Annotated in this window: 36 protein-coding genes and 3 pseudogenes (1 of these 39 only partly in view); 22 read left to right on the top strand and 17 right to left on the bottom strand. The window is 64.7% G+C overall.

Annotation, left to right across the window (positions count from 1 at the left end):
• Positions 1-342: 342 nt before the first annotated feature.
• The 3 genes from LN450_RS20560 to LN450_RS20550 all read right to left on the bottom strand — a co-directional run bounded on the left by LN450_RS20560 (position 343) and on the right by LN450_RS20550 (position 2,405).
• Positions 343-666, bottom strand: a complete 324-nt coding sequence (locus LN450_RS20560) for a membrane protein (protein ID WP_011348142.1) — start codon at positions 664-666, stop codon at positions 343-345.
• Positions 663-1,937, bottom strand: coding sequence for a UDP-N-acetylglucosamine 1-carboxyvinyltransferase (gene murA / locus LN450_RS20555; protein ID WP_011348143.1), 1,275 nt, complete (start codon positions 1,935-1,937; stop codon positions 663-665). The genes LN450_RS20560 and murA overlap by 4 nt, the downstream gene beginning before the upstream one ends.
• 240 nt (positions 1,938-2,177) lie before the next feature.
• Positions 2,178-2,405, bottom strand: a complete 228-nt coding sequence (locus LN450_RS20550; protein ID WP_014090695.1) for a BolA family protein — start codon at positions 2,403-2,405, stop codon at positions 2,178-2,180.
• A 53-nt stretch (positions 2,406-2,458) separates the two neighbouring features.
• On the opposite strand from LN450_RS20550, the gene LN450_RS20545 reads away from it, so the two are divergent.
• The 15 genes from LN450_RS20545 (at position 2,459) to LN450_RS20475 (ending at position 15,742) form a co-directional block, all read left to right on the top strand.
• Entirely contained in the window at positions 2,459-3,460 is a 1,002-nt protein-coding gene (locus LN450_RS20545; protein WP_011348146.1) for a KpsF/GutQ family sugar-phosphate isomerase, read from the top strand.
• Positions 3,461-3,508: 48 nt separating this feature from the next.
• Positions 3,509-4,057, top strand: a complete 549-nt coding sequence (locus LN450_RS20540) for a KdsC family phosphatase (RefSeq protein ID WP_011348147.1) — start codon at positions 3,509-3,511, stop codon at positions 4,055-4,057.
• Positions 4,054-4,629, top strand: coding sequence for an LPS export ABC transporter periplasmic protein LptC (gene lptC, locus LN450_RS20535; RefSeq protein WP_011348148.1), 576 nt, complete (start codon positions 4,054-4,056; stop codon positions 4,627-4,629). The genes LN450_RS20540 and lptC overlap by 4 nt, the downstream gene beginning before the upstream one ends.
• A complete protein-coding gene (gene lptA / locus LN450_RS20530; RefSeq protein ID WP_011348149.1) occupies positions 4,607-5,167 on the top strand; it encodes a lipopolysaccharide transport periplasmic protein LptA in 561 nt (186 codons plus the stop codon). Before lptC ends, lptA begins: the two co-directional genes overlap by 23 nt.
• Positions 5,167-5,886: an LPS export ABC transporter ATP-binding protein gene (gene lptB / locus LN450_RS20525; RefSeq protein ID WP_008572666.1), complete on the top strand. Its 720-nt coding sequence runs from the start codon at positions 5,167-5,169 to the stop codon at positions 5,884-5,886. The genes lptA and lptB overlap by 1 nt, the downstream gene beginning before the upstream one ends.
• Before the next feature lie 40 nt (positions 5,887-5,926).
• The gene (locus LN450_RS20520) at positions 5,927-7,366 is read left to right on the top strand and encodes an RNA polymerase factor sigma-54 (protein ID WP_039418519.1); all 1,440 of its coding nucleotides are present in this window, start codon (positions 5,927-5,929) and stop codon (positions 7,364-7,366) included.
• 87 nt (positions 7,367-7,453) lie between these two features.
• Positions 7,454-7,723, top strand: coding sequence for a ribosome hibernation-promoting factor, HPF/YfiA family (hpf, locus tag LN450_RS20515; protein ID WP_011348151.1), 270 nt, complete (start codon positions 7,454-7,456; stop codon positions 7,721-7,723).
• Between the two features lie 69 nt (positions 7,724-7,792).
• Positions 7,793-8,251, top strand: coding sequence for a PTS sugar transporter subunit IIA (locus LN450_RS20510; protein WP_008572672.1), 459 nt, complete (start codon positions 7,793-7,795; stop codon positions 8,249-8,251).
• Positions 8,248-9,198 carry an HPr(Ser) kinase/phosphatase gene (hprK, locus tag LN450_RS20505; protein WP_003487845.1) on the top strand — a complete coding sequence of 317 codons (951 nt, stop codon included), beginning with the start codon at positions 8,248-8,250 and terminating at the stop codon, positions 9,196-9,198. The genes LN450_RS20510 and hprK overlap by 4 nt, the downstream gene beginning before the upstream one ends.
• Positions 9,195-10,067, top strand: coding sequence for an RNase adapter RapZ (gene rapZ, locus LN450_RS20500; RefSeq protein WP_008572674.1), 873 nt, complete (start codon positions 9,195-9,197; stop codon positions 10,065-10,067). The genes hprK and rapZ overlap by 4 nt, the downstream gene beginning before the upstream one ends.
• A gap of 523 nt (positions 10,068-10,590) precedes the next feature.
• Positions 10,591-10,983, top strand: coding sequence for a PTS sugar transporter subunit IIA (locus tag LN450_RS20495; RefSeq protein ID WP_003487850.1), 393 nt, complete (start codon positions 10,591-10,593; stop codon positions 10,981-10,983).
• Positions 10,976-11,245 carry an HPr family phosphocarrier protein gene (locus LN450_RS20490; RefSeq protein ID WP_005913389.1) on the top strand — a complete coding sequence of 90 codons (270 nt, stop codon included), beginning with the start codon at positions 10,976-10,978 and terminating at the stop codon, positions 11,243-11,245. Before LN450_RS20495 ends, LN450_RS20490 begins: the two co-directional genes overlap by 8 nt.
• 58 nt (positions 11,246-11,303) lie before the next feature.
• Positions 11,304-13,034 carry a phosphoenolpyruvate--protein phosphotransferase gene (gene ptsP / locus LN450_RS20485; protein WP_011348152.1) on the top strand — a complete coding sequence of 577 codons (1,731 nt, stop codon included), beginning with the start codon at positions 11,304-11,306 and terminating at the stop codon, positions 13,032-13,034.
• A gap of 407 nt (positions 13,035-13,441) precedes the next feature.
• On the top strand, positions 13,442-14,803 hold the full coding sequence (gene mgtE / locus LN450_RS20480; protein ID WP_011348153.1) for a magnesium transporter: 1,362 nt from the start codon (positions 13,442-13,444) through the stop codon (positions 14,801-14,803).
• 201 nt (positions 14,804-15,004) lie between these two features.
• Positions 15,005-15,742 (top strand): carboxylesterase family protein, encoded by a 738-nt coding sequence (locus LN450_RS20475; protein WP_008571972.1) that lies wholly within the window; start codon positions 15,005-15,007, stop codon positions 15,740-15,742.
• 60 nt (positions 15,743-15,802) lie between these two features.
• On the opposite strand, the gene cydB is transcribed toward LN450_RS20475, so the two are convergent.
• The 5 genes and pseudogenes from cydB to LN450_RS20450 form a co-directional block, all read right to left on the bottom strand.
• Entirely contained in the window at positions 15,803-16,816 is a 1,014-nt protein-coding gene (gene cydB, locus LN450_RS20470) for a cytochrome d ubiquinol oxidase subunit II (protein ID WP_039417389.1), read from the bottom strand.
• Entirely contained in the window at positions 16,816-18,216 is a 1,401-nt protein-coding gene (locus LN450_RS20465) for a cytochrome ubiquinol oxidase subunit I (protein ID WP_011348156.1), read from the bottom strand. Before LN450_RS20465 ends, cydB begins: the two co-directional genes overlap by 1 nt.
• A 355-nt stretch (positions 18,217-18,571) precedes the next feature.
• Positions 18,572-19,801 carry a dipeptidase gene (locus LN450_RS20460; RefSeq protein WP_011348157.1) on the bottom strand — a complete coding sequence of 410 codons (1,230 nt, stop codon included), beginning with the start codon at positions 19,799-19,801 and terminating at the stop codon, positions 18,572-18,574.
• Between the two features lie 596 nt (positions 19,802-20,397).
• Positions 20,398-21,786: an amino acid permease gene (locus LN450_RS20455; protein WP_011348158.1), complete on the bottom strand. Its 1,389-nt coding sequence runs from the start codon at positions 21,784-21,786 to the stop codon at positions 20,398-20,400.
• A 404-nt stretch (positions 21,787-22,190) separates the two neighbouring features.
• Positions 22,191-23,251 (bottom strand): annotated as a pseudogene (locus tag LN450_RS20450) (pectate lyase family protein).
• A gap of 240 nt (positions 23,252-23,491) precedes the next feature.
• On the opposite strand from LN450_RS20450, the pseudogene LN450_RS23370 reads away from it, so the two are divergent.
• Positions 23,492-23,679, top strand: a pseudogene (locus LN450_RS23370) (hypothetical protein); the annotation flags it as partial.
• Positions 23,680-24,046: 367 nt separating this feature from the next.
• On the opposite strand, the gene LN450_RS20440 reads toward LN450_RS23370, so the two are convergent.
• Both LN450_RS20440 and LN450_RS20435 read right to left on the bottom strand, forming a co-directional pair.
• Complete coding sequence (locus tag LN450_RS20440) at positions 24,047-24,988, bottom strand: proline iminopeptidase-family hydrolase (RefSeq protein ID WP_039417387.1); 942 nt, start codon at positions 24,986-24,988, stop codon at positions 24,047-24,049.
• Between the two features lie 381 nt (positions 24,989-25,369).
• On the bottom strand, positions 25,370-26,134 hold the full coding sequence (locus LN450_RS20435; RefSeq protein ID WP_008573033.1) for a LuxR family transcriptional regulator: 765 nt from the start codon (positions 26,132-26,134) through the stop codon (positions 25,370-25,372).
• A 192-nt stretch (positions 26,135-26,326) separates the two neighbouring features.
• Here LN450_RS20435 and LN450_RS20430 point away from each other — a divergent pair, with 192 nt between their 5' ends.
• Positions 26,327-27,709 carry an APC family permease gene (locus LN450_RS20430; protein WP_011348162.1) on the top strand — a complete coding sequence of 461 codons (1,383 nt, stop codon included), beginning with the start codon at positions 26,327-26,329 and terminating at the stop codon, positions 27,707-27,709.
• Positions 27,710-27,785: 76 nt separating this feature from the next.
• Entirely contained in the window at positions 27,786-27,959 is a 174-nt protein-coding gene (locus LN450_RS20425) for a hypothetical protein (RefSeq protein ID WP_223866282.1), read from the top strand.
• 101 nt (positions 27,960-28,060) lie between these two features.
• Here the strand turns inward: LN450_RS20425 and xopAP are convergent, their stop codons facing one another.
• Entirely contained in the window at positions 28,061-29,341 is a 1,281-nt protein-coding gene (gene xopAP, locus LN450_RS20420) for a XopAP family type III secretion system effector (protein WP_372499211.1), read from the bottom strand.
• A 485-nt stretch (positions 29,342-29,826) separates the two neighbouring features.
• Here xopAP and LN450_RS20415 point away from each other — a divergent pair.
• The 3 genes and pseudogenes from LN450_RS20415 (at position 29,827) to LN450_RS20405 (ending at position 33,168) form a co-directional block, all read left to right on the top strand.
• Positions 29,827-31,223 (top strand): annotated as a pseudogene (locus LN450_RS20415) (trypsin-like serine peptidase).
• 402 nt (positions 31,224-31,625) lie between these two features.
• Entirely contained in the window at positions 31,626-32,024 is a 399-nt protein-coding gene (locus LN450_RS20410) for a hypothetical protein (protein WP_039417384.1), read from the top strand.
• 136 nt (positions 32,025-32,160) lie between these two features.
• Positions 32,161-33,168: an MBL fold metallo-hydrolase gene (locus LN450_RS20405; protein ID WP_011348169.1), complete on the top strand. Its 1,008-nt coding sequence runs from the start codon at positions 32,161-32,163 to the stop codon at positions 33,166-33,168.
• Positions 33,169-33,479: 311 nt separating this feature from the next.
• Here the strand turns inward: LN450_RS20405 and LN450_RS20400 are convergent, their stop codons facing one another.
• The 6 genes from LN450_RS20400 to soxR form a co-directional block, all read right to left on the bottom strand.
• Entirely contained in the window at positions 33,480-34,997 is a 1,518-nt protein-coding gene (locus tag LN450_RS20400) for a tryptophan halogenase family protein (RefSeq protein ID WP_039417383.1), read from the bottom strand.
• 40 nt (positions 34,998-35,037) lie between these two features.
• Positions 35,038-36,090 (bottom strand): cupin-like domain-containing protein, encoded by a 1,053-nt coding sequence (locus LN450_RS20395; RefSeq protein WP_011348171.1) that lies wholly within the window; start codon positions 36,088-36,090, stop codon positions 35,038-35,040.
• A gap of 4 nt (positions 36,091-36,094) precedes the next feature.
• A complete protein-coding gene (locus LN450_RS20390; RefSeq protein ID WP_011348172.1) occupies positions 36,095-36,853 on the bottom strand; it encodes a SapC family protein in 759 nt (252 codons plus the stop codon).
• Between the two features lie 326 nt (positions 36,854-37,179).
• Positions 37,180-40,338, bottom strand: coding sequence for a TonB-dependent receptor (locus LN450_RS20385; protein ID WP_039417391.1), 3,159 nt, complete (start codon positions 40,336-40,338; stop codon positions 37,180-37,182).
• 1,029 nt (positions 40,339-41,367) lie between these two features.
• On the bottom strand, positions 41,368-43,377 hold the full coding sequence (locus LN450_RS20380) for a M1 family metallopeptidase (RefSeq protein ID WP_011348174.1): 2,010 nt from the start codon (positions 43,375-43,377) through the stop codon (positions 41,368-41,370).
• Positions 43,378-43,593: 216 nt separating this feature from the next.
• A complete protein-coding gene (gene soxR, locus LN450_RS20375; protein WP_011348175.1) occupies positions 43,594-44,040 on the bottom strand; it encodes a redox-sensitive transcriptional activator SoxR in 447 nt (148 codons plus the stop codon).
• Between the two features lie 99 nt (positions 44,041-44,139).
• Between soxR and LN450_RS20370 the strand changes: the two genes are divergently transcribed.
• A protein-coding gene (locus LN450_RS20370; protein WP_011348176.1) for an MFS transporter crosses the window boundary here: on the top strand, positions 44,140-44,324 show its start. The gene runs 1,189 nt beyond the window's last position; only the first 185 of its 1,374 coding nucleotides appear in the window; its start codon is at positions 44,140-44,142; the stop codon falls past the right edge of the window.

The following is a 44,324-nucleotide window of genomic DNA, read 5'->3' as shown; positions in this document are numbered from 1 at the left end:
CAGTTCGCGGGCTGCTCTGTTGAAAGCGAGAGCAGCAACGGCCGGTTGAAGGCACGGTGAGGACACCTCCTCAAACCTCTTGCGTGCGCCTCGATTGAAGAACCAAGACGCCACGCCAGAGCGCTGAGTGTTGTTTGGTTGAGACTGTGCACCCCGACCATCGTGACTGGTCCTTGCCCGCCTACCGTCGCGGGACCTTATGCGGCATGGATGCCGCATAAGAGCCTACACGGACGTACTTGCGGCGTGTCCCGCGATGGTGGGCGGGCGAGGACCCTGCAGCCAAGCCGCAGCTCAGCCGCTCTTCATGCACCGGTCGGAGCCAGGCCGAGCTGCGACCTCTCAGGGCTTACCCGCGGCCTTGCCATCGCCGGTGCTGAACACCGTGCGGCAATCCACGCGGATCTGCTCGCCGGTGCTACGCCAATAGAACAGGTCGCAATGGCGCTTGCCTTCGACGGTCTTCTTCACCGCCACTGCATAGAACGATTGTGCGATCTCTTCGCGGCTGGCAGTGCCGTCGTTGTTCCAGTCCATGTCCTTGAACTCCACGCCCTGGGTGATGGCCATGCCCACGCTCCAGGCATAGGCCAGCCACGCCAGGATCAGCACGATCACGCCGAGCAGGATCTTGCGCCGGGTGGTGAAAGGGCCGCGCAGGATCATGCGGTGCGCTGGATGGTCGCGCCCAGCGCCCCCAGCTTCTCCTCGATGTTTTCGTAGCCACGGTCCAGGTGGTAAATGCGATCGATGGTGGTGTCGCCATCGGCGACCAGGCCTGCCAGGATCAGCGACGCCGATGCGCGCAGGTCGGTCGCCATCACTGGCGCGCCGCTCAGGCGTTCGGCACCGCGCACGATGGCGGTGTGGCCTTCGACCTGGATATCCGCGCCCAGGCGCAGCAGCTCGTTGACGTGCATGAAGCGGTTTTCGAAGATGGTTTCGTTGATCACGCCCACCCCGTCGGCCACGCAGTTGAGCGCCATGAATTGCGCCTGCATGTCGGTGGGAAACGCCGGGTACGGCGCGGTGGTCAGGCTGACGGCGCGCGGACGCTTGCCCTGCATGTCCAGCGTGATGCTGTCGGCGGTGGTGGTGATGGTGGCGCCGGCCTCGGTCAGCTTGTCCAGCACTGCATCCAGCGTTTCCGGGCGCGCGCGGCGCACGGTGACGCTGCCGCCGGTCATCGCCGCGGCGACCAGGAAGGTGCCGGTTTCGATGCGGTCCGGCAGCACCGCATGGTGCCCGCCGCCCAGCCGCTCGACGCCCTGCACCACGATGCGTGGAGTGCCGGCGCCTTCGATCTGCGCACCGAGTGCGATCAGACAGTCGGCCAGGTCGGTAACTTCCGGCTCCATCGCCGCGTTTTCCAGCACCGTGGTGCCTTCGGCGAGCACGGCGGCCATCAGCACGTTCTCGGTGCCGGTGACGCTGACCATGTCGAACACATAGCGGCCGCCCTTCAGGCGCCCGTGGCTGGTGGCCTTGATGTAGCCATTCTCCACGCTGATGTCGGCACCCAGTGCCTGCAGGCCCTTGATGTGCTGATCCACCGGGCGCGAACCGATCGCGCAACCGCCGGGCAGCGACACTTCGGCGGTGCCGTAGCGCGCCAGCAGCGGGCCCAACACCAGGATCGAGGCACGCATGGTCTTGACCAGCTCGTACGGCGCAACCTGATGGGTGACCGAGCGCGGGTCGACCAGGATCGAACGGCCCTTGGCCAGCGTGCCTTCGTCGATGGTGACCTCCGCGCCCAGCTCGCTGAGCAGCTTCACCGTGGTGATCACGTCGTGCAGGTGCGGCACGTTGCTGATTTCCACCGGCGCGTCGGCCAGCAGGGTGGCGCACAGGATCGGCAGCACTGCATTCTTGGCGCCGGAAATATTGACCTCGCCATGCAGCGCTTGGCCGCCGGTCACTACGATTTTTGCCATGGGAATCTGAAAAATCCGAAAGTAGAAGGGATGTCGGGAATGAAATAAGGCGCGTATCGATCGTGGTGCACGCGGCGCGCGGTGGAACCGGGGATCGAGCCGCGCCGGATATGGCCCGGGACGCGCTGGACGCAATCACTGCGTGGGCGTGGACAACGCCGGCCCAGGCGATGCAGGTGCATCCTGCTTCCTGACCCCGTGCTGCGCACCGCTCCGGCCCAGCCCGCTCGGCGGCTGCGTTCAGCCTTCTTCGGGCGTCAGCGTCTTCAGCTGCAGCGCGTGGATCGCCCCGCCCATCAGCTCGCCCAGGGTCGCATAGACCATACGGTGCCGCGCCAGTGGTGGCTTGCCGACGAATGCAGGGCTGACCACGGTGGCCTCGAAGTGCACGCCGTCGTCGCCGTGCACGTCGACGCGGGCTTCGGGCAAGCCGGATTCGATGAGTTTACGGATGGTTTCGGCGTCCAAGGGGCGTTTCCTCATAAAATGAGCGCACATTCTACTCTTCACCCGAGTCCTGCATGGCTGTCTCGCCCCTGCCCTCCGCCACCGTCAGCGACGCCAGCCTGGTCGCCAGCGGCCAGCGCGTGCTGCAGATCGAGCGCGAGGCGCTGGCCAGCGTGGGCGCACGCATCGGCAGCGAGTTCGCCGCGGCCTGCCGGCTGGTGCTGGCCTCGCGCGGACGGGTGGTCGCCACCGGCATGGGCAAGTCCGGCCATGTGGCGCGCAAGATCGCCGCCACCCTCGCCTCGACCGGCACGCCGGCATTCTTCGTGCACCCGGGCGAAGCCGGACACGGCGACCTGGGCATGATCACCGAGGCCGACATCGTGCTGGCGCTGTCGTACTCCGGGGAATCGGACGAGGTGCGCATGCTGCTGCCGGTGCTCAAGCGCCAGGGCAACCCGATCATCGCCATGACCGGCCGCACCGGTTCCACCCTGGCCCAGGCCGCCGACGTGCACCTGGACGTCAGCGTGTCGGCCGAAGCCTGCCCGCTGCATCTGGCCCCCACCTCCAGCACCACCGCCTCGTTGGCGATGGGCGATGCGCTGGCAGTCGCGCTGCTGGATGCGCGCGGCTTCACCGCCGACGACTTCGCGCGCTCGCATCCTGCCGGCAGCCTGGGACGGCGCCTGCTGCTGCACATTACCGATGTGATGCACGCCGGCGAGGACCTGCCGCGTGTGCGCGAAGACGCCAGCCTGAGCGAGGCGTTGATGGAAATGAGCCGCAAGCGGCTGGGCATGACTGCCGTGGTGGACGCCGACGACCGTCTGATCGGCCTGTTCACCGACGGCGACCTGCGCCGCGCGCTGGACAGCGACATCGACGTGCGCAGCGCCGGCATCGCGCAGGTGATGACGCGCAACCCGCGCACCATCGCCGCCGACCAGCTGGCCGCCGAGGCCGCGCGGCTCATGGAGGACTACAAGATCAACGGCCTGATCGTGGTCGATGCGCAGCACCGCGCGGTGGGCGCATTGAACATTCACGACCTGTTGCGCGCCAAGGTGGTTTAACAGGTTCAGTTTTCAACCGCCGGACCCCGTTCTCACCGATTCGTGCCGATGCCCTATTCCCCTTTGCAGCACCTTCCCGCCGAGCTGATCGAGCGCGCCGCGCGCGTCCGCCTTGCCTGTTTCGACGTCGACGGCACCCTGACCGACGGTCGCCTGTACTACGACCATGCCGGCAACGAGAGCAAAGCCTTCAACGTGCTCGACGGCCAGGGTCTGAAGCAGCTCGACCACGCCGGCATCCAGGTCGCGCTGATCACCGCGCGCGCCAGCCTGTCGGCGGAAAAGCGCGGCCAGGATCTGGGCCTGCATGTGCAGATCGTGGTGAAGAACAAGCGCCTGGCAGTGCTGGCGCTGTGCCAGGAGCACGGCCTGTCGCTGGACCAGGTGCTGTTCATGGGCGATGACCTCCCCGACCTGCCCGCCCTGCTCGCGGTCGGCCTGCCGGTGGCGCCGGCCAACGCGCATCCATGGATTGCCGAGCGCGTGCAGTGGCAGACCCGCGCCCGTGGCGGCGAAGGCGCCGCGCGCGAAGTCTGCGATGTGGTGCTGGCCGCACAAGGACAGGTCGAACGCATCATCGAAGGGTTCTCGGCATGAATTGGAACTGGCGCACCACCCTGGGCGTGGTGCTGTTCGTCGCCGCCGTGATTTCCGGCTGGTCGGCCTGGAAACAGCGCGCGCGCCCAGCCGCCGCGGCCGTGCAGGAGTCCGGCGCCGACTACATCCTGCGCGACTTCGAGCTGATTGCCCTGGACAAGCAGAGCGGCAAGGAGTCGATGACGCTGCGCGCGCCGGAGATGCATCGCAACCGGGCCGACCAGACCGCTGACATCACCACGCCGGTGTTCCTGATGCCCGACAACGCCAATCTGCCGTGGACCCTGCGCGCCAAGACCGGCTGGGTCAATCCGGACGGCACCCAGCTGCGCCTGCGCGGCGATGTCGAGGGCGACAGCCCGACCGGCGGCGCCACGCCGCCCACCACGTTCCGCACCCAAAGCCTGGACGTGTTCCCGCAACAGAATATCGCCAAGACCGACGCGCCAGTGACCATGACCCGCCCTGGTATCATGCAGAGCGGCGTCGGCTTCGAAGCCAACCTCAAATCACGCCAGTACAAGCTCCTCTCTCAGGTCAAGACCCGCTATGAACCGAATGCTGCCCGCTAAACTGGCGTTTGCCGCACTGCTGCTGCCTGCGTTGGCAATGGCCAAGACCAGCGATCGCAACCAGCCGATGGCGATCGACTCCAATGCCAACGATTGCAACATGCTCGACGACAGCGGCAAGTGCCGTTTCAGCGGCAATGTGGTGATCACGCAGGGCACGCTGGAAATCCACGCCGACACCGCCGATATCTTCCAGAAGAACGGCCAGACCGATCGCGTGGTGCTCAACGGCAAGCAGGCCACGCTCAAGCAGGAGATGGACGACGGCGCCATGATGCACGGCCAGGCCGACAACATCGAATACAAGGTCGCCGATGAGATCATCATCCTGACCGGCAATTACAAGGTGGATTCGCCCAAGGGCACCAACGCCGGCCAGCGCATGGTCTACAACACCAAGACCGGCAACATGCAGAGCGGCGGCGATGGCAGCCGCGTGCGCACCATCATCCAGCCGAAGAACCCGGCGCCTGCCGCGGCAACGCCCGCTCCGACACCGGCCGCCAAGCCCGCTGCCAAGCCGCAGGGGAAGAAGTAATGCTGGTCGCCACCGGTCTGCGCAAGAAGTACAAGCAACGCGAAGTGGTCAAGGAGTTCGGCCTCACGCTGGAGGCCGGCGAGGTGGTGGGCCTGCTCGGCCCCAACGGCGCCGGCAAGACCACCTGCTTCTACATGATCGTGGGCCTGGTCGAAGCCGATGCCGGCCGTATCGAATTGGATGGCCGCGACCTCACTGCCGAGCCGATGTACGCACGCGCCAAGCTGGGCGTCGGCTACCTGCCGCAGGAGCCCTCGATCTTCCGCAAGCTCACCGTGGCCGACAACATCCGCCTGGTGCTGGAGCTGCGCGAGGAACTGGACAACGCCGGCCGTGAGAAGGAACTGGTCTCGCTGCTGGAAGAACTGCAGATCACCCATGTGGCCGATCAGCTCGGCGCCAGCCTCTCCGGCGGCGAGCGGCGCCGTTGCGAGATCGCACGTGCGCTGGCGGCCAAGCCGCGCATGATGCTGCTGGACGAACCCTTCGCCGGCGTGGACCCGATTTCGGTCGGCGAGATCCAGCGCATCATCATCCACCTCAAGGAGCGCGGCATCGGTGTCCTGATCACCGACCACAACGTGCGCGAAACCTTGGGAATCTGCGACCGCGCGTATATCCTCGCCGAGGGAGGCGTGCTGGCGCAGGGGGCACCAGACACGTTGCTAGCCAATCCCGACGTCCGTCGCGTGTATCTGGGGGAAACTTTCCGCCTTTGAGCGCGTCGCCGCGCCAACGCTTTTTCCAGTCAGTGCCCGCATGAAAGCCCGGCTCCAGACATCGCTAGGACAGCAGTTGGTCATGACGCCGCAATTGCGTCAGGCGATCAAGCTATTGCAGATGTCCACCACCGAGCTGGAAGTGGAAATCGCCGAGGCGGTGGAAACCAATCCGCTGCTGGAATGGGCCGACGAAGCTGCGCATGCGGCCAGCGACATCGCGGTGGACTCCTCGCCGTCCGCGTCCACCGAACAGCCCCAGCGCGAAGAAGTCGCGCCTGCCGAGCGCGACGAGGATTGGTCGCAGGACGAACTGCAGTGGACCGGCTCGGGCAGCGGCGGCAGCTTTGACGACGACGAGTCCGGCGACGCGGCAGAGCGCGTGGCCGAATCCGAAACGCTGGCCGACCACCTCTTGTGGCAGCTGCATCTATCACCGCTGTCGCCGCGCGACCGCCAGATCGGCGCGATGCTGATCGACGCGCTCGACGAAGACGGCTACCTGCGCGAACCGCTGTCGGCCATTCTCGAGACCCTGGCGCTGGGCGCCGCGGTCGACGAGGCCGACGTGCTCACCGTCCTGCATCAGATCCAGCGCTTCGACCCGGTGGGCGTGGGCGCGCGCACGCTGGGCGAATGCCTGGCGCTGCAGCTGGGGGTGCTCGATGCGGACACGCCCGGCCGCGAGCTGGCGCTGCAGATCGTTGCCGGCCCGCTGGAACGGCTGCCGCGCAGCGGTGTGGCCGGGCTGGCGCACGAGCTCAAGCGTTCCACTGCCGACGTGGAACAGGCGGTGCAGCTGGTGCGTTCGCTGGACCCGCGCCCGGGCAAGCAGATCGGCGACCTGTCGCAGGACACCTATGTCGTGCCGGACTGCGTGATCTGGCGCCAGCGCGGGGTCTGGCGGGCCGCACTGGCCGGCCGCGCGCAGCCCAAGGTCACCATCCACCGCGGCTACGAAAACCTGATCCGCAGCTGCGGCGAATCCGATGCCGGCTATCTGCGTGGCCAGTTGCAGGAGGCGCGCTGGCTGCTCAAGAGCCTGGAGGCGCGCGGCGAGACCCTGTTGCGGGTGGTGCGCTGCCTGCTGGAACACCAGGCCGGGTTCCTGGAGTTCGGTGCGCAGGCCTTGCGCCCGTTGACGCTGCGCGAGATCGCGGGCGAGCTCGGGCTGCACGAATCCACCATTTCCCGCGCGATCGCCCGCAAATACGTGCGCACCCCGCGCGGCACCATCGCGCTGCGCGCGTTCTTCGCCTCCGGCATCGACACCGACAGCGGCGGCGAGGCCTCCAGCACCGCCATCCAGGCCATGATCCGGCGCCTGATCGATGCGGAAAACCCGCGCAAACCGCTCTCCGACGCCAAGCTGGCCGATCTGCTGAAAACATCCGGCGTACCAGTGGCGCGGCGCACCGTTGCGAAGTATCGTGAGGCCATGAACATTTCCGCCTCCCACGAACGCGTGCGCATCGCCTGACGTTGCGACCACCGCAACGCCGGCATGCGCCGGGCTTGTCGGATCACCGGAACGGTTCATTGGCCCACCGACCAATGGAGGTATCCGATGCGTATCGAGACGTATGGCCACCAGCTTGAAGTGACCCCCGCCCTGCGGGACTACGTGGCAAGCAAGCTGCAGCGATTGCAGCGCCATTTCGACCAGCACTGCGAAGTCCGAACGCAGCTGGCCGTCCGCAAGCCGGACCACCACGTGGTCGCCACCGTCAACCTGCCCGGTCGCACCCTGCACGCAGATGCCAGCGGCTCCACCATGTATGCGGCCATCGACCTGCTGGTCGACAAGCTCGACCGCCTGGTCCTCAAGCAAAAATAGAAGAAATGTAACCACCACGCCCGCGAGGTGCGCGACAATCCCGCATGACGCTTCCCGCTTGATGCCCTCATGCCCTTAACCGATCTGATGGCGGCCGTGCGCACCGTGGTGTCGCCGGCCGCCGATCGCGACACCGTCCTGCATGCCGCCGCCGACCTGCTCTCCTGTCGTCAGGCCGGCGCCGACGAGCTCTACGCCAACCTGTGCGAGCGCGAGGCCCTGGGCAGTACCGCCATTGGCCATGGCATCGCCATTCCGCATGGGCGCTGCCCCAACCTCACCGAGCCACGCGGGGCCTTGCTGCGGCTGGACACGCCGGTGTCCTTCGGTGGTGACGAGCCGGTGGACCTGGTCTTCGCCATGGCCGTGCCGGCGCACTACACCCACCAGCACCTGATGCTGCTGTCCGAGCTGGCCGAACGGTTTTCCGATGCCGACTTCCGTCGGAACTTGCGCGCCGCACCCAACGCCGATGCCCTGATGGCGCTGCTCGCCGACGTGCCGCCCGCGCAGGCGAGCGCGGCATGAATACCAGCATCACCGCACGCGAACTGTTCGACCAGCAGCGCGACAAGCTGGCCCTGCGCTGGGTCGCCGGCCCCAAGGGCGAGCACCGCGAGATCCAGGCCGGCAGCAACAACGCGCGGCGCCCGTCGCTGGCTGGCTACCTCAATGTGATCTATCCCAACAAGGTGCAGATCCTGGGCACCGAGGAACTGGCCTGGCTGGACTCGCTGGATGCGCGGCAGCGCTGGGAAACCATCGAAAAGATCATCCAGGTGCAACCGCTGGCGCTGGCGATCAGCAAGAACCAGTCATGCCCGGAAGATCTGCGTGCGGCGGCGGACGAATCCAATACGCCGCTGTGGATCTCGTCCAAACGCGGCCACGAGCTGCTCAACCACCTCTCCTACCATCTGGCACGCACGCTGGCGCCGCGGGTCACGCTGCATGGCGTGTTCATGGAGATCTACTCGATCGGCGTGCTGATCACCGGCGAAGCCGGCTCGGGCAAGAGCGAACTAGCGCTGGAACTGCTCAGCCGCGGCCACCGGCTGGTGGCCGACGATGCGCCCGAATTCACCCAGATCGCGCCCGATGTGCTCGACGGCACCTGCCCCGAACTGCTCCAGGATTTGCTGGAAGTACGCGGCCTGGGCGTCTTGAACGTGCGCGACATGTTCGGCGACACCGCGGTGAAGAAAAACAAGTACCTGCGCCTGATCGTGCACCTGACCCGGCCGATGACCGAGCCCACGCCGTCCGGCTACGAGCGTCTGACCGGCGATTCGGGCAGCCGCCATGTGCTGGACCTGGACGTGCCGCTGATCACCCTGCCGGTGATGCCCGGCCGCAATCTGGCCGTGCTGACCGAAGCGGCGACCCGGCTGCACATCCTGCGCACCAAAGGCATCGACCCGGCAGCGATGTTCATCGCTCGCCACAGCAACCTGCTGGAGCGACGTACGCCATGAGTGTTGCGCCCTCCACGCTGATGATCGTGAGCGGGCTGTCCGGCTCGGGCAAATCGGTCGCGTTGAAGACCTTCGAAGACCTGGATTACTACTGCTCGGACAATCTGCCGGTCGAGCTGCTGCCGGACTTCGTCAAAAGCCGTCTGCGTGGTAACCCGATCGGCGACCAGCGCCTGGCGGTGGGCATCGATGTGCGCAGCCGCAGCGACCTGACCCAGCTGGCGCAGTGGCGCCAGGCCGCGCAGGAATACGGCATCGAGGCGCGATTGCTGTTTTTCGAGGCCAGCGACGAGGCGTTGATCAAGCGGTATGCCGATACCCGCCGCCGCCACCCGCTCAGCCATCTCGGCCTGGCATTGCCGGAAGCGATCACCCGCGAGCGCCAGTTGACCGAACCGTTGCGTACGCAGGCCGATGCCGTCATCGACACCAGCACGCTCAACGTGCATCAATTGCGCCGCCGCGTGGTCACCGAGTTCGCGCTTGGTTCCCATGACCGGCTGTCGCTGCTGTTCGAATCGTTTGCCTACAAGCGCGGCGTGCCGGCCGAAGCCGACTTCGTGTTCGACGCGCGCGTGCTGCCCAATCCGCATTGGGATCCGGAACTGCGCCCACTCACCGGCCGCGATGCCGGCGTGCGCGACTACCTGGACAACGAGGCGGACGTGCAGCGCTACAGCGCGCAGATCGTGGACCTGCTCGATACCTGGCTGCCGCGACTGCGCAACGACACCCGCAGCTACGTGACCATCGCCTTCGGTTGCACGGGCGGCAAACACCGCTCGGTCTACATGGCCGAGCGCATGGCCCGCCATGCGCGCGAACAAGGCTGGCCGGAAGTGGCGACGTTTCATCGCGAGCAGGACTGAGGGGCTGGGATTGGGGAATCGGGATTGGGGAATCGTCAAAGCGGTGTCATGCTGCTTGGAATGTGCGAACGGTCGATGACAGCTGTGCTTTGAAGCTTGGCCTTGCGGGTTGGCCTCGGCATCGAGTCCCTGCCCCGCGCTTGCTGTCAAGGGTTTGATCTTGGTGGCTCATTTTGAGCTGCAGGCCGCCTTTGTCACTGCTGCTTCCTTAGTTTTGCTGCGGGCGCAGATTGTTCGGCCTGGCGCAGGCATTGGGTCTGCGGGAAAAACTTTTGATCGGTGCATTCGTCTGCGCGTTCTGATCGTGGACTGCCTGGCAAGCGCGCGCTGCAGCGTTCGCTTGTGATGCGGTTCGCATTGGCAGACTGCGGGCGTCGCGATCATTGCCATGCGGGCAGCGGCGCGCTTGCTGCATGCAGTGCACGCGACACGCCGCAGCGGTCCTAAACGGCTATTCAGTTCGCAACGCATCTGTGCAGGCAGACGCTATCGCGCAGTCATGCCGACCTGTTAACGTTTCGGCATGGCCTGTGGCATTCTCCTCATTACTCATCCCGGCATCGGCGCAGCGTTGTTGAACGTGGCGACGGGGCTGTTGCGGCAATTGCCGTTGAAGACCGAAGCATTCGACGTGCCGTTCGATGCAGACCTGGACGCGTTGCTGCCCCAGGCGTCGTCGGCGATGCGCCGGGTCGACAGCGGCGACGGCGTGCTGGTCATGACCGACCTGTACGGCGCCAGCCCCAGCAATCTGGCCAACCGTCTGGCCAAGCTGGGCACCCCGGTTCGCCGGGTGTCCGCACTGAGCCTGCCGATGCTGCTGCGCGTGATGAACTACCCCGAACAAGGATTGCAGGAGCTGCCCGCCACTGCGGCGGCCGGTACCCGCAACGGAGCGATCATCGACGATGCTTGAACGCGAACTCATAGTTTCCAACCGACTCGGACTGCATGCGCGGGCCACCGCCAAGCTGGTGCAGACGCTGTCGTCGTATCGCAGCAACGCCACCCTGGCGGCCAAGGGGCGCGAGGTGAATGCCAAGAGCATCATGGGCGTGATGCTGCTGGCCGCAGGCCAGGGCACCAGCGTGGTGGTGCGGCTGGATGGCGAAGACGAAGCCGAGGCCTTACAGGCGCTGGTGGACCTGTTCGAGCGTCGTTTCGACGAGGACAGCTGAGCATGTGCGGCGTCGGTGCCGTTGCGACCGACACGGCGCCGCTGCGCCAGGGCCGCGCATGAGCCTGCGCCTGCGCGGACATGGCGCTGCACGCGGCAACGCGCTTGGCCGCGCACGCGTGCGCCAGAGCCATACCCTCGAAGTGGCCGAACAACGCGTGCCCGCCAATCAGGTGGAAACGCAGCTGCAGCGCCTGCATGCCGCCATCGCGTCGGCACGGGTCGAGATGCAGCAGCTGCGCGACCGCCTGCACGGCGCACTGGCGCGCGAAGTCGGCGAATTTCTCGAGCTGCATGCATTGCTGCTCGATGACCCCGAGCTGCTGCAAGGCCTGGATGAACTGATCCGCACCCACCGTTACAGCGCCGACTATGCCTTGCGCGTACAGCGCGACCGCCTGGCGGCGGTGTTCGACGGGATGGAGGATGCGTATCTCAAGAGCCGCATGGACGATCTGGATCACGTGATCGGCCGCATCCATGCGTTCTTGCACAAGCGCGCTCCCGACCTCAAGGGTGTGGCCGGCGAAATCCTGGTGTGCGACAACGTGGCACCTTCCGAGCTGGCGCAGCTGCAGGCGCAAGGCGTGGTCGGCATCGTCACCACCGCCGGCAGCACGCTGTCGCACAGCGCGATCCTGGCGCGCAGCCTGCACCTGCCGTTGGTGGTGGGCGTCAGCGACGCGCTGCAGCGCATCGAAGATGGCGATGTGCTGATTGTCGATGCCGGCTCGGGCCAGGTCATCGTCGACCCCAAGCCCGAACATCTGCGCGACTATCGCGAGCGCCTGCGTGCGCTTGCCAAGGAACAGCGCGAGCTGGGCCGGCTACGCTCCAAGCCCACGCGTACGCGCGACAACGTCGATATCACTCTGCTGGCCAACGCCGAATCGCTGGAAGACGTGGCCAACGCGCATGCGCTCGGGGCCAGCGGCCTGGGCTTGTACCGCACCGAATTCCTGTTCCTGCAGCGCAACGAACTGCCGGACGAAGACGAACAGTTCCACACCTACCGCGACACCGTGCTGGGCATGAGCGGCCACCCGGTCACCATCCGCACCCTGGATCTTGGCGCCGACAAGGCCGACCGCACCGGCCTGACACTCAGCGATGAGGACAACCCGGCGCTGGGTCTGCGCGGCGTGCGCCTGTCGCTGGCGCGGCCGGCGGTGGCGCAGGCGCAATTGCGCGCGATCCTGCGTGCGTCCGGCTACGGGCCGGTGCGCATCCTGGTGCCGATGGTCAGCGGCCGCGAAGAAATCCTGCAGCTGCGCAAGCAGTTGAAGAAGCTCACCGCACAGCTGCGCGCCGAAGGCCACGAGATCGCCGAGCACATCCCGCTGGGTGCGATGATCGAAGTGCCGGCTGCGGCATTGGCGCTGGACTGCTTCATCGACGATATCGATTTCCTGTCCATCGGCACCAACGACCTGGTGCAATACCTGCTGGCGGTGGATCGCAACAACGAGGCGTTGGGCGAGCTGTACTCGCCCCTGCATCCGGCCGTCCTTCGGCTGATCGCGCAGGTCATCGCCACCGGGCGCACCTACGGCAAGCCGGTCGCGGTGTGCGGTGAAATCGCCGGCGATCCGCGTTTCGTACCGATGCTGCTGGCGCTGGGGCTCACCGAGTTCAGCCTGCATCCGGCCACATTGCTGGAAGTGCGCCGCGCGGTGCGCGACACCCATCTGGGCGAGTTGCGCGTGCACGGCGAAAAATTGCTGCGCGCCCGCGATCGCAAGGGCATCGAAAAATGGCTGGCTGGCCATGCGCAGGGGCTGCTGCGGTAATTGCGGCACGCAGCGCCCGGCCGCGCGGCCGATGCTTGAAGACCTGGGTTTCCTTCAGCACGGCGTTCGACACGCTCGCAGTCCTGAGGCAGGCCCAGACGGTGGCGCGAATCGGCATGTACCGCTTGGGCAGTGCGATTGCTGCGCGCACCAGTCACGCCCGCTCGCACCGCGTTGATCGCCTCCTTGTCGAAAAGCGCCGAAGATGCCGCCTGCATCGTCAATCGCATCCCGCTCCATGCACCTTGAGCAGCTCGCGCGGCTTGGCTGCGTCCACCGCGCACGCCCTGCGCAAGCGCGCCGCAGCGGCCCTGTATGTTTCGTCACCATGCGCAAGCGATAATGCCTTGCTGACCCAGCACCGCGTCCTTTACTGATGGCGCGTCCACTCTTCCGGGAAGCCGCGCATGGCCGAAGCCGTTCGCCACGACAAAACCGCGCGCCAGCTACGCCTGCTGTCCGACGCGCTGGATAGCGGACGCCTGGGGCCGGTACGCCGGTTGGTCAATACGCTGGCGCCGGCGGAAATCGGCAACCTGCTCGAATCGCTGCCACCGGGCAAGCGCGAAGTGGTGTGGGGGCTGGTGGATCCGGAAGACGATGGCGAGGTGCTGCTGCACGTCGGCGACGAAGTGCGCGAAAGCCTGCTGGCCGACATGGACCCGGACGAGATCGTGGCGGCGGTCGAAGACCTGGAAATCGACGATCTGGCCAACCTGGTCGAAGACCTGCCCGACACCGTCATCGATGAAGTGCTCAAGTCGATGGACCGCGAAAACCGCGAGCGGCTCGAGCAGGTGCTGTCGTATCCGGAAGACACCGCCGGGCGTCTGATGAACCCGGACGTGGTCACCGTGCGCGCCGACGTCAATGTGGACGTGGTGCTGCGCTATCTGCGCCTGCGCGGCGAACTGCCCGACCACACCGATCACCTGTACGTGGTGAGCCGGCGCCACCAATACCTGGGCCGCGTGCCGCTGGCGGCGCTGGTCACCCACGAAGACAGCACGCCGGTCAACCGGCTGATCGACGACGAGCAACCGGCCATCGATGTGGGCGACGGTTCGGACGAAGTGGCGCGGCGCTTCTCCGACCACGACTGGATCTCCGCGCCGGTGGTGGACGACAACAACATCCTGCTCGGCCGCATCACCATCGACGACGTGGTCGACATCATCCGCGAGCAGGCCGAGCACCAGGCCATGAGCGCGGCCGGTCTGGACGAAGACGAAGACATGTTCAGCCCGGCACGGCGCGCATTCCGGCGCCGCCTGATCTGGCTGAGCATCAATCTGTGCACCGCGTTTCTGGCGTCCAGCGTGGTCAGCAGGTTCGAGGGCACCATCGAGAAACTGGTGGCGCTTGCGGCGCTGATGCCGATCGTTGCCGGCATGGGCGGCAATGCCGGCACCCAGGTGCTGGCCCTGATGGTGCGCGGCCTGGCGCTGGGCCAGATCGGCTCGTCCAACGTGATGACCTTGCTCAAGAAAGAGCTCACCGTCGCGCTGATCAACGGGCTGTGCCTGGGCATCGGGCTTGGCTTGATCGTGCTGGCCTGGTTCCGGCAACCGATGCTATCGCTGGTGATCGGCACTGCATTGACGGTGAACATGCTCACTGCCGCCTTCGGCGGAGTGCTGGTGCCGGTGACGCTGAAACGGTTGGGCTTCGATCCGGCGTTGGCCGGTGGCGTGATCCTGACCACCTTGACCGACGTGATGGGCTTTTTGAGCTTCCTGGGCCTGGCCACGCTGATCCTGCTGCCCTGACCTGCGGTGCCTGGCCTGGAGCGTGTCATGCACGCGATGACGACAAGCAGATGAATATTCGACAGGAATCGCCTCGCCTCGACACGCCAGCGCACCGGCATGCGGTAATACTGCACCCATGTGATCGGTCGGGAGAGCTGCGTGATTCGTCGTTGTCTTGTTGTCATTGCCTTTGCGCTACTGCTGGCCGGCTGTTCCAGCATGGCTGAGCGCCACCACGACGAACGCCGCGGCCACTTCGTCACCCGTACGCTGAAACTGGAAGGGCGCCTGTACCGCTATCAAGTGTTCGTGCCCGCGTCCAAGGTGCCGCAGCCGCGGCCCATCGTGCTGTTCCTGCATGGCTCGGGCGAGCGCGGCGATAACGGGCGCGATCAGGCCGAAGTCGGCCTGGGCCCTTACTTGAGCGAACACACTGCCGATTTCCCCGCGCTTGTCGTATTGCCGCAAGTGCCCAATGACGAAGAGTGGATGGGCGTCAATGCGCGCATGGCAATCGCGGCGCTGGATGCGGCCAGCGCCGAGTTCGCTGCCGACCCGCAGCGCACCTACCTCACCGGCATTTCGATGGGCGGCTATGGCGCCTGGGAAATCGGGCTGATGCAGCCGCAACGGTTTGCGGCGATCGTGCCGATCTGCGGTGCACTCAAGGCACCGCGCGATGAGCGCCGCACCTTGTACGTGAGCCTGGTGGCGAAGGAAGCGGACCCGTACACCGCGGCAGTGACGCAACTCAAGCACGTGCCGATCTGGATGTTCCATGGCGCCAAGGACGATTCGGTGCCGCCGCACGACGACCGCGCGCTGTACCGCGCCGCCAAGGGCGTCGGGGCCAATGTGCGCTACAGCGAATATCCGCAAGGCAACCACAACGCCTGGGACGCAACCTATGCGGACCCGGCGATGTGGGAATGGATGTTCAAGCAGCGCCTGCGCTGATGTTGTGCAGCGCCACGCCGGCCCTGCGCCGGCATGGCGGCATGACATGGCCGGTGCGCCTCAGTGGTGATACCCGGTGTCAGCGGTGATCTTGCCGCGGAATACGCGGTACGACCATACCGTATAGCCCAGGATCAGCGGCAGCAGCATGACCAGTCCCACCATCGCGAACAGTTGCGAAGACGGCGGCGCGGCAGCCTGCCAGATGGTGTAGACCGGCGGCACCAGATACGGCCACATGCCCAGCACCAGACCCAAGAAGCCCAGCACGAACAGGCCCATCGCCAGCAGGAATGGCAGCGCATCCGAGCGCGCGGCCTCGCTCGCACGCCATAGCGCCCCTCCCACGATGGCGACCAGCAGCGGCACCGGCATCAGCCACAGATAGTGCGTGCCACTGAACCAGCGCTCCATCACATGCGACTGCAGCGGCAACCAGGCGCTGACCAGGCCGATGAAGATCAACACGCTGATGGTCAACGGTCGGCTCAACTGCCGCGCCAACTGCTGCACGTGGCCTTCTGTCTTGAGAATCAGCCAGGTACTGCCGAGCAGCGCATAGCCGAACACCAAGGCGGCGCCCGTCAGCATCGCGAACGGGCTGAACCAGCCCCAGATGCCGCCGACATAGCGGTCGTTCTCGATCGGCAGGCCCTGCACCAGCGCGCCAAGGATCACGCCCTGCGCGAAGGTGGCCAGGATCGAACCGGCAGCAAACGCATTACTCCACAAGCGCCGCGAGCGATGCGCCTTGAAACGGAATTCGAATGCAACGCCGCGGAACACCAAGGCCATCACCATCAACAGCACCGGCAGATACAGCGCCGACAAGATCACCGCATACGCCTTGGGAAATGCGGCCAGCAGCCCTGCCCCGCCGAGCACCAGCCAGGTTTCGTTGCCGTCCCAGATCGGCGCGGCGGTGTTCATCATCAGATCCAGCTGCGCTTCGTCCTTGCGGAACGGCGCCAGGATGCCGATGCCGAGCACGAAGCCGTCCAGCACCACGTACATCAGCACCCCGAAGCCGATCACCGCAAACCACGCCACCGGCAATACGCTGTTCATCTCCATCATGCAGCTCCGTCGATCGGTGCATCCGCTGCCGACAGCGGGCGTGCGGGCGTGTGTTCGCCATGGTCCAGATGCGGCGCGTCGGCATGTGGGGTGGGGCCTTGCTTGCCGATCTTGACCAGGTACCAGATGCCCCAGCCGAACACGAACGCGTAGCCGGCCACATACACCGCCAGCGAGATGGCGGTCATCAGCGCAGACTGCGGGCCCACCGCATCGGCGGTGCGCAACAAGCCGTAGACCACATAGGGCTGCCGGCCGATTTCGGTGACGAACCAGCCGGAAATCAGCGCGATGAAGCCGCTCGGCAACATCCAGCGCCAGACCGCCAGCAACCAGCGCCATTGCACCAGCTTGCCGCGCCATAACGCGAACGCAGACACCCAGGCCACCAGCAGCATCAATGAGCCGATCCCCACCATGATGCGGAAGGCGAAGAACACCGGCGTCACCGGCGGGCGCTCGCTTGCCGGCACCGACGTCAGTGGCGCGATGCTGCCATCCGGGCGGTGGGTCAGAATCAGGCTGCCCAGGCGCGGAATCGCCACCTCATAGTCGTTACGCTCAGCCTGTGCGTTGGGTAACGCAAACACCACCAGCGGGAATCCCTCGCCCGGCTGTTCGGCATGCCAGTGCGCTTCCATCGCGGCGATCTTCATCGGCTGATGCTTGAGCGTGTTCAAGCCATGCATGTCGCCGACGACGATCTGCAGCGGTACGGCGATCGCGGCAAACACCACGGCCAGCTTCAGCATGCGCAGCCCTGCCTGGCGATGTACGCCACGATGCAGATACCACGCGCCCACTGCACCCACCACGAAGCAGGTGGTGATGAACGAGCCAAGCGCCATGTGCGCAAGCCGGTACGGGAACGAGGGATTGAAGATGATCTGCAACCAGTCCACCGGATGCACGATGCCGCCGATGACCTCGTAGCCGGCCGGGGTCTGCAACCAGCTATTGGACGAAAGAATCCAGAACGTGGAAAACAGCGTGCCCAGCGCCACCATGCAGGTGGCCAGGAAATGCAGGCGCTCGGAAATTCGACCCCAGCCGAACATCATCACGCCCAGGAAACTGGCTTCCAGAAAGAACGCGGTGAGCACTTCATAGCTCAGCAGTGGCCCGATCACGCCACCGGCCACGCGGCTCAATTCCGGCCAGTTGGCCCCGAACTGGAAGGCCATCACGATGCCGCTGACCACGCCCATGCCGAAGGACACGGCAAAGATCTTCTGCCAGAAAAAATACAGCTCGCGCCAGACCGGCAGACGCGTGCGCAACCAGCGCCATTCCAGAAACGCCAGCAGGCTGGAAAGCCCGATGGTGAATGCCGGAAACAACACGTGGAACGCAATGACGAATCCGAACTGGATCCGCGATAACAGCAGTGCGTCCATGGAGAACCCTCCAGGAAAAAAGTGATCGTCGGCGCGCAGGTCGCAGCGCGATCGCCGGAATGCATTGCATCGAGCGATCGCGCGCGCGCTGCTGCGCTACGCGATCATGATAGGGACGGTCGCGCCCGTTCCCGATGCGACACGGCGTCGCATCTGCGACAAATTGCCGCCCTTGTACTGCGGTACGCCACACCGCCCGCCTCTGCTGGCCAGTGCGCCGTGCACCGGAGGCGCACGGAGGCGACACAATGGCGCGAACGCCGTCACTGCGGCATGCCGGTCGCTGGTCAGTGCACGTCGACAGGCGGTGCAAGACCGGCCATGCCGAGCGTCCCAGAGCCAGGCCGTAGCAACGCTATGGCCGCACCCGCTCCCAGATCCGCAGAAAATTGCCGCTATACACATCCACGATGCGTTGCGTGGGCCAACCGGCATCCAGCATCGCCTGCGTGAGCTTGGGCAGATCCGCCCCGCTGCGCATCCCGGTCGGCAGGCTGGAAATGCCGCCATCGAAATCGCTGCCGAAACTCAGGTGTTTCCATGGATCTTCGACGATCCCCATGGCGGCAATCTGCCGGGCAAACGCTTCGTAATACCCAACGACAAAGGCAAGATCAGCATCCATGTCCGGCGTGCCATCGGCCAGATAGGCGTGTTGCAAGAAGTACGGCGCCAGGATGACGCTGATGCAGCCACCGGTCTGCACGATGGCACGGATCGCCGCATCGTCGAGCGCCCGGTCCAGGTGACGTGAGGGCCGCGTTTCCACACCACGCGTGACGCTGCGCGATGCGCCATGCGAGACGAAGGCCGGCACGTCGCGACGGATGCAGATGCCGCAAGCGTCAAGGATCCCCTGGCTCGAGGTATGCGAAAGATCCACCAGAAGCCCGGCATTGATGCAGCGCTCCACCACCTGCCGGCCAAACGCCGTCAGCCCCGCGCCCTTCTTCTCGCCCCACGGATTGAGCGATGCATAGCCAGCCTGGGAGATGTCGGTATGGCTGAAATGATTGAGCGTCAGATAGGCGGCGCCGTCCTTGGCCGCACTGTCCAGACGCGCCAGCCGCAGCGCCTGGGTGCGGCGCCCGCGTGGCCCAAGCATGTGCGCCCCCTCCAACGACAGGATGGCGCTGCACAGACCCGCTGCGCGAATCGCGCGGAGCTCGGCGGCGCTGCGTGCCAGCCGCATTCGCCCGCCGCTGGCCGCCACCATCTCCTGGACATAGCGCCGATGCTCCACCCAGTGTTTCCAGGGGTCGAGAAAAGGCACGCCGATGAGGTTTTCCCAGAGTGCATGGGCGCTGAAACAGGCACCGCCATAGCCGCCCGCGAGAAAGTCCGGGCCGCTCACGTGGTACATCAGCGGTTGGTTGCGACCTCGCGGCGAGGTCTTGGACATCAACCAGAGGATCGGAGAACGCCGATGTGCTTTCCAATCGCCCTTCCAGAAATCGAAGCCGCCTAGCCGCGACAGATACAGCGAATCCAGATGCGTATCGACCGGACACGCTAACGCATGCACTGCTTCCAGCGTGAGCGGCGGAACCAAGTCGGCCAGATTGTCGGAGGAAACTGCATGCATGGGCGAACCCCGGCAATGACGTCTGACGACGTCGCCAATAAAAGCGCGTGTTCCGCGTTGAAGATCCGGTCGCTATTCTTCGAGCGCCCTGATGGGTGGAGCATGTGCGTCCAAAGGAGAATAACCGAACTGGACCGTCAGATCCCCGGGGCGAGTGCCCGGCCCGAGAGGAAAGCGCAGGACTGCTGACGCGTTTCTCGTTTCTCGTTTCGCAGCGCACCGCGTCGGTGCGGGGGTTTTTTCGTTATTGGACCGGCCGTCGTCTCACCAGGAATCGACGGGTCCTGGAGGCTTTTGGCGACGATGCCGCATGCCGGGATGGGGAGCCCGCCGATATCGGCTAAGAGCAGCAAACAGAACTGCTGCGCAGCCGCGGCGGCTCCTGGACAGTTGGGTTAGTGTGCGTGCGAGATTGCGGACGCACTGCCCTGATGCCGTGGTCCGTGGCCAGGCCGACGCCTGAACACATCAACGTCGCCAGCAACGACGGGGGCAATTGCCGGTTGCACTCGCGTCATGAGCGCTGGCCGCCGGTTACAGCTGACACGCCCGCCAGCGCACACAACGCACCAACACACTGCCACGCTTCCAATTCCTCACATCCGCGCACGCAGGCGCCGCGCAACTTCGCTGACCGCTGCGATGACTGCGGTCAGCGCGACCATCGAGAGGAATTGCGCGCGCGTATCGGCCGAAGAGGCCAACAACACGAAGATCACGCCCAGGATGACCAGCGCCAGCACGGTCAGAAACGGATAGCCGCGCATGCGGAACGGCAACGCAAGGCCGGCACGGTCCGCGCGGGCGCGCAAGATCAGTTGCGATACCAGCGAGATCGTCCACACCAGCAGGCAAGTGGCGCCGACGATGTTGAGCAGCATTGGCAACACCTTGTTCGGATACAGCAACTCCAGCGCTGCGGCGGCGAAGCCGAACAACACGCTGGCGATCACCGCCACCAGCGGCACTTGCTCGCCGCTGGTCCTGGCCAGCAACCGCGGCGCTTCGCCGCGCTGGGCCAGCGAGAAGATCATCCGCGAGGCACCGTACAGATTAGCGTTGAGCGCCGACAGCAGCGCGACCACCGCCACCAGGGTGATCGCCGTGGCGGCACCGGGAATGCGTGCCACGTCCAGCACGGCCGCGAACGGCGAGCTGAGCGCGGCGCTGGTCCACGGCACCACCGCCACGATCACGCTGATCGACCCGATATAGAACACCAGGATGCGCCAGGCGACAGTGCGAATGGTGCGCGCCAGGCTACGTCCCGGGTCGGCGGTTTCCGCGGCGGCCACCGCCACGATTTCGGTGCCGCCGAAGGCAAACACCACCACCAGCAACGCCGAGCCGATACCGGCCAGGCCCTTGGGCGCAAAGCCGCCGTTCTGGGTGAAGTTGGACAGCCCGGGCGATGCCACTCCGGGCAACCAGCCCGCCAGCAACGCCACGCCGATCAGCAGGAACACCACGATCGCCAGCACTTTCAGAATGGCGAACCAGAATTCGAACTCGCCAAAGTTGCGCACGCCGAGCAGATTGATCGCAGTGAACGTGGCCATGAACAGCAACGCCAGCAACGGCACCGGCAACGCCGGCCAGACCGTGGCCAGCAGCCCGGCGGCACCTACCGCCTCGGCCGCAATCACCACCACCACCTGAAACCACCACAGCCAGCCCACGGTGGCGCCGGCCGTCGGGCCCATCGCATCGGCGGCGTACACCGAGAATGCCCCGCTGGCCGGCTTGGCGGCGGCCATTTCGCCCAGCGCGTTCATCACGATGATGACCAACGCCCCGGCAATCAGATACGAGATCAGTACCGCCGGACCGGCCGCGTGGATGCCTACACCGGATCCCAGAAACAGCCCGGCGCCGATCGCCGTGCCCAGGCCCATCATCATCAATTGCCGCGGCTTCAGCGCATGGCGCAATGCAGGCGCGGCGGGCGCAGCGGTCTCAGCAACGGAATCGGTCGGAAGCGGCATGGACAGGCTTGCATGGATGGAATCGCGACACGATACCGCGTCGCAGCGCCTGCCGCGCCTCTTGACTCCAGCCCGGGGAAGGAGTGGCGATGTCTCGCGATCGCACCTTGCGCGCGGGTGTGCAGCAGCCACGCCCGGCAACCTGCCGGTGCGCGCCGCCACCTGACGGCCGATGCAGCGCGCGCCTGTCACCTGTCGTCTCCAAGAACCGGGCAAAGCACATCCCCGAACAAGCCGGGGACGTGCCTCGATGCCGCCAAGAGCCATCGTGTGCGCAGCTTCCGGATGGACGGCCGCTACTCGTCATCGGCTTGTCACCCGGACACGCTGCGCTTGCTGTGCGCCGCCCAGGCCCTCCTGACCAGCGCTCGCTACAGCTCATTCGCGACTCCGGGCGCTACCGTTCACTCCGCCAGGTTCTTGCCCGCACCCGCGGTGGCGATCACCTTGGCCTTGACCTGTGCTGCCGGCGTCACGGTGTAGATGTAGCCCAGCGACTCCGGGAACACCTTGGAGCTCACCCAGTTGGTGGCATGGCGTAGGGCTTGCTGCCGTCCGGCGTGCTCCAGGTGATGCCGCTGCCAACGTAGTTGTTGATCAGGTCCCAGTAGCCGATCTCGCTGCTGTCGCGCGAAGTCACAGGGTTCTTGATGTTCTCGAAGTAGTTGGACTCGATCTTGGCCACCCCACCCATGCGCACGTTGATGCCCGAGGTAAACACATTGCTGAAGTAGTTGTTGTAGATGTGGCTCAAGCCGCGGCGCTGCAATGGCAAGCGCGATTCCACGTTCTCGAAGCGGTTGTGGTGATACGTGGTGCGCGCAGCCGAGTTCTTGGTGTCGCTGTCGCTGTAGCCATTGAGCGCGACCTTTTGATAGTTGTAGACATAGTTGTAGGACACGGTGACGTGGTGCACGCCCTTCTTCATGTCGATGCCGCCATCGAAGGAGGCATCGCCTGCACCGGAGCACTTGGTGAGCGAGGCGAAGATGGTGTTGTGGTCGATCCAGATCTTGGACGGCTCGCCGCTGGAGTTGCCTTCCAGCGAAATCGAATCGGCATCTTCGCCGCCTTGCAGCAAGCCAATGGTCATGTTCTGGATGATCACGTTGTGCGCATTGCCTACCACACGCACGCCGAAGTTCGCCGACGAACCATTGGCGCCCTTGATGGTGACATCGCTCTTGTTCTTGATCTGCACGGTCTTGGCCGGCAGCTTCCATTGCGCGCACACGTCCTTGATGGTGCCGAAGTCGAACTGGCCGGTGTAGTTGAGCACCAGCCCGCCGCTACCGGAATAGTTGTCGATGGCGGCCTGCACTGCTTCGAACGTCGCCACGTTAACTGGTGTCTTGCCGCCGCCGCCGGTAGTGGCCGCACCGTAACCGACCGGGCCGGCAATCGCGCCCGCGGCGCAAGCGGACAGTGCAAGCGCGAGTGCGCCGTGTAGCGTCTTGATGATCATGGAGCCTCTCCCAATGAAGTCGACAAGCAATGCCGGCCGTCTGCGCAGTGGCGACGACAACGGCAAGGCGATGCGTGGGGGGCTGCATTCTTCGCGCGATTTAAAACATAAAACAATTATTCATCTTCGAAACTTAGACACACCGCGGTGTTCTCTTTCCGGGACATGCAAAAGGGACAGCGAAGGACAGCCGGGACAGGACACGCCAATGCCATGCGATAGCCCTGTGTTGATCGACGCATGTGTGCATGTGCTGCAGACGCCGGCGATGCGCAGGCGTTCGGGCGTGCAGAGCGATTGCGACTGCAACCGTGACGATCCACGTGCCGACGCAGCGACAGGCATGGGCGCACTCAGTGCATGCCTGGCGATGGCAGCTGGCCAACTGCAATGCAGTCATGCATTGCAGCACTGCATCTACATCGGCGCGAAGATGCAAACGCAAGCTGTCGCGCCAGCGCCGTCGCGGCGCATCAGAGCGCTGACGCGCCTGCCTGCCGATAGCCTGGGTTATCTCCCACGCTGCGGCATGTGCCCTGCGACGCTCGCGCATCATCGTGCGCCGGCAGCCCGAAACGGGCTTGCGTGAAAGCGCGAACCTCCATCGACACAGCTGCCCGGAACAACGCGCGCAGCGCCACGCGTGCAGCGATGGAAGCACGCAAGCGCTGCAGGGCTGCTATCGCAGGCGCGGATTGATGGTGTCCACCCACAGCGACATCATCGCGGCAAGCAGGCAGCTAAACGCAGTGCAGTTGATCGGCCCGCTGGCTATCGCCACACCACACTGCACGCTCAAACAGCGCGATTGGCCAGTGCTGAGGAGCGCAGCATTTGTCCACCGGGCCACGGTGTCTGATCGTCCAGGAAATTGCCGACCAGGCGCATGCACGCCGCGCGTTCTTCCACGTGCGGCATGTGGCTGGAGTTGGCGAACACGTGCCAGCGCGCATCCGGGATCAACCGCGCATAGGGCTCGACGGTTTCCGGCGTGGCTTCGTCGTACTTGCCAGAGAGCACCAGCGTGGGTGCGGTGATGCGGTGCAGGCGCTCGATGATGCTCCAGTTGCGCAAGCTGCCCACCACGTGGAATTCGGTCGGGCCGTTCATGGCGTGATACACGGTGGGGTCGGCGTCGATGGCGGCAAACGTCCGCGCGACCTCGGCAGGCCACGGCAGCACGCGACATACGTGCTGCGCATAGAACACCTGACTGGCTGCGCGGTAGGCCGGATGGTCCAGCGTACCGGCGGCTTCGTGCTCGTCCAATGCGGCCTGGATATCGTCAGGCAGGCGCGCGCGCAGACGCAGCGCAGCCGCGCGCCACAACCCCATCGAGGCGGGCGAATTGGCGATGACCAGCGCTCGCAGGCTGGCCGGCCGGCGCACGGCGTGCTCGGCGGCGAGCATTCCGCCCCAGGACTGGCCCAGCAATGCGTACTGCGACAGCCCCAGATGCGCGATCAGCGTCTGCAGCTCGTCCAGAAACAGCCCCACTGTCCAGAAGCCTGGCTCGGCATTGCGCAGATGGGTGGAGTTGCCGTTGCCCAGCTGGTCGTAGTGGATCACCGCGCGGCCGTTGGCCGCCAGGTCCTTGAAGCTGTCCACGTAGTCGTGCGTGCATCCGGGGCCGCCGTGCAGCACCAACAGCGGGCAGGCATCTGCGCACAGGTCGCCGGTAATGCGGTACCAGGTACGGTAGCCGCGGAATTCGACGTAACCCTCGGTGCACTGCATGACCTGCGCCTGCCTACGGCAATGATGAGCCCCGAGCCTAGCGAGCACGCCGAGCGGCGTTAACTGGCAAATTTCACAGGTTTGGGCGCGCCCGGATGCGCGGTTGGCGCTGGCCGATAGCCGGTTCGATCGAACGCCTCGCATCGCCGAATGCGCTGGGTATCGCGCGACTCGACATCGCTCCTGGATCGAAATAGTTAGTTCGAATCAGCACATCTATCGCATCTGTCAGCGCCACTGGACTCCATTCGGACCAACAACAGATCAGCGTTCAGAACACAGGTGGGTCGCGCCAAGGAAACGACATGGCATATGCGCTCTGCCGCTCCGAAACCCGCGAAGCCGCGCGTACCGCAGCGCGCAGGCACGCTCGAAAAAAAATTATGGCTCCAGCAACCGATAGTGCATACCACGCACCACCGCTTCCACGCGGTTGCGGGCGCCCAGCTTGCGCGCGGCTGAATTCAGATGCAGGTTCACCGTGGCGGTTGAACGGTTGAGTGCCGCGGCAATCCGTTTGGACGTCAGGCCTTTTGCCGAATACTGCAGGCATTCGCGCTCGCGACGGGTCAGCGCGATGTGGTGGCAGCGGCGTTCCTGCGGTTCCAGCAACTCCTGCGCGCGCGCCTGGAAGGCGTGCGCCAGCAACAGGAACGGCAGCACCTGCGCTTCGGCCAACCGCGGCGCTTGTGCAGCGGCGGCATCGATCGCGCCGCTGAAGGTGGCAAATGCGCCACCAGGCAAATGCAGCGGCACGGTGACACCGGTGCCCATGCCGCTATCGCAGAGATAGCGGGTCACTTGCCGGTGCTGGCCCCCCACATATTCCACGCCCGCGCAGTGGCCGTCGGTGCGGTAAGACCATACGAATGGCGTGGTACGCCGCGTTGCGCGCTGCTGAACAGGGTCATGTTGGTAGTAGCCGTGCTCGCACCACACATGCTGCATATCGCCCGGCGCATTGCGCTGCATGAACACCGTTGGCGTGATCAGCGCTCCCTCCAGACTCAGGGGCACCGGCGCATAGTCGTACACCAGCGACTGGAAACCGAGCGCGCAGACATCGCGAAATACCCGGTCCAGGCAGCTATCGAGCGTCTGCAATGCCTGCAGATCGCAGCCCAGGCTGGCCAGAATGTCGAACATGGTGCTCCTTCGGTACCGGTGGTTGCCAGCAGATGACATCCAGCATGGAAAACCTAGCACTTTTACCAATGGATGGGCTTGTCGGCCACATTATCGTCACAATGCCGGTCACATGGCGGCAGCACGCGACGGGCGTTCAGGTCGTCCGGGCGCTTGCGCTGCGTGCCGGCATTCCTTGCAACGGACACCTGCATGACCGACACGCCCCGCCGCGACGATGCGGCCACGCTGCAACGCTTCGGCTACGCACAGGAGCTCAAGCGGCAGCTCACGCTGAAGGATCTGTTGATCTACGGGCTGGTGTGCATGGTGCCCACGGCGCCGTTCTCGATCTTCGGCGGCGTCTTCGACATCAGTGCCGGGATGGTGCCGCTGACCTACCTGGTCGGCTTCGTGGCAATGCTGTTCACCGCACTGAGCTACCAGCAGATGTCGCAGGCATTTCCGGTGGCCGGTTCGGTGTATGCCTATGTCGGGCGCGGGCTGAGCAGCGGCATGGGATTTCTGGCTGGCTGGGCGATTCTGCTCGACTACCTGCTGGTGCCGACCCTGTTGTACGTGGTCGGCGCCAATGCGATGCAGACCGTATTGCCGGCGATACCGCAGCCGGCGTGGATTGGGTTCTTCGTGGTGCTCAACACGGTGGTGAACCTGCGTGGCATCGAAACCACCGCACGCGCCAACCGCTTTTTCCTGCTTGCGCAGTTGCTGGTCCTGGCGGTGTTCGTGGTGCTGGCGACGCTGGCGATCCAGCGCGGCGTCAATGGGGCGCACTGGAGCTGGCGCCCCCTGTATAACCCGCAGGCGTTTTCTCCGCAGCTGATCTTCAGCGCGTTGTCGGTGGCGGTGGTGTCGTTCCTCGGCTTCGATGCGATCTCCACCATGTCCGAGGAAGCGCGCGGCGGCAACCGCGTGGTGGGGCGCGCAACCTTGCTGGCCTTGCTGATCGTGGCAGGGCTGTTCATCCTGCAAACCTGGCTGGCGGCATTGCTGCAGCCTACCCTGCAGCGCTACCCAAGCGCGCAGGCATCCAACGATGCGTTCTTCGAGATCGGGCGGTTGATCGCCGGGCCATGGCTGCAAATTGTCATTGCGCTCACGGTGGCGATCAGCGCGGCAATCGCCAATTCATTGGTTGCACAGGCGGCCACGTCGCGACTGTTGTTCGCCATGGCGCGCGACCGGCAGTTGCCGGGCTTTCTGCGCTATATCCACCCGCGCACCGGCGTACCGCAGCGTGCGATCCTGCTGGTGGCGGGCCTGAGCCTGGTACTGGGCGAAGTCTTCGTCGGGCAGATCGCGCTGCTGTCGTCGCTGTGCAACGTCGGCGCACTGACCGCCTTCGTGTTGCTGCATATCGCAGTGCTGTGGCACTTCCGCACCCACGGCCGGCGTGTGCTGCATGGCGTGGTGCCCCTGATCGGGATCGTCATCCTGGCCTACGTACTGCTCAATGCCGACCTGCATGCACAACTGGGCGGCGCTGCGTGGATGGCGGTGGGGCTGACGGTCCTGGCGTTTCTGAAACTCAGCGGACGCTCCACCGAATTGCGCGCCAGCGACGCGCTGGAATAGCCTCAACAGCAGCACCGTCTGTTGTGCCGGCGTGCTCCTGGCCCACCCGTGCTGCGGTGTGCGACGGATCAATCTCGTGCTGGGCAACCTCAAACACGTCATCAAGGTGGTGCATCACGCCATCAGCGCAAATACGCAGGGCTTGACTTGCAGAGATGGACGATCGCTCACCGTCGATCCGCTTCATGATGCGCTGCCACGACTGGCCACGGGCATGTTGCAGTCCAAGCAGTGCCTGGAGCCGGTTTGACCTGCAGCGAGCGATCTTCGTGGCCAGGAGTCAGGATCAATCAAAAATTTAGAAACTCTCTCTTGGCCTGGGAAACTCATTCGCAGTTTATTGCCGGCTATCTAATCCGGCCGGCGAGTGGCCGGCGGCTGGCGGTACGGCAGCCACGAGGTGAACAATTGCCTGCGAGAAAGATGCCGGTCTTCGGGTGTTCCCTGCGACACTTCCATGGGAGAAAAGATGCGCTGCAGATCGCCCGGCTCGATCTTGGACAGGAAATAAGAGCGCCACAACGTCAATTCGTGATTGTCCGCCAGGTTGACAGTGCTGGCCGGGCCGTCCGTCACGGTGATGAACTGAGCGAAGCGATCAGCGCTGGTGCTGCCGGCGCGCTCGTCAGCAGCCCCGGGGTGATCCCAGTGCGGGTGATGCATGAAAAAGGGCACCGACTGGATCGGATCCAGGGCGCGCGCAAACTGGCGCAGCGTGAATCGCAGTTCGCTGTCGTTCGATCTTAAGCTTTGCATATAGTGTGTGTCGGCGCCCGCTGGCCCGAGGCGCGGTGGATTGAATGAATAAATGCTGATCTTGCCCGGGGCTCCGGCCGCGCGCAGAAAGTGCGTGATGTCGAAGCCGGCGAGCGTGGCCGCTGCTGCGCCCAGACTGTGTCCCGTCAACGACATCGACAACGCCTTGCCGCTCTCCCGCGCGCGATTCATGTAGCGCTTCAACACGTCCTTCATGACGGTTCCGTCGGCGCGCGGCAACTGAGCTTCGGACTGCCACCATTCCTGCCAGCCTGCGCCAACCTTGCCCAAGGTCGGAAGGCGCTCGTCAAATACGTTGACGTGTACCTGTGCGATCTGGCTTTTCATATCGCATAACAGATCGTCGGTCGCATTCAGGCATGTGCCGGAAAAACCCAGCACCGCCACAATCACATCGTCGGTCTCTCGCTCCCAGAGTTTCAACCGCCGCGTGGACATCGGCACATTCAGATGCAACCCATCGATGTCAGCCACCGTCGCCGGATCGCCCTTGTAGGATTCGCCTGCGCATGCGCGCATGCTTTCGAGCACAGTGCGGCAGCGCATTTCCCATTGCGGATCCTGTCCGTGCGGCTGCGCCGATGCACGATCCACTTGGGCAATCGCGCTGACGAGATCGCATGCCTGGGTATCTACCTGCGGCAGACACATGCCAGATGACCGCCAGGCACCTGCCGTGATTGATCGTGTCGCGTTACGTCCGCGTTTGACCGGCGCAGCACTGAGACCGGGAAACGCACTGGCGCTGTCGCGCGCGTGCCAGGGGAAAGCAGTCGCGGAGGCAGGCATGTCGCTATCGCCGTCGCGCGATTGCGCGTGCGGCAGACTTGGAAAAGAGGTTGAAGTGGGTCGCATGCGACATGCTCCAGGTGAGTGCGCAGAGATTCTGTTTATATCCCCACCTGGCACGCAGCCAGAGATGTCGTCCACCGCCGTGAAAACGAACGAAGGGTTCACTGGCTCCCCCATCGCTGTGCATCCCTCAAGGCCGGGTTGAGGTCGCCCAAGGCCCTAGGAGCGCTGATCGCTACCACGACCATGACGTGGATTGAACACACCAAGCTGCCACTGCGCAGCTGGATGCTGGACTTGCACCTGCTGACTAGAACCAACATGGCAGCCCTGGGAGCCTATGCACCGCCCGGGGCCGACGGCATGACGGCCCAGTGGATGACAGACGCGTGCGGGTACTATATCGATCACGACCTTTCATTCCCGAACGAGATTTTCAGCACATATTCAGCTTTGAAGTTTCGCTAGGCTCGTTCGGCGCCAACGATGGCGCCCGCTTGTTGCAGCCCCCGCTGCAGCCTGACGATCCCTGACGAGAAGGACTACCCATGAATCGCAAGAACGCGATGTATCTGGCGTTGTTTTCCGCTGTTTCCGGCACCGCAGCGGCCGCCCCGCCGACCGAGATGGATGCAGCGCCGGTCACCACCGCGCCGCAGGCGGCCAAGCTTGGTGCGGCCACGTTGCAGTCGGCAAGTTTACGCGGCGGCGTTCTGCCCACGCGCGTGGTGCAGCTCACCGCACCTACTAGCGCCGAAATGGGTCGTGTGCGCGAACGTCGCATTGCGCAGGTCAAGCATGGGCAGCCGTTGCAGATCGGTTTTTCGCGTGCAGTGACACAGCCGACGGTGAACCTGTCCAAGCTGGATTGGCAGATGGCTTCCGATGGTCGCGCGTGGCCAGTCTCAAAGTCAGCTCCGCACAGGCAGCGTCGCTGCGTGCATCGCTGGTACTGCGTGGCGCCGGTGCAACGCCTGGCGACCCATCCAAGGTGACGCTGCGCTTTGCCGGCAACGATGGTCGCGTGTTTGAGCAATCCGGCGCCAGCTTTGCTGCCAGCGGCAACGACATCGGGTGGTCGCCGACGGTGAGTGGCGAGGATCTGCTGGTCGAGCTGTCGCTGCCGGCCGGGTTGTATCCGGAAAACTTCAGCCTCAGCATTCCACAGCTGTCGCATCTGGATATCAGCCCCACTGCAAGCCCGCGCGACATGATGACCATTGCCATCGGCGAAAGCGATTCCTGTCAGAACGATATCGTCTGCCGTGCCAACCCCACGACCGGCTTCACCAGCGCCGCAAAGGCAGTGGCACGCATGGTGTTCACCACCAGCCAGGGCTCGTTCCTGTGCACCGGCACGCTGCTCAACAATACCAATTCGCCCAAGCGCAACCTGTTCTGGACCGCGGCGCATTGCATCAGCACGCAGACGGTGGCCAACACGCTGCAGACCTACTGGTTCTACGATGCGGCCAGCTGCAATGGCAGTACGGTCAGCTCGCAGGCAACCACATTGACGGGCGGCGCGTTCCTGCGGCATGCCAACACCACGCGCGACACCGCATTGCTGGAGCTGAAGACCGCACCGCCAAGCGGCGCGTTCTATGCAGCGTGGAATAGCGCGGCGATCGGTTCCACCGGCACCTCGATTGTCGGCATCCATCACCCATCGGGCGACGTCAAGAAGTATTCGCTGGGCACGGTGAATGCACTGAGCAGCTCCATCGATGGCAAGAGCCCGCTCTATCGCGTGGTGTGGAGCGACGGTGTGACCGAAGGCGGCTCGTCCGGCTCGGGCCTGTTCACCGTTGCCAGCGGTGGCGCCTACCAGCTGCGTGGCGGCCTGTATGGCGGCTATTCGTTCTGTAGCGCGCAGACCGATCCGGATTACTACTCGCGTTTCTCTGACGTGTATTCCACCATTTCCACCTACTTCGGCCAGTAAGCGGTAAGCCGCGTGGCAGGCGACCTTGTGCCTGCCACGCTTGATCGCGCATCGCCGGGCAATCCGTTTGCCGGGCGATGCGTCTTCGACTCAGCGACCGTGCATGCGTTGATCCGTGCACTGAAGTGTCCGCAGGCTGTCCAATGCCACCACCATCTTCTTGCCACGCACTCAAGGCAACGGCGTGACGTGCTAGCGCGAGACATCGCTCCAGGGCTGTTTTTTGCAGCCTCGCTCAACACATTGATCGGTGTGCGGTTGCCGGCGCGATGGGTGTACCAGATCCACTTCGGCCAATCGGGAAATGCCTGATTGACGTCGACTGCACCAACGGCGCACTAGCGGCGGCGAGCGGCGCAATGATGCAGACTGATGAGGCCTGTTCCTTCACAACGGTCGCCCATGGTTCGCGCACGTGCCCCACTGCTGGTCATCATCCTTGTTGCCGTGGCGCTGCAAGCCTCCGCCCTGGCGGCCGGCAAGCGGGCCGATCGCGAGGACATCAAGGCCTATGCGCTGCAGCGGTGCCTGGATAACAACTACACGCGTAGCAGCAAGTACGCACCCGATCAGCTACGCGACCGCTCGTATCTGCTCACCACATATGCGATGGACAACGCCAAGGTCGGCGCGACCGACCGCCTGCATCGCTTTGTCGACGCCAACACGGCGGGGTTTGACAAGCGCGAAGTCCCGATGAAGGACGAAGCGCGCCGCGGCCCGTTCAATCGCATCTTCGCCCAATGCATGGCGTTCTATCGTTCGCCGGCCCTGAATGAATTCATTGCACGCGAATTTTGAGCGTGGCAGCAGGCGCAGCGAAAAAATTGCGCCCCAACCGCTGTTGCGGATCGCTGCCAGCGACGCCTGCCGTATTGTGTGTACAGCACGCAGTCTTGCATCGACACCCAACCCACGCACATCGGCACGAGCCGCAATGACCGCATCCCATCCCTCCCGCTCCCGCCGCACGCTGCTACGCACCGCATTAGCTGCGGGTTCGCTGACTGCGGTGGGGCAGCTCGGTGCTGCTGCGCGTCCGCCGGCACGACGAACATCCGCCAAGCCAGACTCCGCGCCGCCTGCGCCCTTTCCGGCCAAGGGCAGCGTGCTGGTGTTGCTGGGCACCAAGAGTGGCCCGACACCTTCGCCGTTGCGGGCCGCGGCCGCCAATGCCCTGGTCATCGACGGGCAACCGTATCTCATCGATTGCGGCAACGGCGTGGCGCAGCAACTGGCCAAGGCCGGCATGCGACTGCCCATGCTGCGCGATATCTTTCTGACCCACCACCATTCCGACCACAACGCCGATCTGCTCAACGTGGTGTGGCTGGCCTGGGCCAGCGGCCTGCAGACGCCGGTGCATCTGTATGGCCCACCCGGCATCGCCAGGATGGTGGACGCGTTTGTCGCCATGAATGCCATCGACATCCAGGCACGCATCCGTGAGGAAGGCCGCCCGCCGTTCGAAGCACTTATCCATGTGCATGAGTTTGACCAGCCCGGCACCGTTTTGAAGAACGATCAGGTCACCGTCACCGCCACCTTGGTGGACCATTACACGCTCAAGCCGGCCTTCGCCTATCGGTTCGAGGCGCCCGACCGCAGCGTGGTGTTTTCCGGCGATACGCGCTACCTGCCCGCGCTGGCCGAGTTCGCCAAGAACACCGACGTCCTGGTGCACGAGGTGATGTATCTGCCGGCGTTGCAGACGATGCTGAAGGCCAACGACAACGCACCCACATTGCTCGACCATCTGCTCAAGAGCCACTCCACCAGCGAAGAGGTCGGCATGATTGCGGCTGCGGCCAACGCGAAGATGCTCGTGCTCAATCACTTCGTCCCCGGCGGCGATGCGTCCATCACCGATGCGATGTGGAGCGAAGGCGCGCGCAAGCATTACGCCGGGCCGATCGTGGTGGGCAAGGATCTGATGCGGCTGTAGCGCGGCGCGCACTGCGCCCGCCCGCCGCGATCCAATGCCGGCCCCAGAGCGTGTTATGTACGTTGAGGGAGTGCGAGGCGTCGTGTAGCGCGTCGAGTAAGGCGTGCGCCTTGTCCAGGCTGGCCGCCTGGGCAAGGCGTGCAACGCGGTCTCGGTGCGCCACAGGGCGCTTCCCGGAGGATTGGCCGCCAGCAGCACGGAGTGCGCGCCGCGCGGCTTGCCTTGACGCCACAGCCAAGCCGCCAAGCACCGCGACGCCGCACGCCTCCGCTGATGGGCAATGCACCTCATCTCAAGGTGCATGACCCGCTCTAGGCAGGCACCGGGCTACGCATCCCCCACACCTGTTCGCCTGCCTTGCAGTAGCGCTCGATGAAGTCCTGCTGCGAGGGCATCTGCTGCACGGCGTGCTGGATCGGCTGGGCGATACCGTCGAGCAGGCGGCGCAGGTCGTGGTCGGAAAATGCGCGCGTCAACGGGTGATGCTGCTCGGGCGCAATGCCCTGCCCCATCAGCACGTGCGTCCAGGAATCGACACGAAACAGTTCATCGGCACCCTGCCAGGCGTGCGCGCGTTCGCGCCAGGCACGCAGGCGCAGCGCGAGCGACTCGGGCAGTTCCATCTGCCGGCACTGCTGCCATAGCGGTTCGTCGCGCTGGGTGGCGTGGTAGTGCAAGGTGACGAAGTCGCGCACGTGCTCCATTTCAGCGCGGCTGACGTCGTTGAACAGTTGCACCTGCGAGGGCGCAATGCCTTCGGCCGGAAACAGCGCCAGCAGCCGCACCACTGCAGAGATGGTGAGATGGATGCTGGTGGATTCCAGCGGCTCGATAAAGCCGCTGGCCAGACCGAGCGAGACCACATTCTTGTTCCAGGCCTTGAGCCGGCGGCCGGTGCGAAACGGCACCATCCACGGCTCCTTGACGGCAGGCGCAGCCACATCGCGCAGCAGCTTGGCGTGCGCTTCGTCATCGGACAGGTGCTTGCTCGAAAACACCAGGCCGTTGCCGACGCGATGCTGCAACGGAATATGCCAGCGCCAGCCGGCTTCGTGCGCGATGGCGCGGGTGTAGGGCACCGGTGGGCCGAGGGCTTCGGTCTGCACCGCCACCGCACGGTCGCACGGCAACCAATGGCTCCAGTCTTCGTAGCCGGTGTGCAGGGTCTGCTCGATCAGCAGACCGCGGAAGCCACTGCAATCGATGAACAAATCGCCTTCGATCACGTGCCCGTCTTCCAGCACCAGGCTGGCGACATCGCCGCTGTGCGGCTGCACGGTCACCTGCTGAATCCTGCCTTCGACACGCTTGACGCCGCACGCCTCGCTGCGCGCGCGCAGGAACTTGGCATACAGCGCCGCATCCAGGTGATAGGCGTAATTGACCGCCGGCTCGCCATGCAGCGCAAAGCGGTCCACGCGCGAGGCCACCGTTTCCAGGCAGTAATCGCCGAAGCTGCCCGCCATGCCGCGGCGCTGGCTTTCCAGCCACAGGTGATGAAACGCGCACACCAGGGTGCTCTGCCCGGTGATGCCGAATGGATGGATGTAGCGCTCGCCCTGGCGGCGCCAATGCTCGAACGAGATCGACAGCTTGAAGGTACCTGCCACCGCACGCAGGAATTCCTGCTCGTCGATCTGCAGGAACCGGTGGAAGGTGCGGATGGGCGGCACCGTGGATTCGCCCACACCGACGGTGCCGATCTGCTCGGACTCGACCAGGGTGATGTCAAGCAAATTGCGGAATTGATGCGAAAGCGCACAGGCAGCGATCCAGCCGGCCGTTCCACCACCGGCGATCACCACCTTGCGAATCTGAGCCTGAGTCACTGCGCACTCCTGTGGCATGGGTTGAGGGCGGTGCTGCACATCAGCGGTTCAACTTGCCGATCAGCATGGCGCGCAGCTGCCGCGACAGCATGGGATCGATGGGGCCGAGCGCATGGCGCGCCGGTTCGGGCAGATGCTCGCCGGCCTGCTCGGCAGGGCCGAACACGTAGTGATCGAACAACGCGCGCCATGCCTGTTTTTCGGCTGCCGGACGGTCGCGAATTGCCCACAGCGCGTGATACAGCGCCGGCATCGCGGCGGGCAAGTGCGCTGGCGCACTGCTCCACCAGTAATTGATCAGCACGTTGAACGGCTGCAGCGATTGGACGTGGTGCCACCACATGCTGGGAATGAACAACGCATCGCCCGGCTCCAGCACCACGCTGCGCGCATGCGGCAAGGCATCGGCAAAACGCGGAAAGCGTTGCAGGTCCGGATCGGCGAAATCGACCATGCTCACCACCTGCCCGCCCGGCGTAGGATCGAGCGGACCCGGATACAGATTGGCGACCTGCTCCGGCGGAAACAGCGTAAAGCGCCGTTGCCCGACCGCGCAGCACGCCAGGTTGTCCAGCGCATCGTAGTGGCACGAAGCGATCACCCGGTTACCGATCCAGATGCTGGGCTGCACGGGGCTGCCGTTGGCAGCCACATCCAGATCGTTGTGGGCGCGCAACCCTGGCAGATTGGCGTCCACCGGCAACGAGGCCAGGTAATAGGTGGGCGGCTGCGGGTCGTCACGATGTGCCGCAATGGCATCCAGCAAGGTACTCACGCTGCCGCGCTGCACCTGGAAGTTGAGCGCGCTGCAATCGTCGCGATAAAACGGGCGGCTGCCGATCTCCGGGCCGCCATAGGAATACTGCAGGGGGCGGCCGGTATCGTGCGCGCGCAACAGCGCCATGGCCTCATCGGCGCCGCGCAGCCCGGCCTGCACCAGCGACCAGTGCCGCGCAACGCCACGCAGCACCACCGGCTCGGCGGCCTGGCAAAGTGCGGGCAGCGACAACGCATCCGGGCCACAGTCTCCGCGCTCGGCAATGGCGATGGCGGCGCCTGCAGCGACGGACAGATCGGTAGCACGTGCGGCCATACGCTCAGGCGTACGCGGCAACGGGGGCGCTGTGCGACTGCTGCAGGCGGCGCTGCTTTTCGGCCATCAGCCGGCGCACGTTGTGCAGCGATGCCAGCATCAGGAAGGCACCTTCCAGATAGCCGGCCTGATGCAACTGCTGCAGCGCTTGCGCATCCAGGGCGGCCAGCCGCTCGCGGTCGATCGCGAACAAGCCCTGCAACTGCGTGGCATGGCTGGCATCCAGCGCAACGTCCAGCCGCACCGGCTGGATCAGGCCGAGCGCGTCGAAGGCGGCCGCCATCGCCTGTCCCGCGTCCACGCCATCGCGGATGCCGCGCAACACGCCGATGATGTGTTCCAGATACGGGCTGTGGCCGCCTTGCGGCAGGAACACCGCCTCGCCCTCGCTGCGGCTGATACGCGGATGTTCCAGGTCGACATGGATCACCGGCTCCTGCACCAGGGCCCCATCGACGTGTTGCTCCTGGAAGCCGATCAGGAACGGCCCCTTGGCAACGATGCCCGGCAGATAGCTGGCATTCCAGCGCCCGTCCTGCAGGAACAGGTTTTCATCCTGTGCGAAGCCCAGCAGCGCCACCGGCTGGTAACCACTCCCGGCCGGATCCTTGCGGAAGAACAGCGGGTACTCGCGCTGCAGCTCGGCATATTCGGTGACGAAGGCCGGCACCACGCCGACCGCGTCGCCGAATTGCGCACCAAAGCGCAGGATCACGCGCAGGTCGTGATGCGCCACGTTGTTGAGCACTGCGTATCGCGTCATCTGAAACTCCAGCAGCCGTCCATCGCGGAGCGCTGCAGTCATGAGGGAATTCGGGCGCACGCATTCCCCGCGTGCTTATCGATGCTGAGCATTGCCAAAAATGCGTGCGCCGGCAAGCCGCAGGGCAGCAACGCGCTGCATGGCGCCGAAGGCCGGCGCGTGGCGCATGCGTGCGCATGGCAAGGCCGTTCGCCCACACACCGACGGCGCGGGCACTGCGGCAATACGCGGCTGCAGACCGCACGCGCGCAACGGCGCAATAACCGGTTGCGGCCGCCATCACACGATGGCGGCCGCAGGATTGACGGCTAACAACGCGTGATGGATCAGAACGCGTACCGCACGCCCAGCGTGTAACGCGGTTGCTGGTCGATCAGGCGGATGATCTGCTTCTCCGAGCGGCCGTGCCAACGTACGTCTTCACCGGTCAGGTTGATCGCCTCGAAGCCCACCGACAGCTGCTTGTTGAAGGCGTAGCTGACGCTGAGGTCGAACTGCTGATACGGCTCGACGTAGTACGGGTTGCGGTTGGCATTGTCCTGGTTGGCAGCGATCAGGTATTCGTCACGCCAGTTCCAGGCCAGGCGTGCGCTCCAGCCATACTTTTCGTACATCAGCATGACGTTGGCGGTATCGCTCAGACCGAGCAAGGCAAACTGATCGCGATCGATCACGGTGTTATCGAACGCCACATCCCCTTCCACGATGGTGTAGTTGGCGTAGATGCCGAAGCCGGTGCTGCCGAAGAAGTACTGGCCGCCGAGTTCCCAGCCGTGGATGTTGGCCTTGTTCTGGTTGATCGGCCGCGACACATCGAACTGATACAGCGGGTCGGAGGCATTGCCGGCGATATCGTAGGCATTCTCCAACGCAAGGCTTTGCGCCGAACTGCCGTTGTAGGCGCTCAGCCCGCCGGTGGCAGCAGCATTGCGCAGCAGTGCCATGGCCGCAAACAGCGAGGTGTCGTTGGCCGAACACGCGCCCGCGACATCGTTGCCGGCCGCGCCCACCTGTGCGGCGCAGGCACCGCTTTGCAGGAACGCCAGCGCGGCCTGGGCATCCGGCCCCGAAGTGGGGTCGGTCAGTCCGTACAGCGATTCACGCGTGACGGTATTACCGATGAAATTGCTCACGCGCTTGTTCCAGAACGTCGCCGACACATAGCTGGCGTCGGCGAAATACCACTCCAATGCCAGATCGAGGTTGTCCGATTCCAACGGATCGAGCGTGGGCGTCTGCGAGTCGCCGCCGGCGCGGTTGGACGGGTTGATCAGGATCGAGCCGTTGGGCGTGTTGGGCGTGGGTCCGGCGATGAGATTGTTGTACGGTGCGCGCGCGATGGTCTGGCCGAACGAGGCACGGCCTTTCAGCGAATCGGTGAAATCGATGCTGAAGTCCATGTTGGGGAGGACGTAGTTGTAGCTGGTCTTCTCGCTGAAAGGCTGCTGGTCGGTAGACCGGATCAACTGGAAGTCGTTGTTGGACAGCCACAGCAGCGCGGTGGGCGTGGCCACCTGCGAGGTGGACTCCACGTCGGTGCGCTCGTAGCGCAGACCCAGCCGCGTATTGGTGGTCATCCCGGCGATGGCACCGGCAATTTCCAACTGCACGTAGGCCGCACGGGTCTTTTCTTCCACCCGGTTGTCTGCGGTGTATTGCGGGTTGTAGCGCGTGGTTGCGCCGTACTGGCTTCCGCCCCACAGCGCCAGCTGGTCGGCATCGCCACGCCACGCACTGGACGCCGCGCCGCTGGGATTGAAGTCCTTGAACATGCCGGTGATGCTCACCGGTTGCAGCAATGCGACCATGCCCGGCTCGTTGCCTGCATTGGCCACGCCCCAATCGCCCAGCGGCGAGTTGGTCTCGCTGACCCGGCGTTGCATGGTGGTGTTGGTCGAACTCACGCCAAACTGGAAGCGCCCGTCGTCGAAGTCGAACTTGCCGTCCAGGCGTCCTTCCTTGGTTTCGGTCACCTGCTTCTGATAGAAAATGCGCAGCACCTGCGAGCCGAGCTCGGCGGGCGTGAATGCGGGATTGACCACGCCATTGGTGTTTGCCAGCGAATCGGCCGCAGTGGGATACCAGGTGCGTGCGCCGATCGGCAAGGAATTGTTGAACCACAATTCCTGCCCCCATTGGCCGCCGCAGTACGGCCCATTGGTGCAGTTGTTGGTGCCGGCGAAACTGAAGTAGGTCGCGCTGCCGCCCGTGGTCGGGTCGTTGGGCAAGCTTTGCGTCTTGGAGTTATGCGCATCGAAGCTCAACTGGAAGCGGTCGCTCACTTGCCAGTCGGCATTGAAGCCCAGCGAGCCGAGCGTGTACTTCTGCTCGTTGCGCTGTTGTTCCATGCCGAAGTCCTTCGCGCCATTAGGCACATCGCGCAGATAGACCGGCGTGGCCACGGCCTGGCCGGTATCGAAGGTCAGATCGGTAAAGCTGTTGGCGCGCTGCAGCCAGATGCCCTGCTCGCCGCGCTCTTCGCGAATTTCGTTGGCCGAGTAGGTGTAATCCAGGGTCAGGGTCAGGCTGTCGGTCGGTGCGAACTGCATCACCGCCTGGCCGTTCATGCGTTCGCGCTGGAAATCGGCGAATGCGTAGCGCAGATCGTTGGGCATGCCATACAACTGGCCGATCGCCGGGGCATTGGTCACCACCGCGTCCGGGCGCAGTGCCGGGTCGGTACCGGTCCAACGCTGGATGTTCCAGGTGTTTTCGGTGGCTTGGACCGAACCGCCATGGCGCTTCTGGTAGCTGGCGCTCAGGCCGATACCGAAGGTCTTGTCCGGGTTGGTATAGCTGAAGATGCCCGACACTTCCGGGGTGAGCGAATCGCCGAAGGGCTCGGAGCGGTCGGACACCATCTTGGCACCGGCGTTGGCCACCACGCCATCGTGATTGAACGGCTTGTCGGTCTGGATATTGATCGTCGCACCGATACCGCCGCTGGGCGCCGTTGCGCGGCTGGTCTTGAACACCTCGATGCCGGTAATGGCTTCGGAGGCGAGCTGGGCGAAGTTGAACGCGCGCGTGCCGACATCCACGCCGCCGATCGGCGTCTGGCCGGGCGCACCGAACGCATCGGCACCGGGGATCAGGCGGCCGTTGAGGGTGACGGTGTTGAACTGCGGGCCGAAGCCGCGTGCGGTGACCTGCGCGCCCTCGCCATCACGGCGCTCGATGGAAATGCCAGTGATGCGCTGGAGCGATTCGGCCAGGTTGGTGTCCGGAAACTTGCCGATGTCTTCGGCGCTGATCGCATCCACCACGCCGGCGGCATCGCGCTTGATGCCCATCGATTGGTTGAGACTGTTGCGGATACCGGTCACGTTGACGGCATCCAGGGTGGTGGCGGAATCACTGCTGGATTGCGGCGCCGGTGCAGGCGGCGGAGCGACATCCTGCGCAAAAGCGGGATTGATGACCAACAGGCCACCAACGAAGGTGAACATGGCCTTCGACTTGAAGCTGTTCAACGTACGACGCATCGATGTGTCCTCGGGAGTGGAGTCCAACCGCCAACGGCCGGTATCGCGGCATGCGATACGGCGGAATCGCGGCCACTGCCCGACAGGCCGTGGCCAACGCTGCTGCAACTGCTGGAGCCACCAATCCAACGCCATGCATTTGTCGTGTGGGCGCAGCCGGCGCCTGGATCGGACATGTCCTGATGGCATCTCCCTCCTTGCACCGCGCCACACGCACCACGCAACCACCTCTTGACGTTGTTTCAGTTGCCCTCGATCTGTCCCCTAGCACGCAGGCTGCCGATCGCCCCTTCGACCGTCGACCTGCGATGTGCATGTACGTCTACCCGCCGCAGCAACGGCGTTGCCACGCCATTGTTGCGTTTGTTGCAGGTTCTTTGCACGACGTGTCAGCCAGTGATAGCGCTAACATGCCGCGCAGCCTAGTCAGCGCATAAAGGGCTTGTCACCGTGCGTTGCAGCATAGTGATGGCTGTGCACTGTTACAGCCGATACCGCAGTCGCTTGAGTCCGCATGCGGTTTTCAATACTGGCGGGGCTGTAAGCGTTATCACGGCATTACGCAAAAACCGTCGGGTCGAACGGTGAAATTTGCATAATGAACGTGTCGCAATGGAGTCGAATACGGCGATTGCGCAAACCTGGGTTCACGACCAGTGCCGCGCGTCTGGATTGCGCATGTAAAAGTCGGCGCTGCACAGGACGCGGCAACGCACTGCATGCGCCTGCCGATTGCACGTCGCCTGTGTGTCAGTGCAGCGACACGCATTGCGCGCGAAGGAGACGGTGCACGCTTCGCAATCGATTGCGCCGCGTCCGGGCAGACAACGAACGCACTAATTTGTCGTCGGGCGAACCCATCCTCATCGCACAGGAGCCACGGCCTCTGCTGCCGATCGATGCCGGGCAACTGCTGCGCTCGCCCGGTGATCAACGCAGGCGCTTGTTTCCGTTTTCGTCGGCGGTTGCCGCACGCAGCCACCGACGCGACCGCGCTGCGGCCACGTCGGCACCCCGCTCGCGCAATGCTCAGCCGGTGATGTCCACACGCGCGTCGCTGCGGTCGGCATCTGGCAGCACATGGTCCGGGTCCAAGGTGACGTGCAGCACCCTCTGGGTGGTCGGCACGGTGACTGTGGGGGTAGTGGTCTGCAGCCATGTTTCCACCGGAATGCGTCGGTCCAGGTGGCTGCCATCGGCCAGGTCCGCACGCAGGGTCGCCGGCATCACCAACTTCTGCCGGCTGCGCAATGTGACTTGCACTCCCTTGGCCGGGTCGTGGTCGACGTAATGCGCGTCGGCGATGCCCATGTCCAGCTGCCAATTGTTGAGATACCAGCCGCGCCACCACCAGGACAGGTCCTCACCGCTTTCGCTTTCCATCAGCCGGAAGAAGTCCGAGGGCGTGGGATGCTTGTAAGCCCAGGTGGCGATGTATTTGCGAAATGCAGGATCGAAACGCGCCGGTCCCAGGATCTGCTCGCGCAACAGCACCAGGCCGAGAGCACCCTTGAAGTAGGTCAGCGGATGGCGATAGGTCTCGCTGTTGGAATCTGCGTTGTCCATCAACGTCGGCGCGTGGGTGTCGGCCAGTAACGGCAGGATTTCGTCGACCGGGTTGCCACCTTTGGGCGCATATTCCGAATCGCGCTTGGGCGCGTATTCACCCTTGTTGAACGCATCCGATGCATACACGTCGATGAAGGTATTGAAACCTTCATCCATGAACGCATGCCGGCGCTCGTTGGAGCCGACGATCATCGGGAACCAGGTGTGGCCGATTTCGTGTGCGGTGATCCAGAACAGGTCCTTGCCGCCGTCTTCGAAACCATCGAAGACGATGCCCGGATATTCCATGCCGGCCCCATAGCCGCCCAGGTTGATCGCTGCCGGCCACGGATACGGATACCACTGCGAAAAATGCTCGATGGCGCCTTTGACGTATTCGGTAGAGCGGTTCCACTTGTCTGCGCCCACGCCTTCCAGCGGGTACACCGACATCGCAAGCGCGTGCTTGCCGCCCGGCAAATTGATGCGCGCCGCATCCCAGACGAACGCCGGCGATGCGGCAAATGCGACGTCGCGGGTGTGATCCATGTGGAAGCGCCAGGTTTGCGTGCCCTTGCCCGCCGGCTTGGCCGTACCTGCGATTACCTCGGCAGGCGTGCGGATCAACACGGTGCGGTCGCTGCTGCGGGCGTGTTCCAGGCGTTGCTGTTCGGTGCGGCTGAGTACGTCCTGCGGATTGGTCAGCGCACCGGAGCCGGCGACCAGAAAGCCCTCCGGCACGGTCACGGCATAGTCGAAATTGCCGTACTCCAGGTAGAACTCCGATCCCAGATACGGTTGCGTGTCCCAGCCACGCAGATCGTCGTACACCGCCATGCGCGGATACCACTGCGCAATCTCGTAGATCTCGCCTTGCTTGCTGGCACTGACCGCCGTGCGCCCGCCCCAGGTGCCGGGAATCGTGTAGCGGTAACGGATGTGCACGGTGAGCGCCTTGCCCTGCCCGGCCAGCGGTTGCGGCAGATCCACCCGCATGCGGGTGTCGTCGACGATGAAGCGCGCCGGCTGGCGGCGCCCGCCTTGATCGATCTCGACGCTGGCGATCTGCATGCCATCGGTGAACTGCTTGCGCTTGAGCGGCCGGCTGGCGGCAGCGCGCGCGTCGGCGCGGTAGATGTTCTGGTCCAGTTGCAGCCACAGCACGTCCAGCGTGTCGGGGCTGTGGTTGGTGTAGGTGATGGCGGCCTCGCCGCTGAGGGAATGCGTTGCCGGGTCGATGCTTGCGTTGAGATCGTAATCGGCGCGGTTCTGCCAGAACGCCGGGCCAGGTACGCCGCTGCCGTTGCGGTAGCTATTCGGAGCGTCGGGCAATTGCAGGGGCGCGAACAGGGCCAGCGGATCGAACTCGCTTGCCGGCGCAGGCGTGGCAGCGGGAGCGGCGTTGGCTGGCGCGGCAGCCGCAAGCGCCGGCGCAGCGACGCAGGCCAGCGACAATGCAACGGTGAGTGATCGGCGCACGGTGGGGGACATGCGAAATCCTGCGGCGGAGGGAATTCCCATCCTACGGCGCAGTTTGCCGCGCGCGGGAATGCCATTGGTCCCGGTTGCGGCTGCCTGAGGTTTGGGAGGTGGCCGCCGATGGCTGCTCTGGCGGAGGCCCAGTCACGCACCTCACGCGCAGAGCGCCCGCGCGACGCCGGCCCTCCCCGCTCGGCCCGGTGCGACGGGCCGGCTGGCCAGGCCGACTTACTCCGCCATCAGGCCACCCAATCGCAACGCCCCCTCACCACTGTGGCCCATGGCATCGTCCGGATTGCTCAGGCGGCAGCGGCGCAGCAACAGGCAGCCGCAGCCGATGCAGTCGGTGAGCTGGTCGCGCAAGGCCTGCAGTTCATTGATGCGCGCGTCCAGCTGGCTCCGCCAACGCGCCGACATGCGCGCCCACTCCGCACGCGTCGGTGTGCGTTGGTCCGGCAGTACCGAGAAGGCATCGTGCACCTGCTGCAACGGCACACCGAGCCGCTGGGCCACGCGGATCACCGCGATACGCCGCAGCACATCGCGCGCATAACGACGCTGGTTGCCGGCGGTGCGCAGGCTGCTGATCAAGCCTTTGCGCTCGTAGAAGTGCAGCGCCGACACCGCAACACCACTGCGCTTGGCGACCTCGCCCACGGACAACTCACGTTGCATTGCCTTGACCTCAACTTAGGTTGAGGCAGGATGCTGCGCGGCCTTCACCGGTGCAAGTAGCGTTGAAGGCTCGATACACGTTTCCTTCCTGGATCTTCGATGCCTACCGAAAGACCGATCACTGCCGCAGTGCTGTCCATCCAAACGCAGCCCACCTCCATCCTGGCCGCGCCTTACCGCGCGGCGACGCTGGGCATGGTGGCACTGGTGTCGCTCAACGCGTTCGAGTCGCTGGCGGTTGCCGCCGCCATGCCGACGGTGGCGCGCGAGTTGAACGGGCTGCC

Source organism: Xanthomonas euvesicatoria pv. euvesicatoria, assembly GCF_020880415.1.
In the GTDB taxonomy this organism is placed as follows: Bacteria; Pseudomonadota; Gammaproteobacteria; order Xanthomonadales; family Xanthomonadaceae; genus Xanthomonas; species Xanthomonas euvesicatoria.
The sequence above is the reverse complement of the archived record's forward strand: the minus strand, read 5'-3'. Positions and strand labels throughout refer to the sequence as shown.

Coding starts and splice junctions, on each gene's coding strand:
- cydB (WP_039417389.1), bottom strand. CDS start 16,816: ATGGAGATGAACAGCGTATTGCCGGTGGCGTGGTTTGCGGTGATCGGC.
- LN450_RS20510 (WP_008572672.1), top strand. CDS start 7,793: ATGCCCTTAACCGATCTGATGGCGGCCGTGCGCACCGTGGTGTCGCCG.
- LN450_RS20390 (WP_011348172.1), bottom strand. CDS start 36,853: ATGACGCGATACGCAGTGCTCAACAACGTGGCGCATCACGACCTGCGC.
- LN450_RS20520 (WP_039418519.1), top strand. CDS start 5,927: ATGAAAGCCCGGCTCCAGACATCGCTAGGACAGCAGTTGGTCATGACG.
- LN450_RS20490 (WP_005913389.1), top strand. CDS start 10,976: ATGCTTGAACGCGAACTCATAGTTTCCAACCGACTCGGACTGCATGCG.
- LN450_RS20540 (WP_011348147.1), top strand. CDS start 3,509: ATGCCCTATTCCCCTTTGCAGCACCTTCCCGCCGAGCTGATCGAGCGC.
- LN450_RS20405 (WP_011348169.1), top strand. CDS start 32,161: ATGACCGCATCCCATCCCTCCCGCTCCCGCCGCACGCTGCTACGCACC.
- mgtE (WP_011348153.1), top strand. CDS start 13,442: ATGGCCGAAGCCGTTCGCCACGACAAAACCGCGCGCCAGCTACGCCTG.
- hpf (WP_011348151.1), top strand. CDS start 7,454: ATGCGTATCGAGACGTATGGCCACCAGCTTGAAGTGACCCCCGCCCTG.
- LN450_RS20455 (WP_011348158.1), bottom strand. CDS start 21,786: ATGCCGCTTCCGACCGATTCCGTTGCTGAGACCGCTGCGCCCGCCGCG.
- LN450_RS20380 (WP_011348174.1), bottom strand. CDS start 43,377: ATGTCCCCCACCGTGCGCCGATCACTCACCGTTGCATTGTCGCTGGCC.
- LN450_RS20475 (WP_008571972.1), top strand. CDS start 15,005: ATGGCTGAGCGCCACCACGACGAACGCCGCGGCCACTTCGTCACCCGT.
- LN450_RS20465 (WP_011348156.1), bottom strand. CDS start 18,216: ATGGACGCACTGCTGTTATCGCGGATCCAGTTCGGATTCGTCATTGCG.
- LN450_RS20545 (WP_011348146.1), top strand. CDS start 2,459: ATGGCTGTCTCGCCCCTGCCCTCCGCCACCGTCAGCGACGCCAGCCTG.
- LN450_RS20435 (WP_008573033.1), bottom strand. CDS start 26,134: ATGTTCGACATTCTGGCCAGCCTGGGCTGCGATCTGCAGGCATTGCAG.
- ptsP (WP_011348152.1), top strand. CDS start 11,304: ATGAGCCTGCGCCTGCGCGGACATGGCGCTGCACGCGGCAACGCGCTT.
- soxR (WP_011348175.1), bottom strand. CDS start 44,040: ATGCAACGTGAGTTGTCCGTGGGCGAGGTCGCCAAGCGCAGTGGTGTT.
- LN450_RS20430 (WP_011348162.1), top strand. CDS start 26,327: ATGACCGACACGCCCCGCCGCGACGATGCGGCCACGCTGCAACGCTTC.
- LN450_RS20560 (WP_011348142.1), bottom strand. CDS start 666: ATGATCCTGCGCGGCCCTTTCACCACCCGGCGCAAGATCCTGCTCGGC.
- hprK (WP_003487845.1), top strand. CDS start 8,248: ATGAATACCAGCATCACCGCACGCGAACTGTTCGACCAGCAGCGCGAC.
- lptA (WP_011348149.1), top strand. CDS start 4,607: ATGAACCGAATGCTGCCCGCTAAACTGGCGTTTGCCGCACTGCTGCTG.
- xopAP (WP_372499211.1), bottom strand. CDS start 29,341: ATGCGACCCACTTCAACCTCTTTTCCAAGTCTGCCGCACGCGCAATCG.
- lptB (WP_008572666.1), top strand. CDS start 5,167: ATGCTGGTCGCCACCGGTCTGCGCAAGAAGTACAAGCAACGCGAAGTG.
- LN450_RS20385 (WP_039417391.1), bottom strand. CDS start 40,338: ATGCGTCGTACGTTGAACAGCTTCAAGTCGAAGGCCATGTTCACCTTC.
- LN450_RS20410 (WP_039417384.1), top strand. CDS start 31,626: ATGGTTCGCGCACGTGCCCCACTGCTGGTCATCATCCTTGTTGCCGTG.
- lptC (WP_011348148.1), top strand. CDS start 4,054: ATGAATTGGAACTGGCGCACCACCCTGGGCGTGGTGCTGTTCGTCGCC.
- murA (WP_011348143.1), bottom strand. CDS start 1,937: ATGGCAAAAATCGTAGTGACCGGCGGCCAAGCGCTGCATGGCGAGGTC.
- LN450_RS20460 (WP_011348157.1), bottom strand. CDS start 19,801: ATGCATGCAGTTTCCTCCGACAATCTGGCCGACTTGGTTCCGCCGCTC.
- LN450_RS20395 (WP_011348171.1), bottom strand. CDS start 36,090: ATGGCCGCACGTGCTACCGATCTGTCCGTCGCTGCAGGCGCCGCCATC.
- LN450_RS20495 (WP_003487850.1), top strand. CDS start 10,591: ATGGCCTGTGGCATTCTCCTCATTACTCATCCCGGCATCGGCGCAGCG.
- LN450_RS20440 (WP_039417387.1), bottom strand. CDS start 24,988: ATGCAGTGCACCGAGGGTTACGTCGAATTCCGCGGCTACCGTACCTGG.
- rapZ (WP_008572674.1), top strand. CDS start 9,195: ATGAGTGTTGCGCCCTCCACGCTGATGATCGTGAGCGGGCTGTCCGGC.